The sequence below is a fragment of the Clostridium sp. JN-9 genome (genome assembly GCF_004103695.1).
Classification (GTDB): domain Bacteria; phylum Bacillota; class Clostridia; order Clostridiales; family Clostridiaceae; genus JN-9.
In genome coordinates, this window is the sequence record NZ_CP035280.1 from 1,326,440 (window position 1) to 1,384,110 (window position 57,671).

Below are 57,671 nucleotides of genomic sequence, written 5' to 3' on the forward strand. Positions count from 1 at the left end.
AAGGCTGGATTATAACAACAGACAAATTTGCCTCAGTAGAAACCTTGTGGAAGATAATGCACAAGAGGTGGGATATAGAAAATAATGCCTTTCATCAGCTTAAAACAGAATGGCATTTAGATCATTGCTTTCTTCATAGCCCTACGGGCGTAGAGACAGTACTGATGTTTATAATTATAGCGTTTAATCTGATGCAGTTATATTTTTTTAGATGTATCAGAGGTTTTAGAAAGAAACGGATGCTTCAAATAGATATTATTGAAGATATAAAAGATGAAAGATTTACTATAGATGACAACTGGAATAATCCAATATTTAAAAAGACTTAATATAAAAATAAAATTGGAAATCGATTATTAAAATTTCTTAGGGTAAGGGTAATTATAACTATTTTTTCGACATATCGGTCTGTTGATTTACCAGCCATGTAAGAAAGTACAATAAAATACAATTCCAGTAAAAGTAAATCTTTTACTGGAATTTAGATGCGAAATCTCTGTTTAATATATATATTTTTTCACTAATGATGCCAGCAGTGCTTGCTTTAATTTCACAGTTCACAATTTTAAAAGGGATGGGATTAGTGGATACCTATACAGGATTAATACTTCTGTATGTTAGTGGTGCTGTAGCTGGCAATACATTTTTCTTAAAAGGATTCTTTGAAACTATTCCAAAAGAATTAGAAGAATCAGTAATTATTGACGGCGGAAATAAGTGGACTATATACACTAAAATAATACTGCCCCTTTCAAAGCCTGCCCTGGGAATTCTGGGTATAGGTACATTTTCAGGAATTTGGACAGAGTTATTTGCAGCACTTACTGTAATAAAGACTCAATCCAAGAGAACTCTGCCTATTGCAATTAAGCTTCTCCAAAATGGTAAAGCAACTCAATGGGGAGTAATATTTGCTGCTTCAATGATTGTTCTGATACCTATAATTATAATATTCATTATTTTTAATAAGAACTTTATAAATCCAAGTGGAACCCAGGGAGCTGTTAAAGGTTAAGGTATAGGGAGTGTATAATTTGAAAAAGAGAATTATTTTAAGTGCTTTTATTGTAATGCTCATAGGCGCAGCGGCTTTTGCCTATAAATATACAAAATCAGACAAGAATTTACTAACATCAACGGGTAAGCTTATAAGTGATGTTTACACGGATAAAGCAAGATACAGCCCCAGTGACAAAGTTATTATAAAAATAGATTTGAATAATAACCTAAATAAAGATTACAGCGGTACTTTAAATGTTTATTTTAAATATTTAAATAATGCAGTTGAAACAAAGCAGGTTAAGGTAGATGTAAAGAAAGGTGAAAAAAAGAGCGTGGATTTAAGCTGGAATGCACCTAAGGATGATTACAAAGGTTATATTGTGCAGGTTAATGCCAAACTGGGATTTAGCACATATGATAATAAGACCACTGCAGTTGATGTATCTTCAACTTGGGACAAGTTTCCCAGATATGGATATATTGCAGAATATCCAAAACAAGCAAAGACTGTTACCCAGGATAAAATAGATTGGATAAACAAATTTCATATAAATGGACTTCAATTTTATGACTGGCAGAATAAGCACCAAAAACCGCTGCCAGGTGACTTGAATAGTGTGCGGGAATCCTGGAAGGACATAGCCAATAGGGATATTTATTTTCAAACTGTAAAGGATTATATAGATTCAGCTCACAGCAAAAACATAAAAGCAGCAAATTATAATCTCATATATGGCGCATATACTGATTATGAAAAAGACGGTATAAAACCTGAATGGGGAATATATAAGGATACTCAGCACTCAATGCAGGATATTCATCCTCTTCCTTCTGCCTTTGCATCATCCATAGCAATTTTTAACCCAGCAAATAAGGACTGGCAGAATTATATATTTAATGCTGAGAAAAATGTAAATAAGGTGCTTAACTTTGATATATATCATATGGATACATTAGGCAATAGAAATGGCTCATATGATTACAATGGTGAAGCTGTAAATCTTCCGGATACTTATACGGATTTTATTAATAATGCAAAAAAGGCTTTAGGAGTTAGCGTTATATTCAATACAGTAAATTGTTATGGAATGGATCAGGTTTCTAAAAGTAATGTGGATGTACTATATTCAGAACTATGGCCTAGTGACTATCCCAGCTATTATTCTTTTAAGGAAGTTATTGATAAAGGATATCAGCTGACAGATGGAAAGAAAAATACTGTTATAGCAGCTTATATGAATTATAACAGAGCAGGCTTTAAAGGAGAATTTAATGAAAACAGCGTCAGATTAACAGATGCGGCAATATTTGCTGCCGGAGGAGATCATCTTGAAATTGGTGACACAGGAATGCTGTCCAGGGAGTACTTCCCTAATAAAAATCTCAGTATGCCTAAGTCCCTTGTAGCAGCTATGAGAAATTACTATGATTTCATAGTTGCATATGAAAATCTGCTGAGAGATGGGCTTAAAGATATAAAAGGAAATATTCAGTTAAAAGGAATTAAGACAAGCAATAATGGTGATAAGGGTACTGTTTGGACCTATGCTAAAGAGAAAAAGGGCTACGAAGTAATTCAAATGGTAAATCTTTTAGGTATGAAATATTCAAGCTGGAGAGATGATGGTGCTAACTATGATGCACCAGATTTTCAAAAGAATTTAAAGCTTGAATATAATGTTAACCAGGGAAATGTAAAAGGCGTTTATATGGCATCTCCAGATTTTAATGGAGGAAATTCTATAAGCTTAAAGTATAAGGTAAAAAAAGAAGGACAAGGTTCTTATTTAGAAATAGAAGTTCCAGAACTCCAGTATTGGGACATGGTATATATTGAAAAAGAGTAAAATGTCGAATGCTACCAGGCAGCACCTGAATTATGGCAAAAGGAGGGATTGTATTGAGAATTAAAGATGTATATCCATCAAAGGCTCAGTATAAAAAAGGCGAAAAAGTAGAAATAATTGTAGAAGTTGAAAATATAATCTCAGAAAGTAAAATAAAGTGTAGTGTGTTCAATCTTCACAAAAATATTCTGGTCAGGTACAAAATTATAAGTCCATGGGAGAATATAGTTAAAATTCAGTTATGTATAGATAATCCAAAAGAAATGCTGTGCGGCTATGGAGTTAAAATAGAACTTTATAATAAAGATGAAAAAGTTCATCAATGCTGTACTGCATTTGATATTTTAGATTCATGGAAGTATGCACCCAGGTATGGATTTCTGGCAGAGTTTTCAAAAGAAGATTTTGATGATAAAGAAGATTTGAAAGAAATGAATAAATATCATTTAAATGTAGTGCAGTATTATGACTGGATGTACAGACATGATGATTTAATTCCTCCTTCAGATGAATTTACCGATGCTCTAGGAAGAAAACTTAGTTTGAGAACTGTAAGTGAAAAGATTAATCTGGCTCATAAATACAATATGGAAGCAATGGGATATGCTGCAGTATATGCATCATCACCTGAGTTTTATGAGAAAAACAAGGATTCTGCACTTTATAAAAATAACGGTGAAGCAATGGATTTTTCTGGCTTTCTATATTTAATGGACATATCAAGGGAAAGCAAATGGCATGAACACATAATTCATGAGTTTTATAATGCTGTTAAATTTGGATTTGATGGCATTCATATGGATCAATACGGGTTTCCTAAAGAAGCAGTCATCAAAGCAAATGGAATTAATACAGTTAGAAATTTAAGAGAAGATTTTCCTAATTTAATTAACGATACCCGAAGTTATATTGAAGGAAAGGGGAAAAAGGTAAGCTTAATATTTAATGCTGTAAATAACTGGCCTGTGGAAACTGTATCAAAAGCAGAAGAAGATGCAGTTTATATTGAGGTATGGCCGCCTAACGATACATATGGAGATTTGTACAATCTTATTTCCAATGCAAAGAAATTAACCCCGGACAAACAGGTGATTTTAGCAGCTTACATGAAGCCTTTTTTAAAGGAAACTAATACTATAGAAGAGCAGGCTGAAAATGCAGCCCTTTTAACAATGGCATCTATCTTTGCCAGCGGTGGATTTCACCTTTTATTAGGGGAAAACAATGGAATACTTTGTGATGCATATTATCCTAAATATAGGAAAGTCAGCAGTGAAAGCTTTAAGAAAAAGCTGAGAAGCTATTATGATTTTATTGTAAAATTTGAAGAACTTCTCTATGATTTTAATATTATAGATACTACCATGGTTAACACAGGAGGAATAAATGGTGAGTATATAATTTCTGGGGAAAAAGCTTCACCAAAGGCTGAAGCCAACAGTATATGGACATTAATTAAAGAAAAACCAGGGTATAAAATTATTAATCTGGTTAATTTTGTAGGTGTGGATAATATGAATTGGAATTCAGCCAAGGAAAAATCACCTTGCAAAGTAAAGGATATAGTGATATCTTTACTTACCTGTAATGAAATAAAAGCTGTTTATTTGTGCTCTCCTGATTTTGAACAAGGAACTCCTGTAAAGCTGAATTTTGAATATGAAGATACTGATCAGGGAAGAAAAATAAAATTTAAAATTCCAATTTTAGAAATTTGGGATTTAGTTTATTTGGTTTACTAAATTAAATTTTTTTGCAAGAAAGGAATAAAAATATGAATAAAGCATGGTGGAAAGAAGGAGTTGTATATCAGATTTATCCTAGAAGCTTTAAGGATTCTAATGGAGATGGTATAGGTGACATAAAAGGAATTATTGAAAAATTGGACTATATAAAGGAATTAGGAGCTGATATTATCTGGCTGTGTCCAATTTACAAATCTCCAAATGATGATAATGGTTATGATGTAAGTGATTACATGAATATTATGGATGAATTTGGAACAATGCAGGATTTTGATAAAATGCTTAAAGAAATCCACAGCAGGGGGCTTAAGCTGGTAATGGACTTAGTAGTAAACCATACTTCCGATGAGCATAAATGGTTTATTGAAAGCAAAAGCTCCATAAACAATCCCTACAGAGATTATTATATCTGGAAGGATGGTAATGATAAAATGGCTCCCAATAACTGGGCATCATTCTTCAGCGGACCTGCATGGAAATATGATGATCTCACCGGCCAATATTATCTTCATCTTTTTTCCGAAAAACAGCCTGATTTAAATTGGGAAAATGAAAAAGTAAGAAATGAAGTTTATGATATGATGAATTATTGGTTTGAGAAGGGAATAGACGGCTTCAGAATGGATGTAATCAACCTTATTTCTAAGACCCCAGGGCTTCCAGATGGTAAAAAAAATGAAAATGAACTCTATGGTAATGGATATCCTTTATTTGCCAATGGACCAAGAATACATGAGTTTTTACAGGAAATGAATAAAAAAGTTTTGAGTAATTATGATATTTTTACAGTAGGTGAAGCTCCAGGCGTTGACCCGGAAACCGCAAAGCTTTATGTAGATGATGATAGAAATGAACTAAACATGATATTTCAGTTTGAACTTATGGATATAGATTCAGGCACTGACAAATGGGATCTGAAACCTTGGAAGTTAACTACATTTAAGGATATAATGTATAAATGGTATGACAGCTTAAAAGAAAAAGGATGGAACTCTCTTTTCCTTAATAATCATGATCAGCCAAGGATGGTATCAAGGTTTGGCAATGATAAGGAGTACAGAGTAGAATCAGCTAAAATGCTTGCAACTTTCCTGCACACATGGCAGGGAACTCCATATATTTATCAAGGTGAAGAAATAGGCATGACTAATGTAAAATTTGAAGATTTATCTGATTACAAGGATATTGAAATAATAAATATGTACAAAGAAAAATCACAGCAGGGTATATCAAAAGAAGCTATAATGAACTCAATTTTTGCTAAGGGCAGGGATAATGCAAGAACCCCCATGCAGTGGGATTCTTCAGAGGGTGCAGGCTTTACCAAGGGCAAACCATGGATAAAGATAAATCCAAACTATAATAATATAAATGTAGAAGATTCACTAAAAGATACAAATTCTATATTCTATTATTATCAAAAGCTTATTAAACTTAGAAAAGAACATGAAGTAATAGTATATGGTGATGTTAATCTGCTTCTTAGAGATGACGAAAATATATTTGCTTATACAAGAAGCTATGCTGATGATACACTTTTGGTGATACTTAATTTCTTTGATAAGCAGGTTGAATTTAATGTGCCTGAGAATATTAAATATAAAAAAAATGAATTGTTAATAAGCAATTATGAAGTCCAAAATAATAATTTTAATAATATTAAACTAAGACCTTATGAGGCCAGAGTTTATATGCTTAAGTAAAGGCATAATAAAAAGCATTCATTATATTTTGATTGAATGCTTTTTGCTATATAATATATAATATGTTTATTAGAAAAGGAGGCAACAATACATGAAACAAAAGATATGGAAAAGAATTTTCACAGTAATAATTACAGTTCTTGTTATGGTATTTGCAGCGGGGTGTTCCCAGCCGGCTATCTCTAATAATGTATCAAATGAATCTGGTAATGGGATAAACGAATCTACGGCTGAAAAAGGTTCCGAAAATAACAGCAGCCCTTCAAATGCATCTTCAGTAAATGGAAAACTAAAAGTGCATTATATAAATGTGGGACAAGGTGATAGCATACTGGTGCAGCAAGGTGATAAAAATATGCTTATAGATGCAGGAACAAATGCTTCAACAAGCTCATTAATAAGTTATCTTAGAAGCCAGAATATAAAAAAAATAGACTATTTGGTATTAACTCATCCTCATGAAGATCATATAGGGGGTGCAGATGCAGTAATTAAAACATTTGATATAGGCAGCATTTATATGCCTAAGGTAACAGCCAATACTGCAACCTTTAGGGATGTGGTAAAAGCCATGAATGCCAAAGGACTAAAGGCAACTGTACCAGTGCCGGGGACAAACTTTAATCTGGGCCAGGCTGCATGTGATATTTTAGGCCCTGCAAAAACAATCAGCGGAGATTTAAATACATATTCCATAGTAATTAAAGTTACTTTTGGAAGTAATAAATTCTTATTCACTGGTGATGCCCAGTCATCAAATGAAAGGGATATGATTAATAAAGGCTTTGATTTAAGCGCAGATGTTCTAAAAGTGGGGCACCATGGAAGCCACACATCAACATCTCAGAATTTCCTTGACAAAGTGAATCCAAAATATGCAGTTATAAGCTGCGGAGTAAATAATGATTATGGTCATCCTCATAAAGAAACAATGGATAGACTAAAGAGAATGAATATTACTGTTTACCGTACTGACAAAAGTGGAACTATTGTGGCTGAAAGTGACGGAAAAAACATAAAATGGTCGAATGTAACCAGGTAGCACCCGATAATAGTCGAATGTAACCAGGCTACATTGGACTATGTTAAATTAATAACCTTTTAATATACAAAAACAGTGTTATAGAAGAAAATAAAAAAAATTCTGAAATTTAAGATTTGCATGTAAACGTTGTGATTACAACCTTTACATAATGATGAACTGGCTTGTTATGCCATGTTAACTATATAACTATTATAGAAATTTAAAGATAATAGTGGTAAACTAAAGACAATAAATAAGTGGTCTGACCATACTACCAAGTCAAGTATTTTAATTATATATAAAGAATTACTTAAATATACATGATACATAATAATGGAGATTAGGAGGTTTATTATGAATATGTACTTATTGTTCTTTATTGCTTTAATACCTGTAGTCTGGCTGATGATTTCCTTAGGTGTGATTAAAACACCAGGGCATAAGGCAACAGCAGTTACCTTAGTGATAACGTTTTTATTGGCAGTTATAGTTTGGAAAATGCCATTTGTGGATGCATTTAAGGCAGGAATTGAGGGAGCTGCCAGTGCATTATGGCCAATTATCATTGTAATTGTTGCAGCAGTATTTATTTATAATCTTTCAATTCACACAAAAAGCATGGATGTAATTAAGCAGATGATGACTGGTATTACAACTGACCAGAGAATATTAGTTTTAATATTAGCATGGGGATTCGGAGGCTTCCTGGAAGCCATTGCAGGATTTGGAACAGCAGTTGCAATTCCAGCAAGTATAATGGCAGCTTTAGGATTTGATCCTATTTTTGCAGCAGTAATATGTTTAATAGCAAATACAACGCCTACAGCCTTTGGTGCTATAGGACTTCCAGTATCAACACTGGCAAAGCTTACAAACCTTGATCCAACCACACTAAGTTATGCTGTTGGTCTTCAGCTGGCAGCACTTATTGTAATCGTTCCAATAATTTTAGTAATGCTGACAGGAAAAGGAGTTAAAGCCATAAAAGGTGTATTTGGAATAGCTTTAGTATCAGGATTATCCTTTGCAATTCCAGAAGTAATAGCAGCCAAATATTTAGGGGCTGAACTTCCTGCAATACTTGGATCAGTAATATGTCTGGCAGTAACAATAGGATGGGCTAAAATATTTCATAAAGACAAAGCAGCTAAAAATGCAGAAAAAATCCCGGCAAAAAAAGCATTTATGGCATGGGTACCATTTATACTGGTTTTTGCAATAATCATATTTACAAGCTCATTATTCCCAACAGTAAGCAAGAGCTTATCAAAAATCAGTACCACTGTAAAAATATATCATCCATATACTTTTGTATGGATTAATAATCCAGGTACATTAATTATAATTGCAGGAATTTTAGGAGGACTTATACAAGGAGCAAAATTTGGAGAAATTATTAAGGTTTTAGGAAACACTGCAAAACAGATGAGCAAAACTGCAATTACCATAATTTCAATTGTAGCACTTGCAAAAATAATGAGCTACAGCGGAATGATAAAATCCATAGCAGTTGTTTTAGTAGCTGTCACCGGACATTACTATCCTTTAATTGCACCAATAATAGGTGCTATAGGAACATTTGTTACAGGCAGTGATACTTCGGCTAATATATTATTTGGTTCTCTTCAGGTAGAGGCAGCTAAATCATTAGGATTAAATCCTTACTGGCTGGCAGCAGCAAATACAGGGGGAGCTACAGCAGGTAAAATGATATCACCTCAAAGTATAGCAGTTGCAACAGCGGCCACAGGACTTGTAGGAGCTGAAGGAAAGATACTAAATGCTACATTAAAATTCTGCATAATATATGTGTTGGTTTTAGGTGTTATTGCATTCTTTATGGGACCAATATTTGGCTTTTAGCCTTTAATATAAATTGTCATAGGGGGAATTCAAATGGCAAAGATTAAAATACCATATTATAAACAAAAAATTGAAATAGAAATTGATGACAAAAATTTAGCTGGAATACTGGAGTCAAGAGCTGAGGAGTATAAAGTAAGTAAAACCCAGGAACAGCTTGTGGAGGAAGCACTGGACAATCCTATAGGAAGTAAGAGCCTTGAAGAATTAGTCAAAGGCAAAAAGAACATGGTTATTATAACCAGTGATCACACAAGGCCGGTGCCAAGCAAGGTTACAATGCCTATATTACTTAGAAGAATAAGATCAGTTAATCCTGAAATTGATATTACCATATTAATAGCAACAGGTTTTCACAGAGCTACAACTCATGATGAGCTTGTAAACAAATTTGGAGAAGAAATAGTAAAAAATGAAAAGATTATAGTTCACAATGCATTTGATGATAAAGCTATGGTTAAGCTCGGAACTCTTCCATCAGGAGGAGAGCTTATAATTAATAAACTGGCTGTAGAAACAGAATTATTAATAGCAGAAGGATTTATAGAAGCTCATTTCTTTGCAGGCTTTTCAGGTGGAAGAAAGAGCGTACTTCCAGGAATTGCATCTGCAAAAACAGTTATGGCTAACCACTGCAGCGAATTTATAGGAAGTCCCAATGCAAGGACAGGGATATTAAAGGATAACCCAATACACAGAGATATGCTTTATGCGGCAGAAAAGGCAAATCTTGCCTTCATATTAAATGTGGTTATTGACAGTAAAAAGAAGGTTATAAAAGCATTTGCAGGACATAGAGAAAAGGCTCATGAAAAGGGATGTGAGTTTGTAAATGAACTGTCAAAGGTAGATAAAATTCCTGCAGATATTGTAGTTTCAACTAATGGAGGATATCCACTGGATCAGAATATTTATCAGTCAGTAAAGGGAATGACTGCAGCAGAAGCTACATGTAAAGATGGGGGAGTTATCATAATGGTATCTGCCTGCAATGATGGACATGGCGGACAATCATTTTATGATAATTTGTCCAAGGCTAAATCACCAAGGGAGCTTTTGGATAGAATAGAAAAGGTTCCAAGAAATGAAACTGTTCCAGATCAATGGGAATTTCAAATACTTGCAAGAATGCTTGATAAATTTACAGTAATCCTGGTAACAGATATGTGTGATCCTGAAATGATAAAGAGTATGCATATGGAACATGCATTTACCTTTCAGCAGGCTTTGAAAAGAGCTTATGAAATTAAAGGAAATGATGCTAAGGTAGTAGTTATTCCAGATGGTGTTTCAGTTATAGTGAGATAAAATTCTATTTTATAAATATAAGTTGGAGGTAGAAACATGGATATTTTAGTATGTATTAAACAGGTTCCAGGAACTTCAAAAGTAGAAGTGGATCCATTAACAGGAGTATTAAAAAGAGATGGAGTAGACTCAAAAATGAATCCTTATGATCTATATGCTCTTGAAACTGCACTTAGATTAAGGGAAAAAGAAGGTGGAACAGTTAAAGTAATAAGCATGGGACCACCTCAGGCCCTGGATGTAATAAAAGAAGCTTACATGATGGGAGCAGATGAAGGAGTACTTCTTTCAGATAGAAAATTTGGTGGAGCAGATGTTTTAGCAACATCATATACAATATCACAGGGTGTTAAACAAATGGGAAATGTGGATTTAATACTATGCGGAAAGCAGACAACTGACGGAGATACAGCACAGGTAGGACCAGAAATGGCAGAATATTTAGGAATACCACATATAGCTAATGTTATAAAAATTGAAGATATAAAGAAAAATGGACTTGTAGTAGAAATGGATATGCCAAATACAATAGAAGTAGCTGAAATTAAATTTCCATGTCTTTTAACAGTGGACAAGGACATATTCCAGCCAAGACTTCCATCCTATAGAAAAAAGCTTGAAACTAAAGATAGAGAAATAAAAATATTAAGCTTTAAGGATTTACAGGATCAAAATGAAAAGAGATATGGCTTAAATGGATCCCCAACACAGGTTGAAAGAATATTTCCACCAGCAGTTAATACAGATAAGGAAATGTGGACAGGAACCGGAGAAGAGCTTTCAGATAAGTTAGCTGCTAAACTTAAAGAGCTTAAATTTATATAACTTATAGTATAAAAAAGTTAGGAGGAAATTATTGTGGGTAAATTAGTTGTAAATCAGGAGAAAGTAACTCCTTCAGTAATAGAAGAATTAGTTAAAATATGTCCATTTGGGGCATTGGAAGATAAAGGCGGAAAATTAGAAATAAATGCAGGCTGCAAAATGTGCAAGCTTTGTGTGAGAAAAGGACCTGCAGGTGTAATGCAGTTTGTGGAAGAAGAAGCAGAACCTCAAATAGATAAAAGCCTGTGGAAAGGTGTATCTGTATACGTAGATCATGTAGAAGGAAATATACATCCAGTAACTTATGAATTAATAGGAAAGGCAAGGGAGCTGGCAGCAAAAATAAATCATCCGATATATGCAGTATTTGTGGGATATAACATTAAACACAAAGCAGAGGAATTACTGCACTATGGAGTAGATGAAGTTTTTGTATATGACTACGCGGAATTAAAGGACTTTAGAATAGAGCCTTATGCAGCAGCTGTAGAGGATTTTATAAATAAAGTCAAACCATCAACATTACTTGTAGGTGCAACAACAGTAGGAAGATCATTAGCACCAAGAATAGCAGCAAGATTCAGAACTGGATTAACAGCAGATTGTACAGTACTTGATATGAAGGAAAATACAGATTTGGTTCAGATAAGACCTGCCTTTGGCGGTAATATAATGGCACAAATTTTAAATCCAAACCACAGACCTCAGCTTGCAACTGTGAGATACAAGGTTATGAATGCACCAGAGAGATCAGATGAAGCATCAGGAAAAATTACAATTGCAGATGTAGACAGAAATAAATTAGCATCAAATATAAATGTTGTAAAGGTAACCAAAAAGGTGGCAGAACCAAGCATTTCAGATGCAGATGTAATAGTTGCAGTTGGAAGAGGCTTAAAAAATGAAAAGGATATGGATATGATAAGAGAATTAGCAGATCTGCTTGGAGCTCAGATAGCCACCACAAGACCATTAATAGAAGCAGGCTGGGCAGATGCTAAAAAGCAAATAGGATTAAGCGGAAGAACAGTAAAACCTAAATTAATTATAACCTGCGGAATATCAGGAGCTGTTCAATTTGCAGCAGGCATGAACAATTCTGACTGCATAGTGTCCATAAATAAGGATCCAAAGGCACCAATTTTCAATATTGCCCACTATGGAATAGTTGGAGACATATATGAAATAATACCAAAACTTATAAATAATATAAAAGAAGGAAAGGGACTTGGAGCAGCTTAATATTATTATAAATATAGTTTGGAGGTTTTAAAAATGGCATGCACTTGCAGTAATGAATATAAAAAATTAGATGAGAAAGATGTAAAATTTTTAATAGACTTATTAGGTGAAGACAGGGTATACACAGGTGAAAATATAAATGATGATTTCAGCCACGATGAATTAGGAGGCATAAGCAGAAAGCCTGAAGTACTGGTGGACGTATTAAGTACAGAAGAAGTTTCAAAAATTATGACTTATGCTTATGAAAACAATATTCCAGTTGTGGCAAGAGGATCAGGAACAGGCCTTGTTGGGGCATCAGTTCCTCTTCAGGGCGGAATAATGATTAATATGTCGAAAATGAATAGAATACTTGAAATAGATGAGGAAAATCTCACATTGACATTAGAGCCGGGAGTACTTCTAATGGACATAGGAAAATATGTAGAAGAACATGATTTATTCTATCCGCCTGATCCAGGTGAAAAATCTGCTACAATAGGCGGAAATATCAACACCAATGCAGGTGGTATGAGAGCAGTAAAATATGGAGTTACAAGAGATTATGTAAGAGGCCTTACAGTAGTACTACCAACAGGAAAGGTTATAGAAGTTGGAGGAAAAGTAGTAAAAAACAGCTCTGGTTACAGCATAAAGGATTTAATCTGCGGATCGGAGGGAACACTAGGAATAGTTACAAAAGCAATACTTAAGCTTTTGCCTCTTCCAAAGAAATCTATAAGCCTCCTTATTCCATTTCCTGATTTGGATAAGGCCATAAATACTGTTCCTAAGATTATAAAATCAAAATCCATACCAACAGCTATAGAATTTATGCAGAGAGAGGTTATACTTGCTGCTGAAGAATTCCTTGGAAAGAAGTTCCCTGATAATTCATCTGATGCATATTTACTTCTTACCTTTGACGGCAACAGCAAAGAAGATATAGAAAAAGATTATGATAAAGTTGCTAAAATATGTCTTGAAGAAGGAGCTTTGGATGTATATATAAGTGATACAGATGAAAGAAAGGAAGCAGTATGGTCAGCAAGAGGTGCATTCCTTGAAGCAGTTAAAGCTTCTACAACTGAAATGGATGAATGCGACGTTGTTGTTCCAAGAAACAAAGTTGCAGAGTTTGTTAAATATACAAATGAACTTCAAAAACAATTTAACATTAGAATAAGAAGTTTTGGACATGCTGGTGATGGAAATCTTCATGTATATGTATTAAGGGATGAACTTTCCAAAGAAGAATGGGAAAAGAAGATATCTGATATATTTGAATGCATGTACAAAAAATCTGTTGAACTAAAAGGCTTGGTATCAGGAGAGCATGGAATAGGATATGCTAAGAAACCATATTTGTTTGAGCAGTATGGTAAAGATTACATTGAATTAATGAGAAATATTAAATTAGCATTTGATCCTAAAAATATATTAAACCCAGGCAAGGTTTGTGAATAATAAAAATATATGCTGCGGCATTAGTTCAAAATATGCTAATACCGCAGCTTTTTTGTTTCATAGAAATTATGCCATATTTATTATTTAGCCATCTTGTATATGTTAATAATATCCTGTTTATGCAGTGTGACAAAGTTTCCCAAGGTGTTTGTGTCTGAAGATGTGCATTTGTCTGCCATTTCTTCAATTCTGTCCTGTGGAATGCCTGCATCAGTTAATGTTACAGGAAGACCTATGTTTTTAAAGAATTCTGTAATTCTTCTTATTCCTTCCAGTGCAATTGCTTCCTCATTGTCGAAAGATAAATTTACATCCCATACTCTTACTGCGAACTGAACAAATCTTTTTATATTGTGCTTATATACATATTTCATCCATGCTGGGAATATTATTGAAAGTCCGGCACCATGAGCAATATCATATATGGCACTTAATTCATGTTCAATCTTATGAGATGCCCAGTCTTCAACTCTTCCAGTACCCATAAGTCCATTATGTGCCAAAGTGCCTGCCCACATAATTTCGGCTCTGGCATTATAATCCTTAGGATTTTTTAATACCAAAGGAGTGTTGTTAATAATAGTTTTTAATGCAGCTTCAGAAAGTCTGTCTGTTAAATCAACATTTGGTTCATTTGTAAAATATCTTTCCATAATATGAGCCATCATATCACAGGCACCGCAGGCAGTCTGATAAGCTGGAAGTGTAAATGTAAGCTCTGGATTAAGAATTGAAAAAACAGGCCTTATAAGATCAGAGTTAATACCTTTTTTAAATAATCCCTGTTCATTTGTTATAACAGAACTATTGCTGGCTTCTGTTCCTGTAGCTGGTATAGTTAATATGTCTCCAACAGGAAGAGCTTTAGTTACCTCCTGCTTTCCAGTATAAAAATCCCATACATCTCCATTATAAGGCACACCTACAGCAATAGCCTTTGCAGTATCTATTACGCTGCCTCCTCCCACACCAATAATAAAGTTAATGTTATTTTCACGGCACAGCTTTATACCCTGATATACAAGGCTTAAACGAGGATTAGGCCTTATACCTGAAAGTTCAGTATAATTAACATTGCTATGCTTTAAAGAATTAATAACTTTATCATAAACACCGGTTTTTTTAATGCTGCCTCCTCCATAACAAAGAAGAACATTGCTGCTGTACTGTTTTACCTCATTACCTAAAAGGCTTTCAGTATCTTTTCCAAATATTATTTTAGTTGGACTTATAAATGTAAAGTTTTGCATATAACCACCCCTTATTGATAATTACTTTTACCTATATTATAATCTATATATACACTATAACTTGTTTTTTACATGATGTTAAAATATTATTAATAATATAAGTTTATAACATATTTATATTCTTTAAAATACAAAAGGAGAAGTTTTATGAAAGAACAAAAAAAACCACCAAAGTCCATAGTAGTTTACTATGTGGCGGTGCTTATAATTACATTGATGCTTAACTCTGTAATAGTTCCATGGTTTACAAATCAAGAGGTTACACAAGTGGACTATGGAACATTTTTGTCTAAAGTTGATAAGAAAGAAGTAAGCAAAGTTGATGTTCAGGACAACCAAATAAGGTTTGAGGCAAAGGACAGCAGTGGTAAAGATGCCATATATGTTACTGGAGCCATGAATGATCCTGATTTGGTAAACAGACTTAAAAATTCGGGAGCACAGTATTCCAAAACTATACCTAAGGAAAATTCCCCATTGGTTAATTTTATTTTTAACTGGGTTCTTCCAATATTCCTATTTGTTGGAATAGGACAATTATTTGCCGGAAGAATAGGAAAGAAAATGAATGGAAATAACTTTATGTCTTTTGGTAAGGCCAATGCAAAAGTATATGTAGAGAATCAGACAGGAGTAACTTTTGCAGATGTGGCAGGTCAAGATGAGGCTAAAGATGCTCTAACTGAGATAATTGATTTTCTTCATAATCCTATGAAGTACTCAGAAATTGGAGCAAAGCTGCCAAAGGGTGCTCTGCTTGTTGGACCTCCAGGAACAGGTAAAACTCTTCTGGCAAGGGCAGTAGCAGGAGAAGCAAAGGTTCCTTTTTTCTCGATTTCAGGTTCAGAATTTGTTGAAATGTTTGTTGGAATGGGTGCAGCAAAGGTTAGGGACTTATTCAAGGAAGCAGCTGCTAAGGCACCATGTATAGTGTTTATAGATGAAATTGATACAATTGGTAAAAAACGTGATAGTGGTGGTATAGGAGGCAACGATGAACGTGAGCAGACGCTAAACCAGCTGCTTACTGAAATGGACGGATTTGATGGAACTAAAGGTGTTGTTATTCTTGCAGCAACAAACAGACCAGACACCTTGGATAAAGCATTATTAAGACCAGGACGTTTTGACAGAAGAATTCCTGTTGAGCTTCCTGATTTAAAAGGACGTGAAGCCATATTAAAGGTCCATGCTAAAAAAGTTAAAATGGAACCTGATATAGACTTTAATGCTATAGCAAGATCAACATCAGGTGCTTCAGGTGCAGAGCTTGCCAACATGATAAATGAAGGTGCGCTAAGTGCAGTTAGAAATGGTCGTGCCCTTGTAAATCAAACAGATTTAGAGGAAAGCGTTGAAGTTATAATTGCAGGATATCAGCGTAAGGGTGCTGTTATTTCACAAAGGGAAAAAGAAATTATTTCATATCATGAAATAGGACATGCTATGGTTGCAGCAAAACAGACCAATTCGGCCCCAGTGCATAAAATTACAATTATACCAAGAACATCAGGAGCACTAGGTTATACCATGCAGGTGGAAGAAAGTGAACATGTACTCATGACAAAAGAAGAGGCATTTAATAAAATTACCACATTTACAGGTGGTCGTGCAGCTGAGGAACTTATTTTTGGGAACTTTACATCAGGTGCTTCCAATGATATTGAACAGGCTACAAAATTTGCCAGAGCCATGGTAACCCGACTTGGAATGAGTAAAAGCTTTGATATGATGGCATTGGAAACTGTAAATAATCCATATCTGGGCGGTGATACTTCACTTATGTGTTCAGCTGAAACTGCATCTAAAATTGATACTGAGGTACTTGAAATAATCAGAAAAGCCCATGAAAAAGCTATGAATATCCTAAAAGATAATATTGGTAAACTACATGAACTGGCACATTATCTTATGGAAAAAGAAACTATAACAGGTGAAGAATTTATGGAGATTCTTTCTAAATAAATATATATAATTTTATGATGGAAGGTGAATATATTGGAGGTTATAGAAGCAATTAAAACCAGAAGATCTATAGGTAAAGTTAAGGATGTAGAGGTGCCAAAGGAATTAATTAAAGACATAATTCAGGCTGGAACCTGGGCACCTAACAGATATCTTACTGAACCCTGGAGATTCTTTGTTATAAGTGGTGATGGGAGAGAGAAGCTTTCAAAGGTTCTGGAGGAAATAGCCATTCAGTCTATAGGGGATCCAGACAGTGAAGAAGGTAAGAAAAAACTTCAGAAGGAAAGGAATAAACCTTTTAGGGCTCCTGTTATAATTGCAGTGGCAGCAGAGGTTACTGAGAATGAAAAGGTAATAAGACTTGAAGAGCTTGGAGCTGTTTATGCAGCTGTTGAAAATATGCTGCTTGCAGCTCACGGAATGGGCCTGGCAGCCTACTGGAAGACTGGGAAAGCCTGCTACTCACCTAAAATGAAGGAGTTTTTTGGGCTGAAGGATAAAGATGAAGTATTAGCATTTGTATATCTTGGATACGCTGATATGGATAAAAAGCCCCCTCACAAAACACCTGCTGATGAATTGACTAAGTGGATAGAATAGAAGAAACTGGAGTGATATTATTATTAGTATCGCTCCAGTTTTTTTATATATATTTTTTAATAATTATTCAAAAATTATGTTAAAAAATAAAGGAATAAATATAATGAGAACTGCGAAATATAATTGTGTGTCACATTTATTTTATTAAAGGAGTGGTTGTATTGGACGAAAAAAATAAAAAGGTTCTGGAAAGCATATATACAAAAAGTAATGATGTAGAGATAGGTGAGGAACTGGGCAGCCTTAAAGTTCAGCTTAATGAAATGGAGAACACATTGAATCAGCTTAAATCAACTGCATTATCTTCAAATCAGAGCCAGGGCATGCAAAACCAGCAGGCACAGCAAAATCAGCAGGGGCAGCAAAGCCAGCAGACAGCAAACCAGCTTTTGCAGCAGATAGATAATTTTAGGAAGCAGGCCCAGCAGCAGCAGCAGCAATCCCAGCAGCAGCTGCAGCAATCTGTTCAGCATGCACTTAATTCATTAAATCAGGCTAACCAGCAGATTTTATCAAATCAGGTTCTTAACCAAATGAACCAGATAATAGATCAGGCTCAGCATCAATTAACTCAAATGGGTCAGCAAGGGCAAATGAATCAGCAATATGGTCAGTTTGGACAAATGGATCAGCAGGGACAACAGAATATGGGGCAAAATAAACAAATAAAGCAGTAAAATTAGAGGTGAGCAGCTATAATCTGCTTACCTTTAAAAGATTTAGAGATAAATTAAAAATTTTATGCTTTTATGATTTGCTTTACTTGAAAAATAGTAGTATACTTAATTAATGCTTAAATAAATCGTAAATAATTTAAACAAATATATTTTAATTAGTTCTTTATTAAAATAATGTTCTGATTTCGAAATTTTATTGCTGAATTATTACAATGAGTTTAAGAAAAAAAAGATTTTGGAGGTACACAATTAATGAATGGTACAGTAAAATGGTTCAATGCTCAAAAAGGATACGGATTTATCACAGGTGAGGATGGAAATGATGTGTTCGCACATTATTCACAAATAAAGTTAGAAGGTTATAAATCACTTGAAGAAGGCCAGAAGGTTTCTTATGAAGTAGTTAATGGACCAAAAGGACCACAGGCAGAAAATATTACTGCTGTAAAATAAGAAAAACATTTACCCCTTAAATAATGAATTATTTAAGGGGTATTTATTTGCTTAAAATTAGAATAATAAGAAGTTAAGAAGATAACTATATATCTATATGTCCTCATGTTTTATATCAGAATTTATTTACGATTCTTTGCAGCCACTTTTGTTTGAATATTTACATGTTTTACAGTGATTTGTACAGGATTCAAGATGAATCATTACCTCTGTATCCTTAAATGAATTTTGAAGATTAATTTCTATTTCATCACATATATCATGAGCTGCTTTCACAGACATATTCTCAGGCACAACCAGATGTAAATCAATATAATATGTACTGCCTGATTTTCTTGTTCTAAGGTCATGAAAGTCGCAGTATACACTGTTGTACTTAGCTATTACATGCTCTATAACATTTATATCCTCATCTGAAAGTTTAACATCCAATAAAGGATTAAAGGCTGATTTTAAAAGTTCATAGGATTCCTTTAAAATAAATAAAGCCACTAGTATTGCAACTATAGGGTCTAAAATATTAAGCTTTGTTATCCAGATTAAAAGTAGTCCTAGTCCAACGCCTAAAGCTGTGTATACATCAGTTTTAAGGTGAAGAGCATCTGCTTCAAGAGCTATGGAATCCTCATGCTTAGCTATTTTATATAATTTATTTGAAACCCAAAAATTTATTGCTGCAGAAATGAACATTACTATAAATCCTATTGCAAATGACCCAGCTTCTTCACCAGGATGCAAAATTTTCTTAATGGATCCTTCTATTATAAGTATGGCAGCTGCAAAAATTAATAAAGCTTCTATTACTCCGGAAATATTTTCAACCTTTCCATGGCCATATGGATGATTAGCATCAGCAGGTCTTGAAGAAATCTTTACAGAAAAAAAGGCTATTACTGATGCTGCTAAATCCATTGTTGAATGAATGGCCTCTGATATTATGCTTACAGAACCTGTGGTTATGCCAACCGCAAATTTCATTAAAAGCAATACTGAATTTGATGCTATAGAAAGTCTTGCAACTTTTGTCTTACTGTTCATTGGAATCTCCTCCATAAGATGGTTCTATTATCATTTGATAAAAAATATAATTTTATACACTGTCAAGCATTTTTGAAAATGTCCCAAAATATTTAAAACATTAGCACCAGTTTTCTGGTGCTTTTTAGTTAGGTTTTACTTCTAAAATAAATAATGAGGCTTTCCTGGATTTTGGGTATGCTTAATAAGCCTTCTGAGTTTTATACTTAAAAGGAGGAATAGTAATATTATGGCATTTACTTTTATGCTATATTTTCCTGCCTATGTTTCTGCTTTTTAAGATAACGTTCAAAAGAAGCTTGTTTCCAAGGATGACTCATTGGAGGAATATAACGTTTTTTTGGTTGCCCCGCAGGAGCTGCAAGGTCAAAGCTTTTTGATGTAAGTTCATGTTCTGGTAATAGATCTAGAGCATATACCTTTTCATCAACACAAAAGAACATTCCACCATCAAAGGCTTGAATTACCATACCTGAAGTACCTTTTCGGTAATGTACAGCATATCCATTACAATCCATAGGGAGGTAATAACTTTTCTTGAATTTGATGCAGCTTCCGTTATCAACCTTCCTACTGGTTAATACGGCAAGTGTTAAATTTATTTTTTCAATATCTAGTTGTTTTTCAAAGACAGATTTGATATTATCAACTGGTAAAGCAAACTGGGCATTGAATTCTTTTATGTATGAGTTTAAGAATTCATTTGCTTGCTCAATTGTGCTGATACAAGCTAGCCTCATTTCTAAAGGGAGGCGTGATTGTAACGTCTGAAACATTCTTTCTACGCGCCCTTTAGCTTGGGCAACACTGCTTGTCTTAATTCCTATGCCTAACTGTTTACAGGCATAGCTAAACTGAGTGAAAGTATCCTCTTCAACTGAAGGGGACTTTTTCTTTTTGTATTCAAATACAGTACGTCTATCTGTAAATAACATATAAGGGATACCGTGTTCCGTGAGTACCTGGTGTAACACATGGTAATACCCGTTTAGGGTCTCTTGTGAGTCAAAATAAGCTCCCATAATAGCACCTGTAGCATCATCTACAGCAATGTGTAATTGGGTTTTATTCTTACCGAACCAAAGATGCTGTGAAGCATCCATCTGGAGCATCTCACCTATGTAAGCACATCTAGGGCGCCTCGGGTGTGCATCTTCAGCTGCAATAATTGCATTCTGAATGTTAGAAACCTCTTTTGGAGATTTGGCTACATTCTTCAATTCCTCTAATTGAGCTTTAACCTTTTTCCTTGTAGCACGCTTAGCCTTAGGAGACAGGATGAATTCCTGCATAAGGATTGAACGGATGGTGCTAATGGATACTTTGATATGCTCATGCTTCTCTAATAACTCAGAATAGTGGGTGAGATTAGCATCAGAGTATTTGGTACGATAAAGGTCAATAATTAATTGTCTTGTCTCATCATCAAGTGTATGGACTGGTTTTCTCCCATGATTACCATGAATAAAATAAGCCTTTCCCTGTTCCTGATATCCTTTGATCATTCTATTAATATGTCTAATAGAGCAGCTTAGATAAAGGGATGCCCTCTTCTTGTTTCCATTTGTTTCGACCAATTTCTTTATAGTTGTATATTTATCATTTTCTTTCATAGTTAAATTTACCTTTCTCATTATGTCCACCTCAATTCTCTTGAGGTATCATTATACTATATTTTTTGCATTTGGGACATAATCATATGTGGTATATTAAGACATTATCATAAATCAATCATAGTAATACCAGATTATTCTATAAAAATATTGACTTTATTCAATTAATGCTATAATATATAAATATGTTCAAAATTTGAACGTAGCGGGGAGGAATTTTAATGTACGAAAATGAAATTAAAATTTTGGAGCTTCTTAACGATAAATTTGATCTAAGCCAAAGGGATTTATCTAAAAGAGCTGGACTATCTCTTGGAAAGGTTAATTATACAATAAAAAGGCTGGTAGAAAGTGACTATATTAATGTAGAAAAGGATGATAATAAGATGTCCTATAAATTAACTGAAAAAGGCTTTAAATTTATTGATGCTAATTTAAAGAATGAAAAAACAAAAAAAATAAAATTACATAGTGAGGATGTTAAGAACATAAATCAGGCTGTTATACTGGCTGCAGGAAGGGCTTCAGACTTTGATAAACCCGTAGGGTTCCTTGAAATTGATGATATTACATTAATAGAAAGATCTATAAATCTTTTATTTAATGAAAATATAGAAAACATAATTATAGTTACAGGATATAAGCATGAATATTTTGATGCTCTGGCAAAGGATAGTAGAATAAACATAGTGTACAATGCAAGATATAAATGGACAGGAACCATGTGCTCATTATCCTTGGCAAAGGAATTTATTCATGGGGATTTCCTTTTGGTTGAAAATGATCTTGTTTTCGAGGAAAGAACATTAAAGTATCTGGTTGAAAATAGCAGCAGAGACTGTGTACTTATTACAAATGAGACAGGCTCAGGTGATGAGGCTTTTGTAGAAATAAATAATGGATTTATATATAAAATATCAAAGGATATCCATCAGCTTAACAAAATAGATGGAGAAATGATTGGATTAAGCAAAATATCCTATGAAGTATTTAAATTAATGCTTGAAGAATTTAAAACAAATAAAAATCCATATTTAAATTATGAGTATTTATTGATGGATATAGGCAGAAACTACAATATTGGATATACAAAAATAGATGACCTGGTATGGGCTGAAATAGATAATTTAGACCAGTACAATCATGTAAAAAAAGTGGTTTTACCTAGAATGAAAAGAAAGGAATTAACTGTAAGAGTAGACAAACTAAAACATATTGCCAGTGAAGCCATGTGCATAGATATGGATTCCATTGAGGATGTAAAACCTATTGGAGGCATGACAAATAAAAATTATAAAATTGTAGTAAAAGGTAAAAATTATGTTTTGAGGATTCCTGGGGCAGGCACAGAGGAAATGATAAGCAGAAGAAGTGAAAAAATAAATTCCAGACTGGCCTTTGAAAATGGATTTGACAGTGAATTAATATATTTTAATGAAAACACAGGAGTAAAGATATCCACATTTATTGAAAAAACAGAAACTTTAAATGGAAGAACAGCTAAAAAAGAAGAAAATATGAAGATGATTGCAGGGATACTTAAAAGACTTCATAGTTCCTCATTTAAATTCGGCAGTGAATTTGATCCTTTTAAAACAGCTGAAGAATATGAAAAACTCCTACATAAATATAATGGTAAGAACTTTGAAGATTATAATGAAGTAAAAGAAAAGGTAATGGCCCTTAAAAAGGTAATGGACTCATTTAATATTAATAAATGTCCATGTCATAACGATACAGTGCCTGAGAACTTTATTAAAAGCGGTGAATCAAAGATATTTTTAATTGACTGGGAATACAGCGGCATGAATGATCCAATGTGGGATATAGCAGCTCATTCAATAGAATGCAACTTCTCAGAGGATGACGAGGAACTATTTCTCAATATATACTTCAATGGGGAAATAGATGAACAGCACAGAATAAGAATATTAATAAATAAAATTATGCAGGATTTTATATGGAGTACATGGACAAATATAAAGGAAGCCAAGGGCGATGATTTCGGCTCTTATGGCATTGACAGATATAACAGAGCTAAAGTAAATTTAGAGAAGTTAAATAAAAAACTTAAGGAGTTGAAATAATTTGGAAAGAATAGCTGATTTAACATTGAAAAGGGACCTTACTTATGCAAAAAAGGGTATAGGACATTCATTAATATCAGGAATTACATGGGGCATGGATGCTGTGCTTTTAGCATATATAATGACCCAGTATCCATTTAATGACCCAGGAGTTTCAATTATAGTGGCACCACTGGTAGGAGCATGCATTCACACAGGTTTATCAGCATTATTTACATTGATTTATAATATTTATTCAGGAAAATTAAAAGAGTTTACAAGGTGTTTATTCAGCAAAATGGGAGTTCTGATTATTCTATCTGCAATATGCAGCGGCCCATTAGCTATGTCAGGGTATCTGCTTGGCATAAATATGGCAGGGTCTTCCTATGCAGCAGTTATTACATCAACTTATCCAGCCATTGGAGCTGTGCTGGCAGTTATATTTTTAAAAGAAAAAATGAACCCAAGGGTATGGGCAGGAGTAATTCTCTGTGTATTAGGTGCTGTAATTACAGGATATGTGGCTCCATCAGGCAATGTTTCTCCAAATTTTTATCTTGGAATAATCTTATCAATTGTTGCAGCTGTAGGCTGGGGGCTTGAAGGTGTATTTGGAGCCTATGCCATGGATGTAGTTGATCCTGAAATAGCAATTTCGGTAAGACAGTCTGCTTCATTTATTATGTATTTGATATTCGTGCTTCCATTCATTGGAGGTTTCGGCATGTTCTTTAAGGCATTTACAGCTCCAAGTATAATTATATTTGCCATAACAGGAGTAATATGCGGGGTATCATATATCACCTGGTACCTAGGCTTAAGCATGACTGGTGTTGGAAGAGCTATGGCTTTAAACATTACTTATTCAATATGGGCAATTATCTTTGATGGAATATTACATGGTTTCCATTTCTCCACAAATTTAATAATAGGATGTTTAATAATAGTATTTGGTGCAATTCTTGTTTCAGGAAATCCAAAAGAAATGTTATCATTAAGAAAAGTGGAGGCGTAGGGTTATGAAAATGAAGCTGCCTATGAGATTTAGAATACTTCAGCTTATATGCAATGGAGATCAGGGTAAAAACACCATTGATAGTAAAAAGATAAAGGAAATTATTTTTAAAGAATATGGCAATGAAAGACAATGCAAAGATAAAACAATTAAAAACCACCTTTTGGCATTAAAAGCTGTAGGATTAATAGAAGAAATAAGTGTAACTATAGAAAATGGCAAATTTGTGTCACAGTATGCAGCCACAGGAGAGGGTTTAAAGAGGTTAAATTTAATACCTAAATATGCAAAATAGTTTAAATTTAAGAGGGTGAGTAAAATGAGAGCAATACTATTAGCAGCAGGTATGGGGACAAGATTAAGGCCAATTACCAATGAAACTCCGAAATCTCTTATAAAAATCAATGGAGAACCACTTTTGGAAAGACAGATTAGATTCTTAAGAGAAATTGGAATTGAAGAAATTATTGTTGTAACAGGCTATTTATACGAAAAATTTGAATATCTTAAGGATAAATTCAATGTAAAACTTGTTCATAATGAAAAATATGAAACATATAATAATATTTACACCATGTACTTAGTAAGAGACTTTCTCCCGGATGCATTTGTAATTGATGCCGACACTTATTTATTCAGGAATTATCTGGACAGCTCAATTAAAACATCTACTTATTTTGCAGGTAACAAAACAGTAAATACTGAGGAATGGATGTTAGTTTTTGATGAAAACAATAAGGTAAATGATATTAAGATTTCCAGTGGTGAAGGTTATGTAATGTCAGGGGTGTCCTACTGGACAAAAGCCGATGGTGAGCTGCTTAAGCATAAACTGGAGCAGGTAATTAAAAGCAGCAACTGGCAGGATCTGTACTGGGACAATATTGCCAAGGATAACTTGAAAAATATGGATGTACATATTAAAAAGATAAGTTCTTCTGACTGGTTTGAAATTGATTCTCTGGAGGACCTCAATGCCCTGCGGGCAAAGATTAAAGATTAAAGAACAAAGATTAAATAACAAAGAACAAATATGGACTGATGGATATAGCATCAGTCTATTTTTTTTTGCAAATTGCATTCATTAGAATAATTAATTTATATATGAGTTATCCTATTATATGTTATATAAATGAATTACTTTAGAATTCATAAAAACCAAGATAACAGATAGGAGTAGTGTGAATGAATGAAGGATTAGTAGCATTTGTAAGATCCATAATTGCTTTCTTTTTATTGTTAATATATGCACGTTTTTTAGGTAAGAAACAGATAAGCCAGCTTACTCTTTTTGATTATGTGCTGGGAATTACTATTGGATCAATGGCAGCTTCTTTATCAATAGATTTATCTAGCAGGATGTGGCCCCATTGGGTTGCGCTGACTACATGGACGGCTGCAGGATTAGCAATTGATTTCCTTACAACAAAATCTAAGTTTGCTGCAAAATGCATAGAGGGAGAACCAACAATAATAATAATGAATGGTGTTATTTTAGAAGATAATATGCGTAAATTAAGATATGATGCCTCAAATTTGCTTCAGCAATTAAGAAGCAAGGATATATTTGATTTAAGTGAAGTTCACTTTGCAGTGCTGGAGCCAAATGGTGAGCTTTCCGTGTTAAAAAAACCAGAATTACAGCCTGTTACACCAAAAGATATGAACATTTCTGTGCCTAAAACGGGACTGGGAATAGAATTGATTTACGATGGCATAGTTGTAGATTTAAATTTAAAACAAATAAATCGTGATATCTATTGGTTAATGTCTGAACTTAAGAAATTCGGGGTAAAGGATCCTTCTGAAGTATTTTTAGCAACATATGAAGCCTCGGGTTCTTTATATGTAGACAAATACAAGGATAGAATAAAAAAGCCTATAATTGTAGGAGATTTTAAGGGACCATATTAGCATTTTCATTTTGCATACAAAAATCAGCATAATAAATTATACTGGAGGGATAGAGATGAGAAAATTCTTTGTTATATTTGCTCCTATAGTTATAATAGCAATTTCCATAATAGTTGCCCTTAGCGGCACATTTCTTAAGAAACCTATGAAAGGGTGGGATAATGTTCCAGAGCATATGGAAACAACTACAAAGGCAATAATGGCAGATGACTGGGCGTTAGCGGAACAAAGTGAGAGTAAATTAGAAACAGCATGGAAGGCTGTTATTAAAAGAATTCAATTTAGCGGCGAAAGAGATGAAATGCACGAATTAACCGTAAGTATTTTTCGGCTTAAAGCTTCTATCACTTCTAAAGACAAATCTTCAGCTTTAATGGAATTAAGTGAAGCCAAGGAACATTGGGATGGATTATGTAAATAGCAGTCAATAAGTGTAAGGTGCATATGTAAATTTTAAATAGACATAAAAAAGAGGAGCATATAATATTTTCTCCTCTTTTACATTTTAATATAAATTATTTAATGCTGTTTATATTGAGGTTCCTGCTGTTCAATATATTTCTGTCTTCCTTTTAGTGTTGTCAGAGCACAATCCAGGTTTTGAGCTATTTGCTGAAAATCCTGTTTTGCGTTTTTATCATCTGTTTCCAGGGCAAAAGTTTTCATTGTTGCAGCAGCACTTTGTATACCTGCAATAGCCTGCTCCATTTGTGTTCCTACTGTCATAATTATCACCTCCTTTCAATGCACAGCCATAATTTTATATTTCTATTGATACAGCATGTGCAACGCAAGGTATGCTTTCTTTCTGCTGGTAGGATAAAGGTGATAATAATGCACCAGTTGCAACAATTAATATTCTCTTTATCTCTCCCCTGAGCATACGTTTAAGGAAATGTCCATAAGTAACTGAGGCTGAACAGGCGCATCCGCTGCCCCCAGCCATTACAGGCTGATTTTTGTTATATATCAATAGTCCGCAGTCTGTAAATATTTCACTTGGAATTATAAGCCCATGTTTTTTTAAAAGTTCACTGGCAATTTTATGACCAACACTGCCTAAATCTCCAGTAGCTATAACATCATAATAAGAAGGTTCTATACCTAAGTCCCTAAAATGGGCTTCTATAGTATCTACTGCTGCAGGTGCCATTGCTGCTCCCATATTAAAAGGATCCGTAAGCCCCATGTCTATTACTCTGCCAATAGTTGCTGAAACAACCCTTGGACCCGTACCTTTTTGAGCTATTAAACCTGCCCCTGCTCCTGTAACTGTCCACTGAGATGTGGGAGGCTTTTGACCGCCATATTCTGTAGGATATCTGTATAGTTTTTCTGCAGCCATATTGTGGCTGGATGCTGCAGCTATTACGTATTCTGCACTTTTACTGTCCACTAGCTGAGAAGCTAGTGCAAGACCCTCCATTGAACTTGAACAGGCACCATATATACCTAAATAAGGTATGCCAAGAGTACGAGCGGCAAAACTGCTGGATATAATCTGATTCATTAAGTCGCCGCTTATAAAAAACTGAATATCCTCTTTTTTCATATTTGATTTGTTAATTGCTATTTCACAGGCTTGTTCTATCATCTTTTTTTCTGCCTTTTCAAAGCTTTCCTGCGCAAGCCATGTATCTCCATGAAGAACATCGAAATCATCAGCCAGAGGTCCTTTTGCCTCGAATGGCCCTCCTACTGCAGCTGAAGCTATAATTACTGGTTTTGAATTAAAAATCCAGGTTTGATGACCTTTAAGCATTTACATACCACCTAACCACTTAATAGTTATTTTTACTAATGCAACAACGAACGCTGAAAAAACTCCATAAGTAATTACAGGACCGGAAAGTTTAAACATATTTCCTCCGACTCCCAGTACATATCCCTCAGTTTTATGCTCAATTGCAGCAGATGCCATAGTATTGGCAAATCCTGTAACAGGAATAGCTGTACCTGCTCCTGCCCATTGTGCAATATGATCAAAGACACCTAAAGCAGTAAGTAAAACTGAAATTATAATTAATACTGCTGTAGCAGGATCTCCTGCAGTTTTCTCTGTAAATCCGAAATATTTTATGAAAAACCACTGCAGCAACTGACCAATTGTGCATATAAAACCTCCAACTAAAAAGGCTCTTATACAATTTTTAAAAACGGGCCTTTTAGGTTCAGCTTCCTTAGCAAAATCCTGATATTCCTGCTGAGTGGGAGTAAGTTTTTTCTTCTTTTTATTTGACATAACACTACCACCTTTTATATAATTTCATTTAGTAAATCACTATTTAAGCGAGCAAAAATACTGATGCTTCTACAGTTTTTTGAGAAGCCTAATAGCTGATTTACTTGAAATCTATTTAGCGTAATAAATATGGTTCTAATTTATCCATAATTTTTTTTAGTTTCTTTGCATTCACAGAATACATATTTTTTATTTTAGGATCTCCACTTTCCAGTGAAAAAGTGAGAAGATCAGCCTGGCATTTTGAAATACCTGCATACAGCAGCTCTTTTACCTGGGGTTTATTAACTTGTATTGAATCGTCAAACAGGTCAATAAATAAATCACCGGAAGAGTCTATCTGAGCAATAAAAACATTATCAATACTTACTCCGGATTTTGAAAGCTCGGAATTCAGCCACTGTCTATTTAATCCTCTGGCTGACAGAGGTTCATCGAGAATTTTGCCGTCTAATATTACTGCCTGGGGCTCAGATAAGGGGGCAACCTTCCTTTGTAAGTCATGAGGTGTAACAGGCTTTTTGTCCGACTTTAATAAAACATTTATCTCACCGGTATTTTCCATTACAGCAAACTCCACATCTGCCAGATTGAAAGTATTTCTTGATCTCAATTCCCTTAAAAGCTCCTCCCCAGTGAATCTTACTTCTTTTAAATGCTCTTCCATAACCTTCCCGTCTTTAATTAATACTGTTTCTTTTCCATTGATTAAGTCATGAAACCACTTGCTCTTTAGCGATAGATAATCTAAAATAAAATTTAATATAATCCAGGTTCCTAAAGCAATGGAGCAAAAAACCATATTTGTTATGAAACCTAATATAAATAAAGAGATAATAATTGAAATTACAATATAACTTACAAATTTAAAAGGGGTTGCCCTGGAAACACTTCCTTTGCCCATAAGCCTTATTATTGTCAGAGTTATAAAAAATAAAATTATGGTTCTTAACAGTACTATAATCCAACTTTGCATAGAAATTTCCTTTCTTAGTTACCCTTATACTGGGGTTCTTCAAACTCCATTATTTTTATCCTGTATTCTAAATCCTTAATAACTGACTCGGCAGTTTCCAGAGATTTTTTATATACTATTCTATCTTCTTCGTTTTTGCTTTGCAGAGAATATAGCCTTAATGTGCTTTCTATACCTTTTAATTCTGCCAATGTCTGCTTTACTTTAGAGCCAATTGTCATTTTCCTTTCCCTCCATATGAAAATATTAACCTTTAGGTTTAAATATCAATGCTGCAATAAATGCAAAGATTATAGCAGATGAAATTCCAGCACTGGTTATTTTGAATATTCCTGTGAGAATTCCTATTACACCAACCTGCTCTGCCTCTAGTAATGCGCCCTTAACAAGAGAATTTCCAAAGCTGCTTATAGGTACTGAGGCCCCTGCACCTGCAAACTTAATAAGAGGTTCATATAATCCAAAGCCACCCAGAATTGCTCCTATTACTACAAAAGTACATGTAGTGTGTGCAGGCGTAAGTTTAAATATATCCATCATTAATTGTCCCAGAACGCATATCCCGCCTCCAATAATGAATGCCCATAGTAACTTTCCCATTTCAGTAAATCTACATCCTTTCTTTTTAACATAATTTAGCTTTACCATATGAATTTAAATTATTCATAAATAAAATATATACTTTATGGATAAATTTACATTGTATGAATTTATATATATATGGCATATTAAATAGTGTAAGGAACATAATGGTTGAGCAAAGATTTATATATGATTCTGAAAAGGGTTGTATATAAGTCCGCCAAAGATTATTTATAGGTCGGAAGGCTTATATATAGTCAGAGGGAAGATCTCACAGGGTAATGAAAGGTTTTATTATAGTCAATAATCCTAGCCCTTGGCAAAGATATTGATTATAATATGATTCCGGCTTATCCTTTAGGGGTCGAGCTAAGATTATGCAGGGTGCCATAGTGGTTATATGCAGCCCACAGGTTGTATCTGGCTGTATGGTATTCTGCATAGTTGAACGAAACATTAGTATAGGTAATGACTTGCTTTGTTATGACCGAAAGATCATAGCATGGTAATAAATTATCTATATTGGTGCAAGGTACACCATTATGTTCTTTACATTTTTTTTTGCTTTAAATGTCAGACATACTCTTCATTTTATTTAAAAATATCACCTATACTTAAAATTTATGTTGAAAATGTATTCATGTTTACCTTATTATTAAAATAGGGTGATTTGATGATTAAAAGTAAAAGTATGTCGAAAAAATTTATCAGCAGTTTTATTCTATTTATTGTAATACCCTTCTTTATCATTATTATCATTATTAACAGATTATATGAAGGAGTCCTGGTTTCACATTACAATGAAAAAACTGAACAGATTATGGTGCAATTATCTAATGATATTGAAATTGAGCTTAGACGAATTAATCTTTATACTGCAAAGGTTTCCAATGAACAGGAATTATTACCACTTGTAAATAGCTGGTACCATGAAAAGGATTCAGTTAAAAAGCTTGAAACTTCTGAAAAGATTGAAGCAAAACTTGATTATTTATTTGCCTACCAGGGAGAAATAAATTCAATAGTGTTTTTTTCAAAAAACGGTGAAGTATTTAAATATAAGGATCCTCTTTATAAAAATGATTCTGATGTAAAAAATAGTTCTTTGTATAAGGAATGTATAAGCAATAATGGAAAAGTATTAAGTATAAATAATTTTAACAGCTCTAGTGATGTAAATGCCGGCAGGATAGATTTTTTAGTTGGGGTTAGCCCGGAATATAATTGGTACAATTCAGATACGGAGTTTATATATTTCGAAATTAAAACAGATGTGCTGAATTCAATTTATTCAAGATTTACAAATGATACTGTAGGGAAAATGATAATAGCTGATTCTAAAGGTAATATTGTAATATCACCAGATAAAAGCATGCTTGGAAAAAATATTTCAGAAGTAGAGTATCTTAATAAAATTAACAATAAGAATAATGATTACGATTCTTATAAATACAGGTATAAAAAAGATATTAAGTATATATCAAAATATACTTCGGGGAAGTCAGCATGGACTGTAATTAATATTATTGATTATAATGCTCTCACAAAGGATACGTCAAATATTACAAAAGCACTGCTTATGATATTTGTAATATTTAATATTTTATTTATTTTGTACTCTAAAATGCTATCTAAAGATATTATTAAACCAATAAAAGAACTTGTGAAAAAAATGAAAGGTGTTAAGGATGAAAAACTTGAAGAGATTACAATTATAGATAGCAATCTGGATGAAATTAATGAACTGGGAAGAAGCTATAATAAGATGATTAATGATATTAAGAATCTTATGGCAGAGAGAGATTTGAAGGAAAGAGAGCGCTCCAGAGAAGAAATTAAGATGCTTCAGGCTCAGATTAATCCTCATTTTATTTATAATACATTAAATGTAATTAAATTAATGGCCATGATATCAAAGGCGGAAAACATCAGGAAGGTAACAGATTTATTCATGAAACTACTTCAGGCAACCTTTAGAAGTTCATCAACATTTGTTACAGTAAAAGAGGAACTGGAGTATCTTGATAATTATGCAGATATAATGAAGGTGAGATTTGGAGATAATTTCAATATGGTTATTAATGTAGAAGATAATGTGAAAGATTTATATATTATCAAATTAATTTTACAACCCTTAGTTGAAAATGCAATTATTCATGGAATCAATGATATAGATAGAGAAAAATATATTACAATTTCAGGCTTTCTAAAGGATAAAAATTTAATTTTTCAAGTTGAAGATAATGGGGTTGGAATGACAGAAGACGAGATGAAAAATGTTTTGAATAATACAAAAATAAGCAAGACAAGCTTTAATCATATAGGATTAAATAATGTTGAGAGCAGGGTTAAACTTAATTGTGGACAAGATTATGGATTAAAAATTGAAAGTGAGAAAAATAAGTTTACAAGAGTAACACTTATACATCCTATACTAACAGAGAAGGAGCGATAATAATGTACAAAATGCTTTTGGTTGAGGATGAACCTATTGTAAGGCTTGCACTAAAGTCTTTAGTGGATTGGAATAATTATGGTTTCGATGAAGTTTTAGAATCTTCTAATGGTAAAAAGGCTTTAGAAATAATGAAATCCAGGGGAGATATTGATATTGTAATTACCGATATTAATATGCCTGTTATGAATGGTATTGAACTTATTGAAGAAGGCAAAAAGCTTGGAGGTGACACTGAATTTCTAGTGTTAAGTGCCTATGATGACTACTCACTTGTAAGAAGTGCTTTTAAACTTGGTATAAATGATTATATTTTAAAAACAGAAATGGAGCCGGACAAAATTGTTAAAATGGTTATGACAGCTTTAGAGAAGAAAAAAGGAAGCAGTAATAATAAGAGCACTATTGATAAAAATGAGCTTATCAGAAAATTCATTGCTGGAGATTTAAACAGGGAGGAGCTTAATTCCAGCATACTAAAACTAAAAGGAGATTATTATATTTGCTGCTCCATTCTAATAGATAACTTTAAAATTATTAAAAAAAGATATGAGGATAATGACCTAAGGGAACTCATAAGCTCTGTAGTAAATGCAGTTTATCAGGTTCTTGAAACTGTAAATACAGGGGAGGTTATACCATTATCTTCAGAAGAATATGGTATCATTTTAGCCTTTGAATCTTCAATGGAAAACCATATAGAAGATAAACTGGCAGAAATTCTAAGTAAGATCAGGATTGCTCTTTTAAATTTCTTAAACATTGAAGAAACAATTGGCATAAGTGAGGTAAATAAGGATATATCAAAGATAAAGATTCTTCTTGATGACGCACGAAGAAATGCCCGTCTTAGATTCATCTATGGAAAAGGAAAGGATATTTATCCTAAGGATGAAGAACGGGTTGATAATATAAAGAAAAACAAGAATAATAATATAACACAGCAGATAGTTATTGAGATGGTTAAAGAAAATGGAATACTTGAGGCTTTGGATAGTTTAGATGAAGAAAAATGCATAGATGAAATGAAAAGAATTTTTAAATTGAAAGAGCTGTCATTTACAGGAGACATTGAAAGCTTTTATATATATTATTTGGAAATAGTACTAATGATTGTTCAGTATGTAATTAAGGATGAGGAAAATAATTGTGAGGGTATTATTGGGGAAGATATAGATTTTTACAGCGAAATAAGAAAATTTGATACTACAGCTGAAATAGAAGAGTGGATGATGAATTTTCTGAAAACCCTAATTTCTTCATTAAAGAAAATGAATACAATAGAAAGTGAAGCAATTAAGCAGGCAAAGGATTTTATTCAAAAAAACTATGATTCCAAAGTTACCCTGGATATGGTAAGCAGAGAGGCAGGCTTTAGCAAGACATATTTCAGCAGGATATTTACAGAACAAACAGGAGATAACTTTACTACTTATTTAACTAATGTAAGAATAGAAAAAGCTAAAGAACTTTTGACTAAGACTGAAATGAAAATATATGAAGTCTGCGAGCATACAGGATATCCTAACATAGAGCATTTCAGCAGAACATTCAAAAAAATTGTAGGAGTAAGTCCTATACAGTATAAAAATAACTACATGAGAAGGTGATATTGTGAAAGGATTATTTAGCTTTGATGGTCCTTTGTATGGGTTCTGCATATTGATATATGAAACCTTTATGCTGAATTTATTATGGATTTTAGGAAGTCTGCCAATACTTACAACAGGAGTTTCCACATCTGCATTATATTATGTTTATGGTAAAAAGGTGGGGGGAAAAAGCTATAACATATATAAGGATTTTGTTAAAGGATATAAGGAAAGCTTTAAGCAGGCTTTCCCTGTTGGAGCAGTTATAACTGTGGTTTTATCCTTTAGTATTTTTAATTTATATAAATTAAATAAAATGGGAAGTGCATATAACTCACTTAAAATGCTGCAATTATTTATTATACTGCAGATACTTATCATAAGTGTTTTCCTCTTTCCTCTAATAGCCAGATTTAATATGGGATTATATGATCTTATTAAGAATTCAGTTATTTTAGCTTACAAGAATATAATTGTAAGTTTAAGTTCCATAGTAATACTTACGGCTCTTAGTGCATTTACTATGTACAAGTTATCCTTTGCACTATTTGCCATGAGTATTTATGTTTATGTATCATCTTATTTTATTAAAAAGGTATTTAAAAAATATGTTATATAATAGTTTTGATTTTGGGACACTGCAGCAGTGTCCTTTATATTTTTATATTATCATAATAAATATCAAAAAAGCATTAATATATATCATTCAATAAAAGTGTAAGAATATTTAAAATATAAGTATAAAGGTTAGGGGGGAAAAAAGATGAAAAAAAGTTTATTAAAAAAATTAAGCCTGGTTTTAACATCCACAATACTGTTCGGCACAGTTGCTGTAGGATGTTCAAATTCAAAAAGTGCTACAGCTGACAGTGGTAAAAAGGTGACACTGAAGCTTGCCCTTTGGGGAGAAGGAGACTATAAGTATTTAACTGAAACAAACAATTTGGCTGAAGCATATAAGAAAGATCATCCAAATGTAACTATCCAGATAGAACATATAGCTCCAAAGGAATATGACAATACAATGAAAATAAGAAATACAGCTAATCAGCTGCCAGATGTATTTCCTATCAGGCAGGCTCAGCTTTCTCTTTATGGAGATGTAATGGTGCCATTAAATGATTTAAAGGCAACCCAAAATAATATTTATGCTAAACAAACAATGATTAAAGGTAATGTTATTGGTATACCTCAGGCTGCTTTCAATGAATTCGTTTTCTATAACAAAAATATTTTTAAAGAATATAACTTACAAGTACCTAAGACCTGGGATGAATTTTTGAAGGTCTGCCAGACAATAAAAGATGGAAAGAAATATACGCCGCTATTAATAGGCGGAAAGGATGGATGGCCGGATTATCCATTTAATGAATATATGCCAATGCTTGAAGCCGGAGACGGACAATATTACAACAAGATGGCAGCTAAAGATGATCCTTTTACAAAAGGACAGCCATTCTACAATGCATATGAAAAAATACAAAAGCTATATGATGCTAAAGTATGCGGAGATGACCCTCTTGGATATGGATGGGATCAGGAAAGAGCAATGTTTGTAGCAGGAAAAGGTGCAATGATGGCAGCTGGTTCATGGTATAAAGATGATTATGATCAAAATGGTGGAAAAGACGATAATTTAGGAGCTTTCTTACTGCCAACAAGGAATACTATCAGCGATCCATTTTATACTACTGCAATGACTGAGTTCTTCTGGGGAATTCCTAAGACATCCAAAAATCAAAAGGAAGCAAAAGAATTCCTGGAATGGTTCTTTAGCAGTGATTACTATGCTAAATTTGTTGGTACATTAAAACAAAGACCTACAGTTAAGGGTGTTAACTATGATGACAAGTTCTTTGATGAGGCATTTAAAGGTGTTGATGCTAAGCCAATAACTATTTTCTATGATGAAAACTTTAACAAGATAATGAATGCCATGAAATTTGACGTTAAAGGAATAGGTCAGCAGCAGATGGCAGGAAAGACAAGCTTAGATTCAATTATGAATGATTTAAATGCACAATGGAAAAAAGCAAGAGGTAACTAATAAATAAAATAATTAATTTAAGAAGAATAAGGTACCTATAGCTGCTTTATTCTTCTTTTAATTAGGAGGCATGTATGTTTAAAAATAGCGATGTTAAAATGCAAAAAAAAATAATATTAGTAACCTTCTTATTTATACCAACTATTTTAATACTAATGTTTATGATATATCCACTTATAAAGTTAATAGGTTTAAGCTTTACAAATTGGGACGGATTAAGCCCCACATATAAATATGTAGGATTTAAAAACTTTAAAAAGATAATATTTGATTCTCCGGAAGTTTGGGCAGCTTTAAAAAATAATGGAGTGTATTTTGTTGGCCATATACTTTTTATACCAATAGAATTATTTATAGCATTTTTACTTGACAACAGAGTAAGATGCTGCAAGATGTTTAAAACAATTACTTTTTTACCTTATATAATAAATGGAGTAGCAGTGGCATGTATGTTTTCATTTCTATACAGCTCCCAGGATGGAGTATTGAACAGTGTGCTTCAATTTTTTAACTTAGGTAAAATTGGATGGCTCAGTGATCCAAATATCGTTAACTATTCTTTGACGGCAGTTTCACTGTGGAGATTTTCAGGTATTCATATAATATTGTTTTTAGCAGCCTTTCAGTCACTTCCTCCAGATATGACTGAGGCAGCTGTCATAGATGGTGCTAATAGCTTTCAGCAGTTTTACAGAATTGTACTGCCAAATATTAAGCCTGTAGTTGAAATAGTATTGTTTTTGAATGTAAGAGGTGCTCTTCAGGTATTTGATATTCCATATGTAATGACAGCTGGTGGACCAAATCATGCCAGTGAAACATTTACAGTGCAGACAATAAATACAGCATTTCAGTATGCGGACTTTGGGAGAGCCTGTGCAATGGCTGTTGTGTTAATGATAATAATTATAATTTTCTCTGTTATTCAACAGAAATTGTTTAACCTAAAGGGGTGATAATATGGAAGGAAACATTGTAACCAATAAAAAAACTATATTTAAAACAGCTAGGAAAAAAGTCAATGGCTGGGAAGTATTAAAAGTATTATTGTTCGTATTCATTGCAGCAATAGTTATTTTACCAATGCTTATAACTTTATTTGCATCCTTTAAAACACTGCCTCAGATTGGAGCTGAATCAGCACTTAAGCCGCCATCTGTCCTTAATCTTGACAATTATAAAGATGTTATTAAGAACAATCATGTTTTTACAGGATTAAAAAACTCAACCATATTAGTGGTAGTATCAGTAGTTTTAAATTCCTTGCTAAGTACAATGGTAGCTTACTGTTTAACAAGATTTAATTTTAAGCTGAAAAAGGTATATCTTGCTGTTTTCTTAATAGGAATGGTAATTCCAGGTACAGTTACTGAAATATCAAGATTCGGAATTATGGTTAATCTTCATGTTTATGATACTCTTTTAGCACCAATACTCATTTATGCAGGGGCAGATTTAATGCAGATATATATTTATAATCAATTTTTATCACAGATTCCAGTTTCAATAGATGAAAGTGCTATGATGGATGGAGCATCATATTTCACAATATATTGGAAGATAATATTTCCTATGGTTGTACCAGCTACAGCTACACTGGGAATACTGAAGGCGGTAGATGTGTTAAATGATATGTATATTCCATTCCTATATATGCCAGGTGCAAACCATAAAACTCTAAGCACTATGCTTTTTGCCTGCATACAGGATCCAAGGACTTCCTCAATTCCAAAGCTTAGTGCGGCAGCAGTTATAGTTATGATTCCAACACTTCTGATATACTTTATATTTCAAAAGTTTATATTTAGCGGCATAGCAGCAGGTGCTGTAAAAGAATAGTTCTTAATAGGAGGAGTTCATGTATGGAAACTTTAAATAAAGGCAGATTTACTATGCCGGCAGAAGCAGGTATTGATAATGAAGTTAAAAAACTTATAGCAAAATGGGGTGCAGATGCCATCAGAAATAGTGATGGAACTGTGCTTCCAGATGAATTAATGGATATGGCAGTTAAAGTTTATACAACATATTTAACTGTAAGAAATGATCAAAAGTGGGCCTATTCCCATAAAAATCAGTTACAGATGCAGTACTTAATGTCTAAACATAATATTGCAGTAAAAGACACATTGGACATAACACCTTTAGAAGGATATTTTCACAGGCAATTTGAAATTGATAAAAATCATGATTTTAAAAGATATTGGGAAGTAATAGACAGATCTACAGGTGAGGTTCTGAATGAAAGCAGCTGGTATTTTGACAGTGACAGGGAAACAGTAGTCATCACAAATGTTAAAAGATGGCACAGATATACAGTAAGCTTTTTAGCATATCAGGTATGGGACACAACTCAAATGTATAATCATTTGACAAATAATTGGACTACACCTCCTGAGATGCCTTATGATGCAATTCATGAAGAAACCAGAGAACATATATTTAACTATTTGGAAAACTGGCTAAAAGAAAATCCAAGTGTAGATGTAGTGAGGTTTACCACATTTTTCTATCACTTTACTATAGCCTATAATGACAAAGCTAAGGAAAAATTTGTTGACTGGTTTGGTTATAGTGCAAGCGTCAGCCCTGAGGCAATAGATGAATTTGAAAAGGTAAAAGGCTATAAGCCCAGAGCAGAAGTTTTTGTTGATGAAGGATACTATAATACTCCATTTAGAGTGCCTTCTAAGGAATTTTTAGACTGGATGGATTTTGTCCAGGGATTTGTGGCTGAAAATGCTAAAAAGTGTGTGGATTTATGCCACAGCTATGGAAAAGAAGCTATGATGTTCTTAGGTGACAACTGGATTGGGACAGAACCTTATGGAGATTATTTTGAAAAAATCGGAGTGGATTCTGTAGTAGGTTCTGTAGGAAGCGGTGCAACCTTAAGACTGATTTCAGATATTCCTCATGTTAAATATACAGAGGGAAGATTCCTTCCATACTTCTTTCCGGATACCTTTTATGAAGGTGGAAATCCTACAAAAGAAGCTGTGGAGAATTGGGTACAAGCTAGAAGAGCCATACTAAGAAAACCAGTGGATAGAATGGGATATGGAGGATATTTAAGCCTTGCTCTTAAATTCCCTGATTTTGTAGATAAGGTAGAAGAAATTGCCAATGAATTCAGAGAAATCCATAATAAAATGAATGGGACAAAAGCTTATACTGGAAGATTCAAGGTGGCTGTTCTCAATGTCTGGGGAAAGCTGAGAAGCTGGCAGTGCAACATGGTTGCCCATGCGTTATGGTACAAGAAAATATACTCTTATGTAGGAGTGTTAGAATGCTTAAGCGGAATGCCTTTGGATGTAGTATTCATGAGCTTTGATGATATAAAGAAAAATGGCATACCAGATGATATAGGTGTGATTATTAATGCTGGTGATGCTGGAACAGCCTGGTCAGGGCACAATTATTGGATAGATGATGATGTTACAGGTAAAATCAGACAATGGGTATATAATGGCGGAGGCTTCATTGGAGTAGGAGAGCCCACAGCATACCAGCATCAGGGAAGGTACTTTCAGCTGTCAGATATATTAGGTGTAGACAGAGAAATGGGATACACATTAAGCTGTACAAGGCATGATAAGGCTTATGAGGGGAAGCACTTTATCCTTGAAGATCAAAATTCAGAAATAAACTTTGGTGAAGGAATGAAGTATGTATATGCCACTTCGGAAAGCACTAAGATTCTTTCAATGGACAAAGATGATATAAATCTTTCTGTAAATGAATTTGGTAATGGCAGAGCAGTATACATTTCAGGACTTCCATATACACCAGAAAATGTGAGATTACTACTTAGATCAATTTACTTTGCAGCATCAAGAGAAGAAGAGATGTTTAACTGGTATACATCAAATTGTAATACAGAGTGCGCAGCATATCTGGACACAGGAAATGCAGCAGTTATAAATAACTCAGATAAAGATCAGGAAACAGAACTTTATATGGATAAAAATAATACTATAAAGTTAATTCTTAAGCCATATGAAATAAAATGGCTGAATATTTAAAAAGCATAAGGAGAAATTTTTATGATAAATGATAAAATTAAAGGCTTTTTCTATGGTGCAGATTATAATCCAGATCAATGGAGCGAAGAAACATGGATAGAAGATATAAGACAAATGAAAATACATGGAGTAAATGTTGTAACACTGCCTGTATTTTCATGGGCAAAGCTGCAGCCAAGTGAGAATGAATTTGATTTTTCCTGGCTTGATAAAATAGTAAATCTTTTATATGAAAATGGAATATATGTTAATATGGCAACTCCAACGGCTGCTCAGCCTGCCTGGATGGATAAAAAATATCCTGAAATCACAAGAACAGATATAAATGGCCATAAACGTAAGCATGGGGGCAGAGTGAATTTTTGCCCTAACAGCCCTGAATACAGAAGACTTTCTAAATCTATAGCATCAAAAATGGCTGAACACTATAAGGATAATCCAGCAATTGTTTTGTGGCATGTTAACAATGAATATGGAGCTTACTGTTATTGTGAAAATTGCAGACAAGCTTTTATAAAATGGTTAAAAAATAAGTATATAAACTTAGAAAACCTGAATAAATGCTGGTATACAAGCTTTTGGGGTCATACAATATATGACTTTGATGAAATTGAAGTGCCATCTGCTTTAACAGAAATATTACCGGGAGCATTAGCAGGAAGGGACGGAACTTATTTTCAGCCCATAGCAATAGACTATAAAAGATTTATGTCTGACAGTTTATTAGAATGCTTTAAAGGAGAAGCTTTGGAAATAAGAAAATATCATAAAGATACACCTATAACTACCAACATATGGAGTGTAAGCCATGAGTTGGACTTATTTAGATGGGGAGAACAATGTGATATTGCTTCCTGGGACAGTTATCCATCAAATAAGGATCATCCAAGCTTAATTGCCTTTAAGCATGATGTTATAAGAGGATTAAAAAAAGGCAAACCCTTTTTATTAATGGAGCAGACACCAAGTCAGCAGAACTGGCAGCCCTATAATGCTCAAAAGAGACCAGGGGTAATGAGGCTGTTAAGTTATCAATGTATAGCACATGGCGCTGATGGAATAATGTTTTTCCAGTGGAGGCAGTCACTTGGAGCCTGTGAAAAATATCATGCTGCCATGGTGCCTCATGTTGGACATGAAAATACAAGAATTGGAATAGAACTCACTCAGTTAGGAATGGAATTAAGGAGCCTTCAGGATAAAATCATTGATTCTAAAACTGAATCAGAGATAGCTTTCATTATGGATTGGCCTAATTGGTGGGGAGTTGAATATTCCAGCGGCCCCAGTGTGGATTTAACATATATTGATAGAATTATGAAATACTACAGAGCACTATATGATTTACATATTTCTGTAGATATAGTTGAACCTACAGCAGATTTATCAAAATATAAAATAGTAATTGCCCCTGTTTTATATATGGTTAGTGATGAATCCATAGCAAACATAGAAAAATTCGTAAGTGATGGAGGTACATTTATAACAACATTCTTCAGCGGCATTGTGGATGAAAATGATATTGTGAGATCTGGGGGATATCCAGGTGCCTTTAGGAAACTTCTTGGAATATGGGTAGAAGAAGTGGATGCATTGTATCCTGAAATGAAAAATGGAATAAAGACAGGAAAACAGATGGATACAAGTGAAAAAAGCTATGAATGCAAACTTATATGTGAGGTGCTTCATAGTGAAAATGCTGCTGTACTTGGAACCTTCACAGAAGACTATTATAAAGGCTTTCCTGCTATAACAGAAAATGCTTATGGAAAAGGAAAAGCTGTATATGTGGCATCGGAACCAGAGGATGATTTAATAAAAGTTTTATTAGAAAAATATTGCAAAGAGAAGAATATCCAGCCTATTATTAAAACTAATGCTGATGTAGAGATAACAAGAAGAGTAAAGGATAACAATGAATATATATTTATATTAAATCACAGCAGCTGTGTGCAAAAGATATCACTTCAGGAAAAAACATATATTAATTTGCTTAATGGTGATATATTAAAAAATGAAATTGAAATTGAATCAAAGGAAGTATTGATCTTAAATGATTCAATAGTAAATTCATAATTTAGTATAAAAACATTTTAGGGGGATGGTTAAAATTAATAACATTATATGCTTTGATATAGGCGGGACCTTTATAAAATATGGAGTTATTACTGAAGATGGTGGTATATTATGCAAGGATAAAACACCTACACCTAAATCTCTTTGCAAAGTTAATATACCAAAAAAGTTATGTGAAATAATAAATAACTTAAAAGAACAATATGGCATTAAATATGCAGGAATAAGTACAGCTGGACAGGTAGATATTCAGAAAGGAGAAGTAGTAGCTGGAGCTATTAATTTTGCTGACTACAGCGGGGCTAAGCTGGCAGAGGAAATACTAAAAGAAACAGGTGTGAAAGCATTTGCTGAGAATGATGTAAATGCTGCTGCACTTGGAGAAATGTGGGTTGGTGCTGCAAAGGATATTGACACTTTTGTCTGCCTTACCTTGGGTACAGGCATTGGAGGGGCAATTGTTATAAACAGAAAACTAATCAGAGGTGTTGGCGGATATGCTGGTGAAGTAGGACATATGACAATAAACTTCAATGGAGAAAAATGTAATTGCGGTTTCCAGGGATGCTTTGAGAACTATGCCTCTACATCAGCTTTAGTAAAAAAATATAATGAAGCAGTAAAAGCAGAAGATAATCTGTCAAATGGTGAAGAGGTAATGCAGAAAGTTCGACAGGGTAATACAATTGCATGCAATATATATAAAGAGTATTTAAATAGCTTAGCAGCTGGTTTAGTAAATTTAACTCATATACTGGACCCAGGGACTATAGTTATTGGGGGAGGAATAGCTGCACAGGGAGATAAATTTTTTAATGAGGTTAACAGCTTATTTCAAAAGAAAGTAATGGAGCCTTACAGAGGATATACAAAAATAATTAAAGCAGGTCTTAATAATGATGCAGGGTTACTTGGAGCATGTTATATAGTTAAAGACAGGCTGAGTCATTAATTTTAATCCCGGCAGATTTAAAAGGAGAGATGAAAATGTCAATATTAATTACAGGTGGTGCAGGCTATATAGGCAGCCATACTGCTGTGGAATTACTTGAAAAAGGTTATGAGATAGTTGTTGTAGACAACCTTATTAATAGCAGTGAAGAATCACTAAATAGAGTAAAAAAAATAACTGGACGAGATTTCAAGTTTTATAAATCTGATTTACTTGATAAAGAATCTTTAAGAAAAATGTTTAAAGAAAACAATATTGATTCTGTTATACATTTTGCAGCACTAAAGGCTGTAGGAGAATCTGTTTCCATTCCATTAAGATACTACAATAATAACCTTATGAGTACATTGAATTTATGTGAAGTTATGAATGAATTTAATGTAAAGAAGCTTGTATTCAGTTCATCGGCAACGGTTTATGGAAATCCAGAAACTGTTCCAATATCTGAGGATTTTCCTCTTAGTGCAACAAATCCGTATGGAAGAACAAAGCTTATGATTGAAGATATTCTCAGGGATTTATATATATCAGATAATAGCTGGAATATAGCTCTGCTTCGTTATTTTAATCCTATTGGTGCCCATAAAAGCGGGCTTATAGGCGAAGACCCTAAGGGCATACCTAATAATCTGGTTCCATATATAGCACAGGTTGCATGTGGAAAACTTCACTGTCTGAATGTACTTGGAAGTGATTATCCAACAAAAGATGGCACAGGAGTAAGGGATTATATTCATGTAGTTGACTTGGCAGAGGGGCATATTAAAGCACTTGAAAAATTAAATTCAAATCCAGGAATACAAGCTTATAACTTAGGTACAGGCAATGGATATTCAGTGTTAGAAGTAGTACAGGCATATTCTAAGGCCTGCGGCAGGGAAATACCTTGCAAAATAGTAGAAAGAAGACCTGGAGATGTGGCTTCCTGCTATGCTGACACACAAAAAGCAAAAAAAGATCTGGGATTTACAGCAAAAAGAACAATTGATGACATGTGTAAAGATTCATGGAATTGGCAGTCAAATAATCCTAATGGATATGAGGATACAAATAAATATCAGAAGTGAAAGGAGAATTCTCATGGTAAAACCAACTTTAGTAATAATGGCAGCAGGAATGGGAAGCAGATATGGGGGATTAAAGCAAATAGACCCCGTTGGGCCAAATGGCGAGATTATAATGGATTATTCCATCTATGATGCCATAAAAGCAGGCTTCGGAAAAGTAGTGTTTATAATTAAAAAAGAAATCGAAGATACCTTTCGTGAAACTATAGGAAACAGAATAAGTAAAATTATTGATACTGATTATGTATATCAGGAGGTTAATAAGGTACCTTCAAATTTTAAGGTACCGCAAGGCAGAATTAAGCCATGGGGTACAGCTCATGCAGTTTTATGCTGCAAAGATGTTGTTAATACACCTTTTGCTGTAATAAATGCAGATGATTTCTATGGATCTACATCTTTTGAGGAAATAGGAAGATTTCTTTCTCAGGTTAAGGATGATAAAGAGTTTTATAACTATGCTATGGTTGGCTTCAAGCTTGAAAATACTCTTACTGAGCATGGAAGCGTTGCCAGAGGTATATGTAATGTAGATGATGAAAATTATTTAATTAATATAACTGAAAGAACCCAAATTAAGAAATTTGAAGATGCTGCAAAATATACAGAGGACGGCGAAGACTGGATTGACATTCCAAAGGGAAGTACAGTTTCAATGAACACCTGGGGATTTACTCCAAGTATATTTGAAGAATTAGAAAAAGGTTTTACAAAATTCCTGGAAGATGATAAGGAAGATATATTAAAGGCTGAGTATTTCCTTCCAAGTGTTGTTGATAATCTTATAGCAGAAGGCAGGGCAAAGGTTAAAGTTATAACTTCCAGGGAACAGTGGCACGGAGTTACTTACAAAGAAGATAAGCCACATGTTAATAAGGCAATTAATGATCTTATAAACAACGGAGTATATCCAGAAAAGTTATGGAAATAGATACTTAATTTTAATAAGTGCGGTGCAGGAATACAGGGGGATAAAATAATGGATATTAATGAAATAGTAAAACAATTCAAATTCAGCGGCAGATTTATAAAAGCAGTGCCATATGGTTTTGGTCATATAAACAGTACTTTTTCAGTTTATTTTGAAAATGAAGATTACTCTATTCATAGATATATTCTTCAAAAAATAAATACTAAGGTTTTTAAATCACCAGAAGATTTAATGGAAAATATAGAAAATGTAACAGCACACATAAAGAATAAGATAATGGCCAGCGGAGGAAATCCAAATAGAGAATCATTAATAATCGTATATACAAAGGATGGAAAAAGCTTTTACAAAAGTGAAAATGGTGACTGCTTTAGGGCTTATATATTTATTGAAAATGCCAAAACTTATCAGCTTGTTGAAAACCCAATGCATCTTTATAATTCTGGAAAAGCCTTTGGTAAGTTTCAGCAGCTTCTTTCAGATTTTCCAGCAGAAAAACTGCATGAGACTATTCCTGACTTTCATAATACCGTAAAAAGATATGAAACATTTTTAAAATCAGTTGAAAAGGATGTTAAAGGAAGAGCAGCAGAAGTTAAGGATGAAATAAAGTTTGTAATGGACAGAGCTGATGACACAAATGTTCTTTTAGATCTTCTTAATGAAAATAAACTGCCACTACGTGTTACCCACAATGATACTAAATTCAATAATGTATTAATAGATGATATTACAGGAGAAGGCATTTGCATAATAGATTTGGATACAGTTATGCCTGGCCTATCCTTATATGATTTTGGGGATTCCATAAGATCTGGAGCTGCCACTGCAGAAGAAGATGATACTGACCTTTCAAAGGTAGGCATAAGTCTTGAATTATTTGAGAATTTTACCAGAGGATTTATAGAATCAGCAGGAAAATCACTTACAGACATGGAAATAAAACTTTTACCCTTTAGTGGAAAACTATTAACCTTCGAGTGTGGTATAAGATTCCTTACTGATTATTTAGATGGTGATGTTTACTTTAAAATTCACAGAGAAAAACACAACCTTGAAAGAGCAAGAAATCAATTTAAAATGGTAGCTGATATGGAAACAAAGTTCCAGCAAATGGAGGCTATTGTAAGCAAAGTATGCCAATAATGAAATTACCCCTTTGGGAATCTAATTGCCCTTAGGGGTAATTTCAGTGTATAATGATTTCTGGAGGTGAACATTGATGATCACTATTGTATATTATATATTAGCAATTATATTAGTAAGTACTGTGATTTCTTTAGGATCAAATATAAAAAGGAATAAAGAAATTAAGAAAAGAATTGAAACAAATTGGGGAGAAGAGGTGGAAGAAAAATATAGCGAAGATGACTTAAAAACCATTGCAGAATATTTTAATAATAAAAAGAATGCAGAAGAGAATAAATTTTTCATTGATGAAATTACCTGGAATGATTTAAGCATGGATAGTATTTTTAAAAAGATAAACACTACTGAAAGCAGTCCAGGTGAACAGTGCTTATATAATATTTTAAGGGAACCTTTATTCAATGAACAACAACTTAAACAAAGGGATAAATTAATAAATTTTTTTAAAGAACATGAAGATGAAAGAAAGAAAATACAATATATACTTGCTAAGTTAGGTAAAGAAAGAAGCTGCCTTATATCAGATTATTTTTATAACAAAGATGAAAAAATAAAATCAAATTTAATGTATTATAGAATTTTGGCTGTAATGCCTTTTATATGTATAGGTGTAATGTTTTTAAATGCACAAATTGGTGTAATTGCTATTTTAACAGCTATTTTAGTGAATATGTATACATATTATCGGGGAAAAATGAAGTTAAGCTATAAGCTTGAATCATTTAAGTACATAATACAAATAATTAAATATGCTGATTTAATTCTAAAAGAAGACATAAAAGAATTGGAAAGTTATAATGTGAAATTAAAAGAGGCCTTTCATGAATTAAGAAGCATAAAAAATGTATCATTTAATGCAGGAAATAATGGTACAGATGTTGGAATAATGAATGAATACATAGGTATACTTTTACTTAGAGATTTAATTAATTATGAAAAAATGTCAGATATGCTTAAGAAAAAAAGTAATGAGTTTAAAAATATATTTGAAGTTATAGGCACTATAGATAGTTTAATTGCCATAGCATCCTATAGAAAAAGGGTAAATTATTACGTTACCCCGGAATTAACCAAATGCATCAACAAGCAGGAGCAAATCAGCACATTTAGGGATATGATTCATCCTCTTATAAAGAAATCCATACCTAATTCCCTGGAAATGACAGATTCAATTTTAATAACAGGATCCAATGCATCAGGGAAATCTACTTTTTTAAAAACACTGGCTATAAATATTATTTTTGCCCAGACAATATACACCTGCTTAGCTAAAGAATTTAGATGCTGCTATTTTAAGATATATACTTCTATGGCTTTAAAGGATGATATATTCAATAAAGAAAGTTATTATATTGTAGAAACCAGATCTTTAAAGAGAATTATTGATGGTGTAAATGAAGAAATACCTACAATTTGCTTTGTGGATGAAATACTTCGAGGAACTAATACCATAGAGAGAATATCCGCTTCTTCCCAGGTGCTGAAATATTTAACTTTAAATAATTGCATATGTGTTGCTGCAACTCACGATGTTGAACTTACACATATATTAGAAAAATATTTTACAAACTATCATTTCCAGGAAGAAATTGAAAATAACGAAATAACCTTTGATTATAAAATGTATAAAGGAAGATCTACCACTCAAAATGCCATAAAGCTTTTAGGAATTTTAGGATATAATGATACTATTGTACAAAAAGCACAAGCAAAGGCAGATAAGTTTTTAAATGATGGTGTATGGGAGGCAGAATAAATAACAAAGATTAAAGAACAAAGAACAAATATTGTTGTTTTGCCTCTGGGCAAAACCACATTCTTTAATCTTTAATCTTTAATCTTTAATCCTTAGTTTAACGGTTTTTTACACAAAAAGCTGCATATCTGAATTTAACGCTATATTTAAATAGTCTGCAGCAGTTATAATCTGAAATTCTGGGATAAACTCCTCTTGTTTAAACCCCATAACTTCCACCGACATTTTACATCCATAGAATTTAACTCCTTTTTTTATTGCCCCCTTTAAAAAGTCAATAAGTCTTGGAGTTTCTGTATCTTCCATCATCTTTTCAAGCATTGCCTTACCCATACCAGCCATATTCATTTTTGATAAGCCCAGTTCTTCAGGGCCCTTAGGAGTCATTGTACTAAACATTTTCTCATATGCTGTTTTATGTTCTAATGTGATTTTTTCAGGGTCTCTTAAAATGAAAAGCCCCCAAAAGGCACAAAATATGCTTACTTCAACATTAAGCTCTCTGGCAGCATTTGCAATTGTTAAAGCCGCTAATGCCTTATCATATTCTCCGCTAAAAAGAAGCAGACTTAATTTTTTACCTTTTACATTATTATCATCCATTTTGTAATCACCTCCTTAAGTTTAATGATGTTACAAATAGGTGAAAATTATTCAAATTGATAAATAAAATAAAAAAGATATGCTGTCATAAGAAAAATGACACAATCTTCACTTAAATTCATAAAATAGTAACAGAGAATTAAGAGTTAAAGGAGATACTATGCAAATTCATGTTGTTCAGACTGGGCAGTCTATATACAGCATTGCACAAACATATAATTCTACTGTTGGCGCAATTGTTGGAGCAAATGAACTTCCAAATCCCGACAAACTGGTTGTTGGTCAGGCTATTGTAATTCCTATTGTAGGAAGTTTTTACTGGGTCAGCCCTGGAGACAGCTTATACAGTATTGCAAGAAACTTCGGGATGAACTATTTGGCACTTGCCAAAATTAATGGAATATCACCTAATATGTCTTTACCCATTGGGTTTAGATTGTATATCCCTCCTCGTCCCAAAAGAAGTGCTGAAATAAATGCATATGTGGAACCCATAGCTGGAACGGTTTCACCAGAATTGGAGCAGTCAGCCAGAAGTGCAGCCCCTCATCTGACATATCTGGCACCATTTAGTTTTCAAATTCAAAGAGATGGCACATTAAAGGAACCACCATTAAACAATTTTAGAAGAATTGCAGATAACAGCAGAGCCATTTTATTAATGGCAGTTACTAATCTTGAACAGGGACAGTTCAGCACAGAGCTTGGAAGGCTTATTTTAACTAATCCTCAGCTGCAAAATACGCTGCTTGACAATATTATTGCCACAGCAAAGCGTCTTAACTTTAAAGATATACATTTTGATATGGAGCATCTGCCTCGAGAACTCCGAGAAAATTATAATGCTTTTCTGAGAAAGGCCAAAGCAAGGCTAAGTGCCCAGGGTTTCCTAATGTCTACAGCCCTTGCCCCAAAAACCAGCGCCACCCAGGCAGGCGAATGGTATGAAGCCCATGACTACAGAGCTCACGGACAAATTGCAGATTTTGTTGTCATAATGACATACGAGTGGGGCTACAGTGGCGGACCAGCAATGCCTGTGTCACCACTGCCTCAGGTAAGACAGGTTATAGAATATGCCCTTACAGAAATGCCTTCTTCTAAAATTATGATGGGACAAAACCTATATGGATATGACTGGACTCTGCCTTTTGTGCAGGGAAGTACCGCAAGAGCAGTGAGCCCTCAGGAAGCTATTTTGTTAGCAGCAGAAAATAATGTACCAATAAGCTATGATACAAAATCTCAGGCTCCACACTTTGATTATACGGATTCAAGCGGCAAAAATCATACTGTATGGTTTGAGGATGCCAGATCAATTCAGGCAAAATTTAACCTGATAAAAGAGCTTAACCTCAGAGGAATAAGCTATTGGAAACTTGGAATCCCATTCCCTCAAAACTGGCTACTTATCGAAAACAATTTTAATGTAGTAAAACGATAATATACAGCCTAGTTCCAAAGAGTCCGAAAATTAATAATATTCATTCCTTTGGTGTAATATCATGCGGTCTTGATAGTCTTAAGAATGTAAATGAACAATAATCCATAGAACTGACAAGAAGATGCATGCTGATAAATTTTCTCATAGAAGGTAAATTATAAATGTATTATAAGAACTGCGCATATTATATTTAAAAAATAGTATGTGCAGTTTATTTTTTTGCACATAATGATAAAAAATAAATGAATAACAATTGAATAAAATTAATTATGAATTATAAAGTATGAATAATTGCAGTATATTTCAATCATAAATACGAACATTCTCTCAAAAATTATTTTTATAAAAATAACTTCAAAACCATTGAAATACAAAGATGAATGTAGTAGTATCATTAACAAGAACTTAAAGAGGACAGGTTACAAAAGAACAATAAATGAAACTTATCGTGATATATAATTCACTATTATGTGTAATTGTTCTGTAAATGTAAAAGATACCTATGATTAGTATAAGATGTTAGAACACTAGTACTTATTTAAGTATAAAATTTGCAGGATTATTAAATTGCCAAAACAAATACATTTTTACATACTGCTTTATAACAAAAATAATGTATTTATTAACAAATCATAAAGGGCGGAGGATGAATATGCTAAAGTATATTGTTAAAAGAATTATTGCTAGCGCTATTACTATTTTTATCGTAATAACATTTACCTTTTTATTGATGCATGCAATACCTGGGGGGCCATTTACCAGCGAAAAAAAACTGCCGCCGGAAATCCAGGCTAATCTTGAAGCAAAGTATGGCTTGGACAAGCCTTTAAGTCAGCAGTACACTACTTATTTAAAGAATCTGGCTCATGGAGATTTAGGATTGTCAATGAGTGCTGATGGCAGATCAGTAAATGATGTTATTGGTTATGCTTTTCCTACTTCTGCTAAACTAGGCGGTGTTTCAGTTTTATTTGCACTGGCATTAGGATTGATTATGGGAATTCAGGCAGCTCTGCATCAGGGAAAATGGCAGGACAGGCTGGCAATGGTAATTGCCACTTTAGGAGTTACGGTGCCAAGTTTCGTTATGGCAACTTTGCTGATTTACTTTTTCTCAGTTAAACTGGGCTGGTTCCCTGCAATTGGTTTTGACGGCCCAATAAATTATGTACTTCCTGTAATAGCTCTTGGAGGTTATTCCATGGCCTTCATTGCAAGATTAGGCAGATCAAGCTTACTGGAAGTAGTAAGACAGGATTATATAAAGGTTGCTAAAGCGAAAGGATTGTCTGCAGGAAAAATTATTTATAAACATGCTTTGAAAAATTCCTTAATTCCAATTGTAACTTATCTTGGACCTCTTATTGCTGGCATTTTAACTGGAAGCTTTGTTATTGAATCTATGTTTGGTATACCTGGACTTGGCAGGGAATTTGTTACAAGTATTTCAAACAGAGATTATACCACAATTTTAGGGGTAACTGTTTTCTATAGTACTTTCTTAGTTTTATGTAACTTAATTGTGGATATTTTATATGTAGTTATCGACCCAAGAATAAAATTGGATGCTTAAGGAGGAGAGCTTCGTGGAGATTTCAAAAGACTTATTTGAGAGAGTTCCTGAAAGTGAAAGAAACTCAGATGAAATAGTTAGACCAAGCTTAACATTTCTACAGGATGTCTGGCAGAGATTAAAAGAAAACAAGCTGGCTATAGCTGGTTTATCATTTGTAATATTTATTACTTTAGTTGCAATTTTTGTACCTGTGTTTTCAAAATTTAATTATTATTCACAGGATTTAAGCATAGCAAATCAAAATCCAAGTGCTGTACATTGGTTTGGTACTGATAAGTTTGGCAGAGATATTTTTATAAGAGTAATATACGGTGCCAGAATTTCACTTACAGTTGGATACGTAGCAAGTTTCCTTAATATAGTTATTGGAATATTATATGGAGGTATTGCTGGATATATGGGCGGGAAAGTTGATAACATAATGATGAGAATCATTGATATACTTTATGCTGTACCAATGATGATATATGTAATTCTTTTAATGGTTGTAATAGGCGCTGGCTTAAAGAGTATTATAATAGCCCTGGCCATAAGTTACTGGCTTACAATGGCAAGAATAGTAAGAGGACAGATAATGTCTTTAAAGGAACAGGAATTTGTACTTGCAGCCAGGACACTTGGTGCATCTCCTGCAAAAATACTTTTGAAACATCTTATACCTAATAGTATGGGGCCTATTATTGTAACACTTACACTTACTATACCAGATGCAATATTTACAGAATCCTTCCTTAGTTTTATAGGACTTGGAGTCAGCGCACCGCAGGCTTCCTGGGGAACACTTGCATCAGATGCTTTAGAAGGATATCAGATATATCCTTACCAATTATTATTTCCAGCACTTGCAATATGTTTGACTATACTGGCTTTTAACTTCCTTGGCGATGGATTAAGAGATGCACTTGATCCTAAGATGAGAAAGTAAATAGGAGGATTCACAATGGAGAAATTACTTCAGGTAAATAATTTATATACATCATTTTATACACACGTTGGTGAAGTTCAGGCTGTCAGAGGTGTAAGCTTTGATCTTGATAAAGGTGAAGCTCTTGGTATAGTTGGGGAATCCGGCAGCGGAAAAAGTATTACAATGATGAGCGTTATGAGATTACTGGCAGATACAGGCAAAATCAAAGAAGGAAGTATTATTTTTGATGGAAAAGATTTAACAAAAATTTCAGATAAAGAAATGGAAAAAATAAGAGGAAATGATATTGGAATGATATTTCAGGATCCAATGACATCATTAAATCCTGTTTTTACCATTGGAGAACAGCTTACAGAGCCAATTCTTAAGCATATGAAGGTTTCAAAGAAGGAAGCTCATGATAAGGCCGTTGAAATGTTAAAATTGGTTGGTATTCCAAGTCCTGAAAAAAGGATGAAGCAGTATCCTCATGAGTTTTCAGGCGGTATGAGGCAAAGAGCTATGATAGCTATGTCACTGGTGTGTGCTCCAAAGCTTTTAATAGCTGATGAGCCTACAACAGCTCTGGATGTTACAATTCAGGCACAAATTCTTGAATTAATGAAGGATTTAAAAGAAAAACTAGGTATGTCTATAATATTAATCACTCATGATTTAGGTGTTGTGGCAGACTTATGCAGCAAAATCAATGTTATGTATGGAGGCATATTAGTTGAAACTGGAACAGTAAGGGACATTTTCTATAATCCCAAGCACCCTTATACATGGGGATTGCTTAGAAGTATACCAAATCCAAAACTGGATATTAAAGAAAGATTAAAACCTATAAATGGAACTCCTCCTGATTTGTTAAAACCTCCAGTTGGATGCCCATTTGCAGCAAGATGTGAATATGCCATGAAGATATGTTTACAGCAGAGACCAGAAAACTTTGAAATTTCAAAAGGACATCATGCTGCATGCTGGCTGAACCATCCTAATGCACCAAAGATAGAAGGCTATACGGGAAGGGGGAATGAATAATGAGTGAAAATACACCATTAATAGAGGTAAAAAATTTAAAAAAGTATTTCCCTATTAAAAAAGGAATATTCAATAAAAAAGAAAGCTTTGTAAAAGCTGTAGATGATGTTTCATTTACAATAAATAAGGGAGAGACGTTAGGACTTGTTGGAGAAAGCGGCTGTGGTAAAACCACCACAGGAAGAACTGTTATAAAACTTTATGAACCTACAGCAGGATCTATAATATATGAAGGAAAAGATATTGCTTCACTTTCCCCAAAAGAAATACTTCCTTACAGAAAGAAAATTCAAATGATATTTCAGGATCCATATGCTTCACTGGACCCAAGAATGACAGTAGGAGATATTATAGGTGAGGCTATAGACATTCATAAGCTTATGACACCTAAAGAAAGAAATGAAAGAGTTCACTACTTATTACAAAGAGTTGGATTAAATAGCGACCACAGTAATAGATATCCACATGAATTTTCCGGAGGGCAGAGACAAAGAATAGGCATAGCAAGGGCTTTAGCAGTTCAGCCAAACTTTATAGTCTGCGACGAACCAATATCTGCACTGGATGTATCCATTCAGGCTCAGGTTGTTAATATGCTGGAAGATCTTCAGGAGGATTTAGGATTAACTTATTTATTTATTGCTCACGATCTTTCAATGGTTAAACATATTTCTAATAGAATAGGAGTTATGTATTTGGGCAAAATGGTTGAGATAGGCAAAAGTTCTGAACTATACAGCAATCCTCTTCACCCATACACAAAAGCTTTATTATCAGCTATTCCAGTACCTGACCCAGATATGGCAGCTGCAAACCAGAGAATCATGCTTGAAGGTGAGACACCTTCACCAATTGATCCACCGCCAGGCTGCAGATTTAAGGGAAGATGCAGATATGCAAAACCTATATGTTCAGAGCAAACTCCGGAACTTAAGGACATGGGAGGCGGCCACTGCGTAGCATGCCACCTTTACAGTTAAAAGTTTTGAGTTGGAAGTTAAAAGTTTTGAGTTAAAAGTTTTGAGTTGGAAGTTAAAAGTTGGAGTGAAAAGTTTGGAGTTGAAAGTTGAAAGTATATGTGGTTTTTCTTACAGAAAAACAAATAATAAATTTGCCTTAGGGCAAAATAAGTTTAAAGTTTTGCCCTAAGGCAAAACCACATTAACTCTAAACTCGCAACTCTAAACTCATAACTCTTATATTATAAAAGGGAGGGCTATTAATGTTAAAAGGTAAAAAAGCAAAATTTGCTGCTCTTGCCATGACATTTGTGTTAGCAGGTTCAGTTTTCGCTGGCTGCGGTAAGAGTGGAACATCAGGCAAGGGTGCAGATCAGGTGGTTAAGTACAATTTGGGGGCTGAGCCAAAGACAATTGACCCAGGACTAAACAGTTCTGTTGAAGGTGGAAATGTAATTGAAAATACCTTCGAAGGTCTTACAGACATAGACAGCAAGGAGCAGGTAATACCTGGTGTTGCAGAGAAATGGGAAGTATCGCAGGATGGATTAAAGTATACATTCCATTTGAGAAAAAATGCTAAATGGTCAGATGGCAAGCCTGTAAAAGCTCAGGATTTTGAATATGCATGGAAGAGAGCACTGGATCCAAAAACAGCTTCAGACTATGCTTATCAGTTATTCTATTTAAAGAATGGTGAAGCTTATAATGGCAGTGCTGATCCAAATGCTGCAAAGAAAGCTACAGCTGATCAGGTTGGTGTAAAAGCTACTGACGATTACACATTGGAAGTAACTCTTGAAAATCCAACACCATATTTCTTATCACTTATGGCATTCCCAACATATATGCCATTAAGAAAAGATGTTGTTGAAAAAGATCCAAAAGGATGGTCTCTTAAAGGAGAAACTTACATAGGCAACGGTCCTTTTAAAATGAAAGACTGGAAACCTAAGGACAGTATTAATCTTGTTAGGAATGACAATTACTGGGATAAAGACAAAGTTAAACTTACTGCTATTACAATGAAAATGATTGACCAGGAAACAAGTTATATGTCAGCATTTAAGTCTGGACAGCTTGACTACATTGAGGCACCTCCAGCTCAGGAAATTCCTTCATTATTAAAAGATGGAACAGCTAAGGTATATCCTTATCTTGGAACTTACTATTACAGCTTCAATGTATCCAACAATATAGATTCAATTAATAAAGATGTTGCAAAAGCTATAAAGAACGTTAAAGTCAGAAAAGCTATCAGCCTGGCTATTGACAGAACATCCTTAGTTAACAATGTTACTAAAGGCGGACAGAGACCAGCTACAAGCTTTGTACCAAAGGGTATAACATTAAAAGACGGTTCAGATTTTAAGACAAAAGATTACTATAAAGCTGCTGCAGATGTAGCACAGGCTAAACAGCTATTAGCTGAAGCAGGATATCCAGATGGAAAGGGATTCCCAACTATTGAATTACTTTATAACAGTGGTCAGGGACATCAGGATTTAGCTCAGGCAATCCAGGATATGTTAAAGAAGAACTTAGGAATCAATATTACATTAAGAAATGTTGAAAGAAAAGTTCAATTAGATGTTACATCAAAACATCAGTATCAGATGGCTAGAAATGGCTGGATAGCTGATTATGCTGATCCAATGACATTCCTTGATATGTGGGTAACCGGCGGCGGAAACAACGCTGCAGGATACAGCAATCCAGAATATGATAAGTTAATAGCTGCTGCTAAAGCAGAAATAGACACTACAAAAAGAACAGCTGATTTACATCAGGCTGAAGATATTTTAATGAATGACATGCCTATTATACCTATTTATGAATACACAAATGTTGCATGCATAAAGGATTATTTAAAGGGCGTTCATAAGTCACCACTAGGATTTGTATTCTTTAAGGATGCATATATCCAGAAATAAAAACTAAAATTCCCAAAAAGGCTGCTGCATATATTTTGCGGCAGTCCTTTTTGCATGATTTACTTACATTTATTATATTACAAAAAAATAAGTGATTCAAAACAAAATAATTAGTTTTGAACCACTTTATTTTATATGCATAAACATATGATTTCTGGGGGGAGAGCAGAAACCACTATAAGGGGCGTAGTTTCTGCCAGGTAATTTTAAAGTGTACTTATGATTATATTGTAGTAATGCCAGGTGACATTTATATGGCAGATATGTTAACAAATTGTTAACGATTTAATTGCCTTAAATTCAAGAATATGGTATACTGGATAATATATACTTTTAATAATATGGCAGTAAAATATAAAAAGGAGGAGAAATTAATGAACACAGATGATTCAGAGAGTAAACTAAAAAAGCTGGATAACGAAATTGACTGCTTAAGGGAAACTCTGAATGAAGTTGCTTGTGATTCAGAGTTTTTTGATTCCGATGAAGAAATACTTAATTTAAGCAGAAAGCTGGATAATTTAATATTAAATTATATTAAGATGAAAAATCTTACAGATAAGTCCTGATGTAAAATTCTGCATTGTTTTATAAAGACAGCAATAATAGTACTGCTGTCTTGAAATTATGATTTCAATTCTTTTATTTTAATTCTCCTGACATCTGATTTGCTTCATTTTTAAGCTGCTGAACTTCATTTGATGGCGCATCTTTTGTCTGATACCATCCTTTTTGTTTCATTGCAT

General features: G+C 33.7%; 52 protein-coding genes (2 of these 52 running past the window's edge). 41 read left to right on the top strand and 11 right to left on the bottom strand.

Annotated elements, in window-relative coordinates:
- The 11 genes from EQM05_RS16155 to EQM05_RS06390 form a co-directional block, all read left to right on the top strand.
- Window positions 1-329, top strand: the end of a protein-coding gene (locus tag EQM05_RS16155; protein WP_128749244.1) for a transposase. Its footprint begins 925 nt before the window's first position; the window shows 329 of its 1,254 coding nt (coding positions 926-1,254); its start codon lies off the left edge, out of view; its stop codon occupies window positions 327-329.
- A 176-nt stretch (window positions 330-505) separates the two neighbouring features.
- Window positions 506-1,015, top strand: coding sequence for a carbohydrate ABC transporter permease (locus EQM05_RS06345; RefSeq protein ID WP_279222133.1), 510 nt, complete (start codon window positions 506-508; stop codon window positions 1,013-1,015).
- A gap of 10 nt (window positions 1,016-1,025) precedes the next feature.
- Window positions 1,026-2,849, top strand: coding sequence for a glycoside hydrolase family 66 protein (locus tag EQM05_RS06350; RefSeq protein ID WP_243108138.1), 1,824 nt, complete (start codon window positions 1,026-1,028; stop codon window positions 2,847-2,849).
- Window positions 2,850-2,902: 53 nt separating this feature from the next.
- Complete coding sequence (locus EQM05_RS06355) at window positions 2,903-4,591, top strand: glycoside hydrolase family 66 protein (protein WP_205694178.1); 1,689 nt, start codon at window positions 2,903-2,905, stop codon at window positions 4,589-4,591.
- Between the two features lie 32 nt (window positions 4,592-4,623).
- Window positions 4,624-6,297, top strand: a complete 1,674-nt coding sequence (locus EQM05_RS06360) for an alpha-glucosidase (RefSeq protein WP_128749247.1) — start codon at window positions 4,624-4,626, stop codon at window positions 6,295-6,297.
- Between the two features lie 91 nt (window positions 6,298-6,388).
- Entirely contained in the window at window positions 6,389-7,339 is a 951-nt protein-coding gene (locus tag EQM05_RS06365; RefSeq protein ID WP_243108140.1) for a ComEC/Rec2 family competence protein, read from the top strand.
- A gap of 336 nt (window positions 7,340-7,675) precedes the next feature.
- A complete protein-coding gene (locus tag EQM05_RS06370) occupies window positions 7,676-9,184 on the top strand; it encodes an L-lactate permease (protein ID WP_128749248.1) in 1,509 nt (502 codons plus the stop codon).
- A gap of 33 nt (window positions 9,185-9,217) precedes the next feature.
- Window positions 9,218-10,492, top strand: coding sequence for a nickel-dependent lactate racemase (larA, locus tag EQM05_RS06375; RefSeq protein WP_128749249.1), 1,275 nt, complete (start codon window positions 9,218-9,220; stop codon window positions 10,490-10,492).
- 36 nt (window positions 10,493-10,528) lie between these two features.
- The gene (locus tag EQM05_RS06380) at window positions 10,529-11,317 is read left to right on the top strand and encodes an electron transfer flavoprotein subunit beta/FixA family protein (RefSeq protein ID WP_128749250.1); all 789 of its coding nucleotides are present in this window, start codon (window positions 10,529-10,531) and stop codon (window positions 11,315-11,317) included.
- 33 nt (window positions 11,318-11,350) lie between these two features.
- Window positions 11,351-12,559: an electron transfer flavoprotein subunit alpha gene (locus EQM05_RS06385; RefSeq protein WP_128749251.1), complete on the top strand. Its 1,209-nt coding sequence runs from the start codon at window positions 11,351-11,353 to the stop codon at window positions 12,557-12,559.
- Window positions 12,560-12,592: 33 nt separating this feature from the next.
- Window positions 12,593-14,008: an FAD-linked oxidase C-terminal domain-containing protein gene (locus tag EQM05_RS06390; protein ID WP_128749252.1), complete on the top strand. Its 1,416-nt coding sequence runs from the start codon at window positions 12,593-12,595 to the stop codon at window positions 14,006-14,008.
- 80 nt (window positions 14,009-14,088) lie between these two features.
- Here the strand turns inward: EQM05_RS06390 and EQM05_RS06395 are convergent, their stop codons facing one another.
- A complete protein-coding gene (locus tag EQM05_RS06395) occupies window positions 14,089-15,258 on the bottom strand; it encodes an iron-containing alcohol dehydrogenase (protein WP_128749253.1) in 1,170 nt (389 codons plus the stop codon).
- A gap of 147 nt (window positions 15,259-15,405) precedes the next feature.
- Here EQM05_RS06395 and ftsH point away from each other — a divergent pair, with 147 nt between their 5' ends.
- The 4 genes from ftsH to EQM05_RS06415 all read left to right on the top strand — a co-directional run bounded on the left by ftsH (window position 15,406) and on the right by EQM05_RS06415 (window position 18,956).
- Window positions 15,406-17,223, top strand: coding sequence for an ATP-dependent zinc metalloprotease FtsH (ftsH, locus tag EQM05_RS06400; protein WP_128749254.1), 1,818 nt, complete (start codon window positions 15,406-15,408; stop codon window positions 17,221-17,223).
- Window positions 17,224-17,256: 33 nt separating this feature from the next.
- Window positions 17,257-17,826: a nitroreductase gene (locus tag EQM05_RS06405; RefSeq protein WP_128749255.1), complete on the top strand. Its 570-nt coding sequence runs from the start codon at window positions 17,257-17,259 to the stop codon at window positions 17,824-17,826.
- Window positions 17,827-17,987: 161 nt separating this feature from the next.
- Window positions 17,988-18,503: a hypothetical protein gene (locus EQM05_RS06410; protein WP_128749256.1), complete on the top strand. Its 516-nt coding sequence runs from the start codon at window positions 17,988-17,990 to the stop codon at window positions 18,501-18,503.
- Window positions 18,504-18,755: 252 nt separating this feature from the next.
- A complete protein-coding gene (locus EQM05_RS06415; RefSeq protein ID WP_128749257.1) occupies window positions 18,756-18,956 on the top strand; it encodes a cold-shock protein in 201 nt (66 codons plus the stop codon).
- A 126-nt stretch (window positions 18,957-19,082) separates the two neighbouring features.
- Here EQM05_RS06415 and EQM05_RS06420 read toward each other — a convergent pair whose 3' ends face one another.
- Window positions 19,083-19,994, bottom strand: a complete 912-nt coding sequence (locus EQM05_RS06420) for a cation diffusion facilitator family transporter (protein ID WP_128749258.1) — start codon at window positions 19,992-19,994, stop codon at window positions 19,083-19,085.
- A gap of 242 nt (window positions 19,995-20,236) precedes the next feature.
- The gene (locus EQM05_RS06425) at window positions 20,237-21,628 is read right to left on the bottom strand and encodes an ISNCY family transposase (RefSeq protein ID WP_243108031.1); all 1,392 of its coding nucleotides are present in this window, start codon (window positions 21,626-21,628) and stop codon (window positions 20,237-20,239) included.
- Between the two features lie 200 nt (window positions 21,629-21,828).
- On the opposite strand from EQM05_RS06425, the gene EQM05_RS06430 reads away from it, so the two are divergent.
- The 6 genes from EQM05_RS06430 (at window position 21,829) to EQM05_RS06455 (ending at window position 27,026) form a co-directional block, all read left to right on the top strand.
- Window positions 21,829-23,694 (top strand): phosphotransferase, encoded by a 1,866-nt coding sequence (locus tag EQM05_RS06430; RefSeq protein WP_128749259.1) that lies wholly within the window; start codon window positions 21,829-21,831, stop codon window positions 23,692-23,694.
- A 1-nt stretch (window position 23,695) separates the two neighbouring features.
- Window positions 23,696-24,691 (top strand): DMT family transporter, encoded by a 996-nt coding sequence (locus EQM05_RS06435; RefSeq protein ID WP_128749260.1) that lies wholly within the window; start codon window positions 23,696-23,698, stop codon window positions 24,689-24,691.
- 4 nt (window positions 24,692-24,695) lie between these two features.
- Window positions 24,696-24,986 carry a hypothetical protein gene (locus EQM05_RS06440; RefSeq protein ID WP_128749261.1) on the top strand — a complete coding sequence of 97 codons (291 nt, stop codon included), beginning with the start codon at window positions 24,696-24,698 and terminating at the stop codon, window positions 24,984-24,986.
- A 24-nt stretch (window positions 24,987-25,010) separates the two neighbouring features.
- A complete protein-coding gene (locus EQM05_RS06445) occupies window positions 25,011-25,694 on the top strand; it encodes an NTP transferase domain-containing protein (protein ID WP_128749262.1) in 684 nt (227 codons plus the stop codon).
- A gap of 182 nt (window positions 25,695-25,876) precedes the next feature.
- A complete protein-coding gene (locus tag EQM05_RS06450) occupies window positions 25,877-26,605 on the top strand; it encodes a DUF421 domain-containing protein (RefSeq protein WP_128749263.1) in 729 nt (242 codons plus the stop codon).
- Between the two features lie 55 nt (window positions 26,606-26,660).
- Entirely contained in the window at window positions 26,661-27,026 is a 366-nt protein-coding gene (locus EQM05_RS06455) for a DUF4363 family protein (RefSeq protein WP_128749264.1), read from the top strand.
- 98 nt (window positions 27,027-27,124) lie between these two features.
- On the opposite strand, the gene EQM05_RS06460 is transcribed toward EQM05_RS06455, so the two are convergent.
- The 6 genes from EQM05_RS06460 to spoVAE form a co-directional block, all read right to left on the bottom strand.
- Entirely contained in the window at window positions 27,125-27,331 is a 207-nt protein-coding gene (locus EQM05_RS06460) for a DUF1657 domain-containing protein (protein WP_128749265.1), read from the bottom strand.
- 34 nt (window positions 27,332-27,365) lie between these two features.
- Window positions 27,366-28,367: a stage V sporulation protein AD gene (spoVAD, locus tag EQM05_RS06465; protein ID WP_128749266.1), complete on the bottom strand. Its 1,002-nt coding sequence runs from the start codon at window positions 28,365-28,367 to the stop codon at window positions 27,366-27,368.
- Window positions 28,368-28,847 carry a stage V sporulation protein AC gene (gene spoVAC / locus EQM05_RS06470; RefSeq protein WP_128749267.1) on the bottom strand — a complete coding sequence of 160 codons (480 nt, stop codon included), beginning with the start codon at window positions 28,845-28,847 and terminating at the stop codon, window positions 28,368-28,370.
- Between the two features lie 115 nt (window positions 28,848-28,962).
- A complete protein-coding gene (locus EQM05_RS06475; protein WP_128749268.1) occupies window positions 28,963-29,823 on the bottom strand; it encodes a DUF421 domain-containing protein in 861 nt (286 codons plus the stop codon).
- A gap of 14 nt (window positions 29,824-29,837) precedes the next feature.
- A complete protein-coding gene (locus EQM05_RS06480; RefSeq protein WP_128749269.1) occupies window positions 29,838-30,044 on the bottom strand; it encodes a DUF1657 domain-containing protein in 207 nt (68 codons plus the stop codon).
- A 25-nt stretch (window positions 30,045-30,069) separates the two neighbouring features.
- Entirely contained in the window at window positions 30,070-30,423 is a 354-nt protein-coding gene (gene spoVAE, locus EQM05_RS06485; protein ID WP_128751053.1) for a stage V sporulation protein AE, read from the bottom strand.
- A 673-nt stretch (window positions 30,424-31,096) separates the two neighbouring features.
- Here spoVAE and EQM05_RS06490 point away from each other — a divergent pair.
- From EQM05_RS06490 to EQM05_RS06550, 13 genes are all read left to right on the top strand, one after another.
- Window positions 31,097-32,860, top strand: a complete 1,764-nt coding sequence (locus tag EQM05_RS06490; RefSeq protein WP_164917224.1) for a sensor histidine kinase — start codon at window positions 31,097-31,099, stop codon at window positions 32,858-32,860.
- A gap of 2 nt (window positions 32,861-32,862) precedes the next feature.
- Window positions 32,863-34,470 (top strand): response regulator, encoded by a 1,608-nt coding sequence (locus tag EQM05_RS06495; RefSeq protein ID WP_128749271.1) that lies wholly within the window; start codon window positions 32,863-32,865, stop codon window positions 34,468-34,470.
- A gap of 4 nt (window positions 34,471-34,474) precedes the next feature.
- Window positions 34,475-35,071: a DUF624 domain-containing protein gene (locus EQM05_RS06500; protein ID WP_128749272.1), complete on the top strand. Its 597-nt coding sequence runs from the start codon at window positions 34,475-34,477 to the stop codon at window positions 35,069-35,071.
- 144 nt (window positions 35,072-35,215) lie between these two features.
- On the top strand, window positions 35,216-36,499 hold the full coding sequence (locus EQM05_RS06505) for an ABC transporter substrate-binding protein (RefSeq protein ID WP_128749273.1): 1,284 nt from the start codon (window positions 35,216-35,218) through the stop codon (window positions 36,497-36,499).
- Between the two features lie 74 nt (window positions 36,500-36,573).
- Window positions 36,574-37,455, top strand: a complete 882-nt coding sequence (locus tag EQM05_RS06510) for a sugar ABC transporter permease (protein ID WP_128749274.1) — start codon at window positions 36,574-36,576, stop codon at window positions 37,453-37,455.
- Window positions 37,456-37,459: 4 nt separating this feature from the next.
- The gene (locus tag EQM05_RS06515; protein WP_128749275.1) at window positions 37,460-38,338 is read left to right on the top strand and encodes a carbohydrate ABC transporter permease; all 879 of its coding nucleotides are present in this window, start codon (window positions 37,460-37,462) and stop codon (window positions 38,336-38,338) included.
- A 23-nt stretch (window positions 38,339-38,361) separates the two neighbouring features.
- Entirely contained in the window at window positions 38,362-40,527 is a 2,166-nt protein-coding gene (gnpA, locus tag EQM05_RS06520) for a 1,3-beta-galactosyl-N-acetylhexosamine phosphorylase (protein WP_128749276.1), read from the top strand.
- A gap of 21 nt (window positions 40,528-40,548) precedes the next feature.
- On the top strand, window positions 40,549-42,603 hold the full coding sequence (locus EQM05_RS06525) for a beta-galactosidase (RefSeq protein ID WP_128749277.1): 2,055 nt from the start codon (window positions 40,549-40,551) through the stop codon (window positions 42,601-42,603).
- 25 nt (window positions 42,604-42,628) lie between these two features.
- Complete coding sequence (locus EQM05_RS06530; RefSeq protein WP_128749278.1) at window positions 42,629-43,555, top strand: ROK family protein; 927 nt, start codon at window positions 42,629-42,631, stop codon at window positions 43,553-43,555.
- A 35-nt stretch (window positions 43,556-43,590) separates the two neighbouring features.
- Window positions 43,591-44,622: a UDP-glucose 4-epimerase GalE gene (gene galE / locus EQM05_RS06535; RefSeq protein WP_128749279.1), complete on the top strand. Its 1,032-nt coding sequence runs from the start codon at window positions 43,591-43,593 to the stop codon at window positions 44,620-44,622.
- Window positions 44,623-44,635: 13 nt separating this feature from the next.
- Window positions 44,636-45,553, top strand: a complete 918-nt coding sequence (locus EQM05_RS06540) for a sugar phosphate nucleotidyltransferase (RefSeq protein ID WP_128749280.1) — start codon at window positions 44,636-44,638, stop codon at window positions 45,551-45,553.
- A 48-nt stretch (window positions 45,554-45,601) separates the two neighbouring features.
- Window positions 45,602-46,699, top strand: a complete 1,098-nt coding sequence (locus EQM05_RS06545; RefSeq protein WP_128749281.1) for a phosphotransferase — start codon at window positions 45,602-45,604, stop codon at window positions 46,697-46,699.
- A 76-nt stretch (window positions 46,700-46,775) separates the two neighbouring features.
- The gene (locus EQM05_RS06550; protein WP_128749282.1) at window positions 46,776-48,458 is read left to right on the top strand and encodes a DNA mismatch repair protein MutS; all 1,683 of its coding nucleotides are present in this window, start codon (window positions 46,776-46,778) and stop codon (window positions 48,456-48,458) included.
- 108 nt (window positions 48,459-48,566) lie between these two features.
- Here EQM05_RS06550 and EQM05_RS06555 read toward each other — a convergent pair whose 3' ends face one another.
- Complete coding sequence (locus EQM05_RS06555; protein WP_128749283.1) at window positions 48,567-49,061, bottom strand: DsrE/DsrF/DrsH-like family protein; 495 nt, start codon at window positions 49,059-49,061, stop codon at window positions 48,567-48,569.
- A 160-nt stretch (window positions 49,062-49,221) separates the two neighbouring features.
- Here EQM05_RS06555 and EQM05_RS06560 point away from each other — a divergent pair, with 160 nt between their 5' ends.
- From EQM05_RS06560 to EQM05_RS06590, 7 genes are all read left to right on the top strand, one after another.
- The gene (locus EQM05_RS06560) at window positions 49,222-50,505 is read left to right on the top strand and encodes a glycoside hydrolase family 18 protein (protein WP_128749284.1); all 1,284 of its coding nucleotides are present in this window, start codon (window positions 49,222-49,224) and stop codon (window positions 50,503-50,505) included.
- 652 nt (window positions 50,506-51,157) lie between these two features.
- Window positions 51,158-52,078: an ABC transporter permease gene (locus tag EQM05_RS06565; RefSeq protein ID WP_128749285.1), complete on the top strand. Its 921-nt coding sequence runs from the start codon at window positions 51,158-51,160 to the stop codon at window positions 52,076-52,078.
- Window positions 52,071-53,006: an ABC transporter permease gene (locus EQM05_RS06570; RefSeq protein WP_205694179.1), complete on the top strand. Its 936-nt coding sequence runs from the start codon at window positions 52,071-52,073 to the stop codon at window positions 53,004-53,006. Before EQM05_RS06565 ends, EQM05_RS06570 begins: the two co-directional genes overlap by 8 nt.
- A gap of 15 nt (window positions 53,007-53,021) precedes the next feature.
- Window positions 53,022-54,032, top strand: coding sequence for an ABC transporter ATP-binding protein (locus tag EQM05_RS06575; RefSeq protein WP_128749287.1), 1,011 nt, complete (start codon window positions 53,022-53,024; stop codon window positions 54,030-54,032).
- A complete protein-coding gene (locus tag EQM05_RS06580) occupies window positions 54,032-55,012 on the top strand; it encodes a dipeptide ABC transporter ATP-binding protein (protein WP_128749288.1) in 981 nt (326 codons plus the stop codon). Before EQM05_RS06575 ends, EQM05_RS06580 begins: the two co-directional genes overlap by 1 nt.
- A 242-nt stretch (window positions 55,013-55,254) precedes the next feature.
- On the top strand, window positions 55,255-56,925 hold the full coding sequence (locus EQM05_RS06585; protein WP_128749289.1) for a peptide ABC transporter substrate-binding protein: 1,671 nt from the start codon (window positions 55,255-55,257) through the stop codon (window positions 56,923-56,925).
- Window positions 56,926-57,299: 374 nt separating this feature from the next.
- A complete protein-coding gene (locus tag EQM05_RS06590; RefSeq protein WP_164917225.1) occupies window positions 57,300-57,494 on the top strand; it encodes an aspartyl-phosphate phosphatase Spo0E family protein in 195 nt (64 codons plus the stop codon).
- A gap of 73 nt (window positions 57,495-57,567) precedes the next feature.
- Here EQM05_RS06590 and EQM05_RS06595 read toward each other — a convergent pair whose 3' ends face one another.
- Window positions 57,568-57,671, bottom strand: the end of a protein-coding gene (locus tag EQM05_RS06595) for a spore coat protein (RefSeq protein ID WP_128749291.1). It continues 157 nt past the right edge of the window; only the last 104 of its 261 coding nucleotides appear in the window; its start codon lies beyond the right edge, outside the window; it ends in the stop codon at window positions 57,568-57,570.

Coding starts and splice junctions, on each gene's coding strand:
- EQM05_RS06495 (WP_128749271.1), top strand. CDS start 32,863: ATGTACAAAATGCTTTTGGTTGAGGATGAACCTATTGTAAGGCTTGCA.
- EQM05_RS06570 (WP_205694179.1), top strand. CDS start 52,071: ATGCTTAAGGAGGAGAGCTTCGTGGAGATTTCAAAAGACTTATTTGAG.
- EQM05_RS06365 (WP_243108140.1), top strand. CDS start 6,389: ATGAAACAAAAGATATGGAAAAGAATTTTCACAGTAATAATTACAGTT.
- EQM05_RS06525 (WP_128749277.1), top strand. CDS start 40,549: ATGATAAATGATAAAATTAAAGGCTTTTTCTATGGTGCAGATTATAAT.
- EQM05_RS06555 (WP_128749283.1), bottom strand. CDS start 49,061: ATGGATGATAATAATGTAAAAGGTAAAAAATTAAGTCTGCTTCTTTTT.
- EQM05_RS06430 (WP_128749259.1), top strand. CDS start 21,829: ATGTACGAAAATGAAATTAAAATTTTGGAGCTTCTTAACGATAAATTT.
- EQM05_RS06420 (WP_128749258.1), bottom strand. CDS start 19,994: ATGAACAGTAAGACAAAAGTTGCAAGACTTTCTATAGCATCAAATTCA.
- spoVAC (WP_128749267.1), bottom strand. CDS start 28,847: ATGTCAAATAAAAAGAAGAAAAAACTTACTCCCACTCAGCAGGAATAT.
- EQM05_RS06480 (WP_128749269.1), bottom strand. CDS start 30,044: ATGACAATTGGCTCTAAAGTAAAGCAGACATTGGCAGAATTAAAAGGT.
- EQM05_RS06565 (WP_128749285.1), top strand. CDS start 51,158: ATGCTAAAGTATATTGTTAAAAGAATTATTGCTAGCGCTATTACTATT.
- EQM05_RS06590 (WP_164917225.1), top strand. CDS start 57,300: ATGAACACAGATGATTCAGAGAGTAAACTAAAAAAGCTGGATAACGAA.
- larA (WP_128749249.1), top strand. CDS start 9,218: ATGGCAAAGATTAAAATACCATATTATAAACAAAAAATTGAAATAGAA.
- EQM05_RS06510 (WP_128749274.1), top strand. CDS start 36,574: ATGTTTAAAAATAGCGATGTTAAAATGCAAAAAAAAATAATATTAGTA.
- EQM05_RS06415 (WP_128749257.1), top strand. CDS start 18,756: ATGAATGGTACAGTAAAATGGTTCAATGCTCAAAAAGGATACGGATTT.
- galE (WP_128749279.1), top strand. CDS start 43,591: ATGTCAATATTAATTACAGGTGGTGCAGGCTATATAGGCAGCCATACT.
- EQM05_RS06505 (WP_128749273.1), top strand. CDS start 35,216: ATGAAAAAAAGTTTATTAAAAAAATTAAGCCTGGTTTTAACATCCACA.
- EQM05_RS06395 (WP_128749253.1), bottom strand. CDS start 15,258: ATGCAAAACTTTACATTTATAAGTCCAACTAAAATAATATTTGGAAAA.
- EQM05_RS06450 (WP_128749263.1), top strand. CDS start 25,877: ATGAATGAAGGATTAGTAGCATTTGTAAGATCCATAATTGCTTTCTTT.
- gnpA (WP_128749276.1), top strand. CDS start 38,362: ATGGAAACTTTAAATAAAGGCAGATTTACTATGCCGGCAGAAGCAGGT.
- EQM05_RS06425 (WP_243108031.1), bottom strand. CDS start 21,628: ATGAGAAAGGTAAATTTAACTATGAAAGAAAATGATAAATATACAACT.
- EQM05_RS06455 (WP_128749264.1), top strand. CDS start 26,661: ATGAGAAAATTCTTTGTTATATTTGCTCCTATAGTTATAATAGCAATT.
- EQM05_RS06460 (WP_128749265.1), bottom strand. CDS start 27,331: ATGACAGTAGGAACACAAATGGAGCAGGCTATTGCAGGTATACAAAGT.
- ftsH (WP_128749254.1), top strand. CDS start 15,406: ATGAAAGAACAAAAAAAACCACCAAAGTCCATAGTAGTTTACTATGTG.
- EQM05_RS06445 (WP_128749262.1), top strand. CDS start 25,011: ATGAGAGCAATACTATTAGCAGCAGGTATGGGGACAAGATTAAGGCCA.
- EQM05_RS06575 (WP_128749287.1), top strand. CDS start 53,022: ATGGAGAAATTACTTCAGGTAAATAATTTATATACATCATTTTATACA.
- EQM05_RS06545 (WP_128749281.1), top strand. CDS start 45,602: ATGGATATTAATGAAATAGTAAAACAATTCAAATTCAGCGGCAGATTT.
- EQM05_RS06370 (WP_128749248.1), top strand. CDS start 7,676: ATGAATATGTACTTATTGTTCTTTATTGCTTTAATACCTGTAGTCTGG.
- EQM05_RS06585 (WP_128749289.1), top strand. CDS start 55,255: ATGTTAAAAGGTAAAAAAGCAAAATTTGCTGCTCTTGCCATGACATTT.
- EQM05_RS06390 (WP_128749252.1), top strand. CDS start 12,593: ATGGCATGCACTTGCAGTAATGAATATAAAAAATTAGATGAGAAAGAT.
- EQM05_RS06475 (WP_128749268.1), bottom strand. CDS start 29,823: ATGCAAAGTTGGATTATAGTACTGTTAAGAACCATAATTTTATTTTTT.
- EQM05_RS06380 (WP_128749250.1), top strand. CDS start 10,529: ATGGATATTTTAGTATGTATTAAACAGGTTCCAGGAACTTCAAAAGTA.
- EQM05_RS06540 (WP_128749280.1), top strand. CDS start 44,636: ATGGTAAAACCAACTTTAGTAATAATGGCAGCAGGAATGGGAAGCAGA.
- EQM05_RS06360 (WP_128749247.1), top strand. CDS start 4,624: ATGAATAAAGCATGGTGGAAAGAAGGAGTTGTATATCAGATTTATCCT.
- spoVAE (WP_128751053.1), bottom strand. CDS start 30,423: ATGGGAAAGTTACTATGGGCATTCATTATTGGAGGCGGGATATGCGTT.
- EQM05_RS06550 (WP_128749282.1), top strand. CDS start 46,776: ATGATCACTATTGTATATTATATATTAGCAATTATATTAGTAAGTACT.
- EQM05_RS06580 (WP_128749288.1), top strand. CDS start 54,032: ATGAGTGAAAATACACCATTAATAGAGGTAAAAAATTTAAAAAAGTAT.
- spoVAD (WP_128749266.1), bottom strand. CDS start 28,367: ATGCTTAAAGGTCATCAAACCTGGATTTTTAATTCAAAACCAGTAATT.
- EQM05_RS06530 (WP_128749278.1), top strand. CDS start 42,629: ATGGTTAAAATTAATAACATTATATGCTTTGATATAGGCGGGACCTTT.
- EQM05_RS06490 (WP_164917224.1), top strand. CDS start 31,097: ATGTCGAAAAAATTTATCAGCAGTTTTATTCTATTTATTGTAATACCC.
- EQM05_RS06515 (WP_128749275.1), top strand. CDS start 37,460: ATGGAAGGAAACATTGTAACCAATAAAAAAACTATATTTAAAACAGCT.
- EQM05_RS06440 (WP_128749261.1), top strand. CDS start 24,696: ATGAAAATGAAGCTGCCTATGAGATTTAGAATACTTCAGCTTATATGC.
- EQM05_RS06560 (WP_128749284.1), top strand. CDS start 49,222: ATGCAAATTCATGTTGTTCAGACTGGGCAGTCTATATACAGCATTGCA.